The sequence below is a fragment of the Pseudomonas sp. RIT-PI-a genome (genome assembly GCF_001187875.1).
GTDB lineage: Bacteria > Pseudomonadota > Gammaproteobacteria > Pseudomonadales > Pseudomonadaceae > Aquipseudomonas > Aquipseudomonas coleopterorum.
This window is the reverse complement of sequence record NZ_LGIR01000028.1, coordinates 57,672-114,168: the sequence shown is the minus strand read 5'-3', so window position 1 is coordinate 114,168 and position 56,497 is coordinate 57,672. Positions and strand designations below refer to the sequence as shown.

Annotated in this window: 52 protein-coding genes, 2 tRNA genes and 3 pseudogenes (2 of these 57 only partly in view); 32 read left to right on the top strand and 25 right to left on the bottom strand. The window is 60.0% G+C overall.

Going from position 1 to position 56,497, the window contains the following annotated elements:
- Positions 1-298: the beginning of a flavin monoamine oxidase family protein gene (locus tag AC788_RS16485; protein ID WP_049861653.1), read on the bottom strand. Its footprint begins 1,475 nt before the window's first position; 298 of the gene's 1,773 nt are visible here — the first part of the coding sequence; it begins with the start codon at positions 296-298; the stop codon falls past the left edge of the window.
- Positions 299-487: 189 nt separating this feature from the next.
- Between AC788_RS16485 and AC788_RS16480 the strand changes: the two genes are divergently transcribed.
- Both AC788_RS16480 and AC788_RS16475 read left to right on the top strand, forming a co-directional pair.
- Positions 488-1,894 (top strand): adenosylmethionine--8-amino-7-oxononanoate transaminase, encoded by a 1,407-nt coding sequence (locus AC788_RS16480; protein WP_049861652.1) that lies wholly within the window; start codon positions 488-490, stop codon positions 1,892-1,894.
- 159 nt (positions 1,895-2,053) lie between these two features.
- On the top strand, positions 2,054-2,773 hold the full coding sequence (locus tag AC788_RS16475; RefSeq protein ID WP_049861651.1) for a 16S rRNA (uracil(1498)-N(3))-methyltransferase: 720 nt from the start codon (positions 2,054-2,056) through the stop codon (positions 2,771-2,773).
- 3 nt (positions 2,774-2,776) lie between these two features.
- On the opposite strand, the gene trhA is transcribed toward AC788_RS16475, so the two are convergent.
- The 7 genes from trhA to AC788_RS16440 all read right to left on the bottom strand — a co-directional run bounded on the left by trhA (position 2,777) and on the right by AC788_RS16440 (position 8,631).
- Positions 2,777-3,394, bottom strand: a complete 618-nt coding sequence (gene trhA / locus AC788_RS16470; RefSeq protein ID WP_049861650.1) for a PAQR family membrane homeostasis protein TrhA — start codon at positions 3,392-3,394, stop codon at positions 2,777-2,779.
- Positions 3,395-3,638: 244 nt separating this feature from the next.
- The gene (gene hisF, locus AC788_RS16465) at positions 3,639-4,409 is read right to left on the bottom strand and encodes an imidazole glycerol phosphate synthase subunit HisF (RefSeq protein ID WP_043191638.1); all 771 of its coding nucleotides are present in this window, start codon (positions 4,407-4,409) and stop codon (positions 3,639-3,641) included.
- Positions 4,410-4,501: 92 nt separating this feature from the next.
- The gene (gene hisA, locus AC788_RS16460) at positions 4,502-5,239 is read right to left on the bottom strand and encodes a 1-(5-phosphoribosyl)-5-[(5-phosphoribosylamino)methylideneamino]imidazole-4-carboxamide isomerase (RefSeq protein ID WP_049861649.1); all 738 of its coding nucleotides are present in this window, start codon (positions 5,237-5,239) and stop codon (positions 4,502-4,504) included.
- 42 nt (positions 5,240-5,281) lie between these two features.
- Positions 5,282-5,539, bottom strand: coding sequence for a DUF2164 domain-containing protein (locus AC788_RS16455; protein WP_049861648.1), 258 nt, complete (start codon positions 5,537-5,539; stop codon positions 5,282-5,284).
- The gene (gene hisH / locus AC788_RS16450; RefSeq protein ID WP_049861647.1) at positions 5,539-6,177 is read right to left on the bottom strand and encodes an imidazole glycerol phosphate synthase subunit HisH; all 639 of its coding nucleotides are present in this window, start codon (positions 6,175-6,177) and stop codon (positions 5,539-5,541) included. The genes AC788_RS16455 and hisH overlap by 1 nt, the downstream gene beginning before the upstream one ends.
- Entirely contained in the window at positions 6,177-6,770 is a 594-nt protein-coding gene (gene hisB / locus AC788_RS16445) for an imidazoleglycerol-phosphate dehydratase HisB (RefSeq protein WP_043191647.1), read from the bottom strand. The genes hisH and hisB overlap by 1 nt, the downstream gene beginning before the upstream one ends.
- A 202-nt stretch (positions 6,771-6,972) precedes the next feature.
- Entirely contained in the window at positions 6,973-8,631 is a 1,659-nt protein-coding gene (locus tag AC788_RS16440) for an OFA family MFS transporter (RefSeq protein WP_049861646.1), read from the bottom strand.
- A gap of 406 nt (positions 8,632-9,037) precedes the next feature.
- Between AC788_RS16440 and AC788_RS16435 the strand changes: the two genes are divergently transcribed.
- From AC788_RS16435 to AC788_RS16420, 4 genes are all read left to right on the top strand, one after another.
- Complete coding sequence (locus tag AC788_RS16435) at positions 9,038-11,266, top strand: AsmA family protein (protein WP_049861645.1); 2,229 nt, start codon at positions 9,038-9,040, stop codon at positions 11,264-11,266.
- On the top strand, positions 11,263-12,327 hold the full coding sequence (gene mutY / locus AC788_RS16430; RefSeq protein WP_049861644.1) for an A/G-specific adenine glycosylase: 1,065 nt from the start codon (positions 11,263-11,265) through the stop codon (positions 12,325-12,327). Before AC788_RS16435 ends, mutY begins: the two co-directional genes overlap by 4 nt.
- Positions 12,327-12,599 carry an oxidative damage protection protein gene (locus AC788_RS16425; protein WP_049861643.1) on the top strand — a complete coding sequence of 91 codons (273 nt, stop codon included), beginning with the start codon at positions 12,327-12,329 and terminating at the stop codon, positions 12,597-12,599. The genes mutY and AC788_RS16425 overlap by 1 nt, the downstream gene beginning before the upstream one ends.
- A 92-nt stretch (positions 12,600-12,691) precedes the next feature.
- Positions 12,692-12,767, top strand: a tRNA-Phe gene (locus AC788_RS16420).
- 181 nt (positions 12,768-12,948) lie between these two features.
- Here AC788_RS16420 and AC788_RS16415 read toward each other — a convergent pair.
- Positions 12,949-15,168, bottom strand: coding sequence for a TonB-dependent siderophore receptor (locus AC788_RS16415; RefSeq protein WP_082223696.1), 2,220 nt, complete (start codon positions 15,166-15,168; stop codon positions 12,949-12,951).
- Positions 15,169-15,488: 320 nt separating this feature from the next.
- Here AC788_RS16415 and AC788_RS16410 point away from each other — a divergent pair, with 320 nt between their 5' ends.
- Positions 15,489-17,234 carry an anti-phage dCTP deaminase gene (locus tag AC788_RS16410; RefSeq protein ID WP_082223695.1) on the top strand — a complete coding sequence of 582 codons (1,746 nt, stop codon included), beginning with the start codon at positions 15,489-15,491 and terminating at the stop codon, positions 17,232-17,234.
- Between the two features lie 238 nt (positions 17,235-17,472).
- Here the strand turns inward: AC788_RS16410 and gabP are convergent, their stop codons facing one another.
- Positions 17,473-18,861 carry a GABA permease gene (gene gabP, locus AC788_RS16405; protein WP_049861641.1) on the bottom strand — a complete coding sequence of 463 codons (1,389 nt, stop codon included), beginning with the start codon at positions 18,859-18,861 and terminating at the stop codon, positions 17,473-17,475.
- A 589-nt stretch (positions 18,862-19,450) separates the two neighbouring features.
- Between gabP and AC788_RS16400 the strand changes: the two genes are divergently transcribed.
- The 7 genes and pseudogenes from AC788_RS16400 to AC788_RS21870 all read left to right on the top strand — a co-directional run.
- Positions 19,451-20,224, top strand: a complete 774-nt coding sequence (locus tag AC788_RS16400; protein ID WP_049861640.1) for an ABC transporter ATP-binding protein — start codon at positions 19,451-19,453, stop codon at positions 20,222-20,224.
- Positions 20,225-20,239: 15 nt separating this feature from the next.
- Positions 20,240-20,983, top strand: a complete 744-nt coding sequence (locus AC788_RS16395; protein WP_049861639.1) for an ABC transporter substrate-binding protein — start codon at positions 20,240-20,242, stop codon at positions 20,981-20,983.
- Positions 20,984-21,039: 56 nt separating this feature from the next.
- Entirely contained in the window at positions 21,040-21,735 is a 696-nt protein-coding gene (locus tag AC788_RS16390) for an ABC transporter permease (RefSeq protein WP_049861638.1), read from the top strand.
- Complete coding sequence (locus AC788_RS16385) at positions 21,732-22,421, top strand: ABC transporter permease (RefSeq protein ID WP_049861637.1); 690 nt, start codon at positions 21,732-21,734, stop codon at positions 22,419-22,421. Before AC788_RS16390 ends, AC788_RS16385 begins: the two co-directional genes overlap by 4 nt.
- Entirely contained in the window at positions 22,406-23,608 is a 1,203-nt protein-coding gene (locus AC788_RS16380; protein ID WP_049861636.1) for a methyltransferase, read from the top strand. The genes AC788_RS16385 and AC788_RS16380 overlap by 16 nt, the downstream gene beginning before the upstream one ends.
- 290 nt (positions 23,609-23,898) lie before the next feature.
- A tRNA-Thr gene (locus AC788_RS16375) sits at positions 23,899-23,974 on the top strand.
- A 193-nt stretch (positions 23,975-24,167) separates the two neighbouring features.
- Positions 24,168-24,770, top strand: a pseudogene (locus tag AC788_RS21870) (tyrosine-type recombinase/integrase); the annotation flags it as partial.
- A gap of 1,203 nt (positions 24,771-25,973) precedes the next feature.
- Here the strand turns inward: AC788_RS21870 and drt3b are convergent.
- From drt3b to AC788_RS16350, 4 genes are all read right to left on the bottom strand, one after another.
- A complete protein-coding gene (gene drt3b, locus AC788_RS21450) occupies positions 25,974-27,956 on the bottom strand; it encodes an antiviral reverse transcriptase Drt3b (RefSeq protein WP_082223694.1) in 1,983 nt (660 codons plus the stop codon).
- Positions 27,953-29,218: an antiviral reverse transcriptase Drt3a gene (gene drt3a, locus AC788_RS16360; RefSeq protein ID WP_049861634.1), complete on the bottom strand. Its 1,266-nt coding sequence runs from the start codon at positions 29,216-29,218 to the stop codon at positions 27,953-27,955. The genes drt3b and drt3a overlap by 4 nt, the downstream gene beginning before the upstream one ends.
- Before the next feature lie 291 nt (positions 29,219-29,509).
- Positions 29,510-30,418, bottom strand: a complete 909-nt coding sequence (locus AC788_RS16355; protein ID WP_049861633.1) for an alpha/beta hydrolase — start codon at positions 30,416-30,418, stop codon at positions 29,510-29,512.
- Positions 30,419-30,420: 2 nt separating this feature from the next.
- Complete coding sequence (locus tag AC788_RS16350) at positions 30,421-31,335, bottom strand: LysR family transcriptional regulator (RefSeq protein ID WP_049861632.1); 915 nt, start codon at positions 31,333-31,335, stop codon at positions 30,421-30,423.
- A gap of 124 nt (positions 31,336-31,459) precedes the next feature.
- Here AC788_RS16350 and AC788_RS16345 point away from each other — a divergent pair, with 124 nt between their 5' ends.
- The 3 genes from AC788_RS16345 to AC788_RS16335 are packed head-to-tail and all read left to right on the top strand — an operon-like array spanning position 31,460 to position 33,613.
- Positions 31,460-31,954 carry a YagU family protein gene (locus AC788_RS16345; RefSeq protein WP_082223698.1) on the top strand — a complete coding sequence of 165 codons (495 nt, stop codon included), beginning with the start codon at positions 31,460-31,462 and terminating at the stop codon, positions 31,952-31,954.
- Positions 31,955-32,006: 52 nt separating this feature from the next.
- On the top strand, positions 32,007-32,576 hold the full coding sequence (locus tag AC788_RS16340; protein WP_049861630.1) for a hypothetical protein: 570 nt from the start codon (positions 32,007-32,009) through the stop codon (positions 32,574-32,576).
- 20 nt (positions 32,577-32,596) lie between these two features.
- On the top strand, positions 32,597-33,613 hold the full coding sequence (locus AC788_RS16335) for an SMP-30/gluconolactonase/LRE family protein (RefSeq protein WP_049861629.1): 1,017 nt from the start codon (positions 32,597-32,599) through the stop codon (positions 33,611-33,613).
- A gap of 132 nt (positions 33,614-33,745) precedes the next feature.
- Here the strand turns inward: AC788_RS16335 and AC788_RS16330 are convergent, their stop codons facing one another.
- The 5 genes from AC788_RS16330 to AC788_RS16310 all read right to left on the bottom strand — a co-directional run bounded on the left by AC788_RS16330 (position 33,746) and on the right by AC788_RS16310 (position 39,098).
- Positions 33,746-36,166 carry a TonB-dependent siderophore receptor gene (locus AC788_RS16330; RefSeq protein ID WP_049861628.1) on the bottom strand — a complete coding sequence of 807 codons (2,421 nt, stop codon included), beginning with the start codon at positions 36,164-36,166 and terminating at the stop codon, positions 33,746-33,748.
- A 109-nt stretch (positions 36,167-36,275) separates the two neighbouring features.
- Complete coding sequence (locus AC788_RS16325) at positions 36,276-37,229, bottom strand: FecR family protein (RefSeq protein WP_049861627.1); 954 nt, start codon at positions 37,227-37,229, stop codon at positions 36,276-36,278.
- Positions 37,226-37,723 carry an RNA polymerase sigma factor gene (locus tag AC788_RS16320; RefSeq protein WP_049861626.1) on the bottom strand — a complete coding sequence of 166 codons (498 nt, stop codon included), beginning with the start codon at positions 37,721-37,723 and terminating at the stop codon, positions 37,226-37,228. Before AC788_RS16320 ends, AC788_RS16325 begins: the two co-directional genes overlap by 4 nt.
- Positions 37,724-37,832: 109 nt before the next feature.
- Complete coding sequence (locus AC788_RS16315; protein WP_049861625.1) at positions 37,833-38,672, bottom strand: alpha/beta hydrolase; 840 nt, start codon at positions 38,670-38,672, stop codon at positions 37,833-37,835.
- Between the two features lie 192 nt (positions 38,673-38,864).
- On the bottom strand, positions 38,865-39,098 hold the full coding sequence (locus AC788_RS16310) for a DUF1127 domain-containing protein (RefSeq protein WP_049861624.1): 234 nt from the start codon (positions 39,096-39,098) through the stop codon (positions 38,865-38,867).
- A gap of 95 nt (positions 39,099-39,193) precedes the next feature.
- On the opposite strand from AC788_RS16310, the gene AC788_RS16305 reads away from it, so the two are divergent.
- A complete protein-coding gene (locus tag AC788_RS16305; RefSeq protein ID WP_049861623.1) occupies positions 39,194-40,048 on the top strand; it encodes a LysR family transcriptional regulator in 855 nt (284 codons plus the stop codon).
- Positions 40,049-40,082: 34 nt separating this feature from the next.
- Here the strand turns inward: AC788_RS16305 and AC788_RS22250 are convergent, their stop codons facing one another.
- Positions 40,083-40,577, bottom strand: coding sequence for a methyl-accepting chemotaxis protein (locus AC788_RS22250; RefSeq protein ID WP_414705024.1), 495 nt, complete (start codon positions 40,575-40,577; stop codon positions 40,083-40,085).
- Positions 40,578-40,949: 372 nt separating this feature from the next.
- A pseudogene (locus tag AC788_RS22245) lies at positions 40,950-42,104 on the bottom strand (FIST signal transduction protein); the annotation flags it as partial.
- A 245-nt stretch (positions 42,105-42,349) separates the two neighbouring features.
- Here AC788_RS22245 and AC788_RS21445 point away from each other — a divergent pair.
- From AC788_RS21445 to AC788_RS16290, 3 genes and pseudogenes are all read left to right on the top strand, one after another.
- A pseudogene (locus tag AC788_RS21445) lies at positions 42,350-42,531 on the top strand (type II toxin-antitoxin system HicA family toxin).
- 30 nt (positions 42,532-42,561) lie between these two features.
- The gene (locus AC788_RS16295; RefSeq protein ID WP_049861621.1) at positions 42,562-42,963 is read left to right on the top strand and encodes a type II toxin-antitoxin system HicB family antitoxin; all 402 of its coding nucleotides are present in this window, start codon (positions 42,562-42,564) and stop codon (positions 42,961-42,963) included.
- A gap of 134 nt (positions 42,964-43,097) precedes the next feature.
- Entirely contained in the window at positions 43,098-44,222 is a 1,125-nt protein-coding gene (locus AC788_RS16290; protein WP_049861620.1) for an SMP-30/gluconolactonase/LRE family protein, read from the top strand.
- 127 nt (positions 44,223-44,349) lie between these two features.
- Here the strand turns inward: AC788_RS16290 and AC788_RS16285 are convergent, their stop codons facing one another.
- Together AC788_RS16285 and AC788_RS16280 are read right to left on the bottom strand one after the other, a co-directional pair.
- Positions 44,350-44,994 (bottom strand): LysE family translocator, encoded by a 645-nt coding sequence (locus AC788_RS16285; protein ID WP_049861742.1) that lies wholly within the window; start codon positions 44,992-44,994, stop codon positions 44,350-44,352.
- Between the two features lie 374 nt (positions 44,995-45,368).
- Positions 45,369-46,148 (bottom strand): IclR family transcriptional regulator, encoded by a 780-nt coding sequence (locus AC788_RS16280; RefSeq protein ID WP_049861619.1) that lies wholly within the window; start codon positions 46,146-46,148, stop codon positions 45,369-45,371.
- A 214-nt stretch (positions 46,149-46,362) separates the two neighbouring features.
- Here AC788_RS16280 and AC788_RS16275 point away from each other — a divergent pair, with 214 nt between their 5' ends.
- From AC788_RS16275 to AC788_RS16250, 7 genes are all read left to right on the top strand, one after another.
- Positions 46,363-47,127: an ABC transporter substrate-binding protein gene (locus AC788_RS16275; RefSeq protein ID WP_049861618.1), complete on the top strand. Its 765-nt coding sequence runs from the start codon at positions 46,363-46,365 to the stop codon at positions 47,125-47,127.
- Between the two features lie 14 nt (positions 47,128-47,141).
- A complete protein-coding gene (gene ehuD, locus AC788_RS16270) occupies positions 47,142-47,810 on the top strand; it encodes an ectoine/hydroxyectoine ABC transporter permease subunit EhuD (RefSeq protein WP_049861617.1) in 669 nt (222 codons plus the stop codon).
- Positions 47,807-48,559, top strand: coding sequence for an amino acid ABC transporter ATP-binding protein (locus AC788_RS16265; protein ID WP_049861616.1), 753 nt, complete (start codon positions 47,807-47,809; stop codon positions 48,557-48,559). Before ehuD ends, AC788_RS16265 begins: the two co-directional genes overlap by 4 nt.
- A gap of 5 nt (positions 48,560-48,564) precedes the next feature.
- Positions 48,565-49,833 (top strand): NAD(P)/FAD-dependent oxidoreductase, encoded by a 1,269-nt coding sequence (locus AC788_RS16260; RefSeq protein WP_201777943.1) that lies wholly within the window; start codon positions 48,565-48,567, stop codon positions 49,831-49,833.
- Between the two features lie 95 nt (positions 49,834-49,928).
- Positions 49,929-50,204 carry a hypothetical protein gene (locus tag AC788_RS21800; protein WP_134722775.1) on the top strand — a complete coding sequence of 92 codons (276 nt, stop codon included), beginning with the start codon at positions 49,929-49,931 and terminating at the stop codon, positions 50,202-50,204.
- A 183-nt stretch (positions 50,205-50,387) separates the two neighbouring features.
- Complete coding sequence (locus AC788_RS21435) at positions 50,388-50,624, top strand: colicin E3/pyocin S6 family cytotoxin (protein WP_082223693.1); 237 nt, start codon at positions 50,388-50,390, stop codon at positions 50,622-50,624.
- Positions 50,625-50,633: 9 nt separating this feature from the next.
- Positions 50,634-50,891 (top strand): hypothetical protein, encoded by a 258-nt coding sequence (locus tag AC788_RS16250; RefSeq protein WP_049861613.1) that lies wholly within the window; start codon positions 50,634-50,636, stop codon positions 50,889-50,891.
- A gap of 32 nt (positions 50,892-50,923) precedes the next feature.
- Here AC788_RS16250 and AC788_RS16245 read toward each other — a convergent pair whose 3' ends face one another.
- Complete coding sequence (locus AC788_RS16245) at positions 50,924-51,946, bottom strand: ABC transporter substrate-binding protein (RefSeq protein WP_049861612.1); 1,023 nt, start codon at positions 51,944-51,946, stop codon at positions 50,924-50,926.
- Positions 51,947-52,130: 184 nt separating this feature from the next.
- Here AC788_RS16245 and AC788_RS16240 point away from each other — a divergent pair, with 184 nt between their 5' ends.
- The 3 genes from AC788_RS16240 to AC788_RS16230 are packed head-to-tail and all read left to right on the top strand — an operon-like array spanning position 52,131 to position 55,455.
- Positions 52,131-53,504, top strand: a complete 1,374-nt coding sequence (locus AC788_RS16240) for a CHASE2 domain-containing protein (RefSeq protein WP_049861611.1) — start codon at positions 52,131-52,133, stop codon at positions 53,502-53,504.
- Complete coding sequence (locus AC788_RS16235) at positions 53,501-53,860, top strand: hypothetical protein (RefSeq protein ID WP_049861610.1); 360 nt, start codon at positions 53,501-53,503, stop codon at positions 53,858-53,860. The genes AC788_RS16240 and AC788_RS16235 overlap by 4 nt, the downstream gene beginning before the upstream one ends.
- 8 nt (positions 53,861-53,868) lie before the next feature.
- A complete protein-coding gene (locus AC788_RS16230; protein ID WP_049861609.1) occupies positions 53,869-55,455 on the top strand; it encodes a M48 family metallopeptidase in 1,587 nt (528 codons plus the stop codon).
- A 12-nt stretch (positions 55,456-55,467) separates the two neighbouring features.
- On the opposite strand, the gene AC788_RS16225 is transcribed toward AC788_RS16230, so the two are convergent.
- On the bottom strand, positions 55,468-56,094 hold the full coding sequence (locus tag AC788_RS16225; RefSeq protein ID WP_049861608.1) for a glutathione S-transferase family protein: 627 nt from the start codon (positions 56,092-56,094) through the stop codon (positions 55,468-55,470).
- Positions 56,095-56,421: 327 nt separating this feature from the next.
- On the opposite strand from AC788_RS16225, the gene AC788_RS16220 reads away from it, so the two are divergent.
- On the top strand, positions 56,422-56,497 hold the 5' portion of the coding sequence (locus AC788_RS16220) for a TetR/AcrR family transcriptional regulator (protein ID WP_049861607.1). The gene runs 569 nt beyond the window's last position; the window shows 76 of its 645 coding nt (coding positions 1-76); its start codon is at positions 56,422-56,424; the stop codon falls past the right edge of the window.

Below are 56,497 nucleotides of genomic sequence, written 5' to 3'. Positions count from 1 at the left end.
ATTCCGGCGCCGGCTGGGTGGCCAGCTTGAAGGTGTTCACGTAACCATTGAGCACCGGCTGGACCTTGCTGCCGCCGATCCATTCGCTGGTGGCCAGACCCGAGCGGCCGCCGAGGCTGGGTCGTGCTTCCAGCAAGGTGACTTGCCAGCCCTTGGCCTGCAGCTCGTAGGCGGCTGTCAGCCCCGCCAGACCGCCGCCGACGACGATCGCCGTCTGTGCCTTGTCATTGCCCAACGCCTGCGCGCTGAACAGCCCTACTACTATCAGCGCCCAGGCGCGCAACCAACCAGCAGACATGCAGAGAACTCCGGCAGAGCAAGCGAAATGGCCGGATCGAGCCCCGGCAGTGGCAAATTGCCGCGCAGCATACGCCAGCGGCATAGTGCCCGCCAGTGTCGCCATCGAGCATGTTTGGGTTGTTAGCCGAGGCCTCATTGCATAGGCTTGCGCGACTGTTTGCCAAGCGTGTTGCCGCGGGAGAGAAAGATGGGACTCAACGACCAGTGGATGAAACGAGACCTCGAGGTCTTGTGGCACCCCTGCACCCAGATGAAAGACCACGAGCGGCTGCCGCTGATCCCGATCAAACGCGGCGAAGGCGTGTGGCTGGAGGACTTCGAGGGCAAGCGCTACCTGGACGCGGTCAGCTCCTGGTGGGTCAATGTCTTCGGGCATGCCAACCCGCGCATCAATCAACGCATCAAGGATCAGGTCGATCAGCTGGAACACGTGATCCTGGCCGGTTTCAGCCATCAGCCGGTGATCGAGCTGTCGGAGCGTCTGGTCAAGATGACGCCCGAAGGGCTGACTCGCTGCTTCTACGCCGACAACGGCTCTTCGTGCATCGAAGTCGCGCTGAAGATGAGCTTTCACTACTGGGTCAACCGCGGTCAGCCGAACAAGAAGCGCTTCGTCACCCTGACCAACAGCTACCACGGCGAAACCATCGCCGCGATGTCGGTCGGTGACGTGCCGTTGTTCACCGAGACCTACAAGGCGCTGCTGCTCGATACCCTGAAAGTCCCCAGCCCTGACTGCTACCTGCGGCCCGAAGGGGTGAGCTGGGAAGAACACTCGCGCACCCTCTTCCAGGCCATGGAACAGACCCTGGCCGAGCACCATGAAAGCGTGGCCGCCGTGATCATCGAGCCGTTGATTCAGGGCGCGGGCGGCATGCGCATGTATCACCCGGTGTACCTCAATCTGTTGCGCGAGGCGTGCGACCGCTACGGCGTGCACCTGATCCACGACGAGATCGCCGTGGGCTTCGGTCGCACCGGGACGATGTTCGCCTGCGAGCAGGCCGGCATCCGTCCTGATTTCCTGTGCCTGTCCAAGGCGCTGACCGGTGGCTACCTGCCGCTGGCGGCCTGCGTGACCACCGATGACGTCTACAGCGCGTTCTACGACGATTACCCGACCCTGCGTGCCTTCCTGCATTCGCACAGCTACACCGGCAACCCGCTGGCCTGTGCTGCGGCTCTGGCCACGCTGGACATCTTCGAGCAGGACAACGTCATCGAGAACAACCGCGCCCTGGCCCAGCGCATGGCCACTGCCACCGCGCACCTGGCCGACCATGCCCACGTGGCCGAGGTGCGTCAGACCGGCATGGTCCTGGCCATCGAAATGGTCCAGGACAAGGCCAGCAAGACCGCCTATCCCTGGCAGGAGCGACGCGGACTCAAGGTGTTCAACCACGCCCTGGAACGTGGAGCGTTACTGCGGCCGCTGGGCAGCGTGGTGTATTTCCTGCCGCCCTATGTGATCACGCCGGAGCAGATCGACTTCCTGGCCGAGGTGGCCAGCGAGGGAATCGATATCGCCACGCGCAGCAGCGTGAGCGTGCAGGTGGCCGAAGATTTCCATCCTGGGTTTCGCGATCCGGGTTGAGGGTGTTCAGTGCCTGTACCGGCCTCTTCGCGGGCACAGCCCGCTCCCACAAGGACCGCATGAGCGACCGAAACTTCCTGTGGGAGCGGGGCGAGCGGCGAGCCCTCTGCCCGCGAAGAGGGCAGAATAAACACCACAAAATCATCAGAGACACCCCCCATGCGACTGTCCCGCTTTTTCATCGACGCCCCCCTGAGCCTGGGCGAACACGAACTCCCCGAAGCCCAGGCCCACTACATCGGCCGCGTGCTGCGCATGGCCACCGGCGACAAGGTCCAGCTGTTCGACGGCAGCGGTCAGGAATTCCTGGGCACCTTGCTGGAAGTGGGCAAGAAACGCGTCAGCGTCACCCTCGACGAACAGTTCACCGGCCAACCCGACTCGCCGCTGGCCATCCATCTGGGCCAGGGCTTGTCCCGTGGCGAGCGAATGGATTGGGCGATCCAGAAGGCCACCGAACTGGGCGTGAGCGAGATCACACCGCTGGTGAGCGAACGCTGCGAGGTCCGCCTAAAGGACGAGCGCGCCGACAAGCGCCTGGCCCACTGGCGACAGGTGGCCATCAGCGCCTGCGAGCAATGTGGTCGCTCCAGCGTGCCGGTCATTCATTCGCCGCAGGTGTTGGCCGACTGGGTTGCCGCGAGCAACGCTGAGCTCAAGCTGGTGCTGCACCCTGTCGCAGAGCCGCTGCTCAGCCACACCAAGCCTGCCAGCCTGGCGTTCCTGATCGGGCCCGAAGGTGGCCTCAGCGATGCCGAAGTCGAGCAGGCCAAGGCCGGCGGCTTTCACGCTGCCCGCCTCGGTCCCCGCGTGCTGCGCACCGAAACCGCGCCGGTGGTCGCCCTGGCGGTGGCCCAGCAGCTGTGGGGGGATTTCTAGGCTTCAGAGGACGTAGAAAAAGATCGCGATGAAGTGCAGCACGCTGCCCGCGATCACGAACAGGTGCCAGATACCGTGGGCGTGGCGCAGACGCTTGTCCAGCGCGAAGAAGATGATGCCCACGGTGTACAGCACACCGCCAGCGGCCAACAGGGCGAATCCAGCTGGCCCGAGCAGGTGCAGCAGCGGCTGGACCGCGACCAGCACGATCCAGCCCATCACCGCGTAGATGACGATGGACAGCAGGCGGGCCTCGGAGCGAGGCTTGATCTCCTGCAACATGCCCAGCACCGCCAGCCCCCAGACCACGCCGAACAGGCTCCAGCCCCAGGGCCCGCGCAGGGTCACCAGACAGAACGGCGTATAGCTGCCGGCGATCAGCAGGTAGATCGACAGGTGATCGAGCTTCTGCATGATCGCTTTGCGGCGCCCACGCACGCTGTGGTAGATCGTGGACACGCTGTAGAGCACGATCAGCGTAGCGCCGTAGATGCACACGCTGACGATCTTCCAGGGGTCACCTCCAAACGCCGCCAGAAGCAGCAGCCAGACAGCACCGACCGCCGCTAGCACGGCGCCCACCAGATGGGTCCAGGCGTTCATTCGTTCGCCATGGTACATACACAACTCCTTGCTCCCCGTAGCAGCGGCGCAAGCCGCGTCAGGCCTCAATGCGTTGCGTCAGGCCTACCGCGGCGCCCGCCGACGCGGCTTGCGCCGCTGCTACGGGGGTTGCGGTGACTCAGAATGCGGTTACAGGCACTGCGATTTCCTGTAGCAGCGGCGCGAGCCGCGTCGGCGGGCACCGCGTTGGAATTGGCGCAACGCGGTGACGTTTGATGCGGTTCGCGCCGCAGCTACAGGGTCAGCGGACGACGATGCCTTGCTTGGCCATGAAGGCCTTGGCTTCGGGTACGGTGTATTCGCCGAAGTGGAAGATACTGGCGGCCAGCACCGCGCTCGCGCCGCCCTGGATCACGCCATCGGCCAGGTGCTGCAGGTTGCCCACCCCACCGGAGGCGATCACCGGAATGCCCAGCGCATCGCTGATGGCGCGGGTCACGCCCAGGTCGAAGCCATTCTTCATGCCGTCCTGATCCATGCTGGTCAGCAGGATCTCACCGGCTCCCAGGCCTTCCATCTTCTGCGCCCATTGCACGGCGTCCAGCCCGGTCGGTTTGCGACCACCGTGGGTGAAGATTTCCCAACGCGGCTCTTCGCCCGGCCCGGACACCTTCTTCGCGTCGATGGCCACCACGATGCACTGTGAGCCAAAGCGCGAGGCCGCTTCGCCGACGAACTCGGGGTTGAACACCGCCGCCGTGTTGATCGAGACCTTGTCGGCACCGGCATTGAGCAGGTTACGGATGTCCGCCACCGTGCGCACGCCGCCGCCTACGGTCAGAGGGATGAACACCTGGCTGGCCATGCGCTCCACGGTGTGCAGTGTGGTGTCACGGCCGTCGACACTGGCGGTGATGTCGAGAAAGGTGATCTCGTCGGCGCCCTGCTCGTCGTAGCGCCGGGCGATCTCGACCGGGTCACCGGCGTCGCGGATGTTCTCGAACTTGACGCCCTTGACCACGCGGCCGTTGTCCACGTCCAGGCAAGGGATGATGCGTTTGGCCAGGGCCATGGGGGTTCTCCGATCGGATTGGGAGCAAGGTGCCGGCGGACGCGGCTTGCGCCGCTGCTACAGGGAGCCGGGGCGCGGGCCGCGTTTAGCCATTACGCGTTGTACGAATCGCAAAAAGCCTGGGCCTCGGCGACGTCCAGGGTGCCTTCGTAGATAGCCCGGCCAGTGATGGCACCGATGATGCCCGGGGCCTTGGCGTCCAGCAGGGCACGGATGTCGCCCAGGTTGTGGATACCGCCAGAAGCGATCACCGGGATCCTGGTCGCGGCCGCCAGGGCAGCGGTGAAGGGCACGTTGCAGCCCTGCATCATGCCGTCCTTGGCGATGTCGGTGTAGACGATCGCCGACACGCCGTCGGCCTCGAAGCGCTTGGCCAGGTCGATGACCTGCACCGTACTCACTTCCGCCCAGCCGTCGGTGGCGACGAAGCCGTCCTTGGCGTCCAGGCCGACGATGACCTTGCCGGGGAACGCACGGCAGGCCTCGGCGACGAACTCGGGCTGCTTGACCGCCTTGGTACCGATGATCACGTAGCTCACGCCGGCCTTGACGTAGTGCTCGATGGTTTCCAGCGAACGGATGCCGCCGCCGATCTGGATCGGCAGGTGCGGGTAGCGCTTGGCGATCGCGGTGACCACCTCGCCATTCACTGGCTGGCCTTCGAACGCACCGTTGAGATCGACCAGGTGCAGGCGACGGCAGCCGCCTTCGACCCACTTGGCCGCCATGCTCACCGGATCGTCCGAGAACACCGTGGAATCTTCCATGCGGCCCTGGCGCAGGCGCACGCAGGCACCGTCTTTAAGATCGATAGCGGGGATAATCAGCATCTGCAAAAACCTTCGGGGTCGGTGAACGGCGATGCTCGGAAGTCAGTTCTTCTCGAGCGCCCACAGGTCGCTCTCGATGCTTTCGAACCTCTCGCTGAGGTGCGCCTGCACATCGAAAATCGCCCTGTTGTAATAGTGTGGAGCCATTTCGCGGGTGAACAGCTCGAGCACCTCGAGGGCCTCGAACGAACCCAGGTCCAGGTCGAAGCGGTCGCGCATGAACCGCTTGATCTTGTCGGCCGCTTCGCTTTCCTGCTCCGGCGTCAGGGTCAGAATGGGCGGCTTGCTGGCCTTGGCCATTACCAGCGTCCATCCCAGGCTGCGAAGTTCTGCAGCAGCTGCAGGCCATGGGTATGGCTTTTCTCGGGGTGGAACTGCACGGCGAAACGCGAACCTTCGGCCAGTGCCGCAGCGAAGTCGCGACCGTAATGGCCGCGCCCTACCACCTGGCCCGGCTTGCCGGCCTCGATGTAGTAGCTGTGCACGAAGTAGAAGCGCGCCAGGTCGGGGATGTCGTGCCACAGCGGGTGGTCCACCGCCTGCTGCACTTCGTTCCAGCCCATGTGCGGGACTTTCAGGTGTTCGCCGTCTTCGTGCAGGTCCTTGCCGAAGAAGCGCACCTTGCCGGGAAACACGCCGATGCAGTCGACGCCGGCGTTTTCCTCGCTGTGCTCCATCAGCGCCTGCATGCCGACGCAGATCCCCAGAAACGGCCGGTCCCGACTGACTTCGCGCACCAGCGCATCGAAGCCCAGGCGGCGGATCTCGGCCATGCAATCGCGGATCGCGCCGACACCGGGGAAAACCACGCGGTCGGCTTCGCGAATGACGTTGGCGTCACTGGTGATCAGCACCTTGCCGGCACCCACGTGCTCCAAGGCCTTGGCCACGGAGTGCAGGTTGCCCATGCCATAGTCGATTACCGCGACGGTCTGCATCAGAGCACGCCCTTGGTCGACGGCATCTGACCGGCCATGCGTTCGTCGACGGCGACGGCCATGCGCAGGGCGCGGCCGAAGGCCTTGAACACGGTTTCGATCTGGTGATGGGTGTTGTGCCCACGCAGGTTGTCGATGTGCAGGGAGACATTGGCGTGGTTGACGAAGCCCTGGAAGAATTCCTGGAACAGGTCGACGTCGAAGCCGCCTACGGTGGCGCGGGTATAGGGCACGTGCATCTGCAGGCCGGGGCGGCCGGAGAAGTCGATGACCACGCGCGACAGCGCTTCGTCCAGCGGGACGTAGGCATGGCCGTAGCGAAAGATGCCCTTTTTGTCGCCGATGGCCTTGGCGAACGCCTGGCCCAGGGTGATGCCGACGTCCTCCACGGTGTGGTGGTCGTCGATGTGCAGGTCGCCCTTGCACTCGATGTCCAGGTCGATCAGCCCGTGCCGGGCGATCTGGTCAAGCATGTGCTCAAGAAAAGGAACGCCGATATCGAATCGGGCCTTTCCGGTGCCATCCAGGTTGATCGAGGCTTTGATCTGGGTTTCCAGAGTGTTGCGCTCGACGAACGCGATACGTTCGGCCATCACCAGCTCCGCAAAATCGTTGGGCGAAAAAGGTGATCATTATAGGCACGCGGGCGGGAAACAGGAACAGAAGAGGTTCAGAGGGGGATTGGCGGTGCGGCCTTCGCAGGCAGAGGGCTCAGCCGCCCGCCCCGCTCCCACGTACACCGTGTGGGAGCGGGCTCTGCCCGCGAAGGCCGCACCACCGATTCAAACGTCTACATCAATGAAACAGCACCGCCGTCTTCTGCAGGGTCACCCACACGCCCCACGCCAACGGAATGCCCACGGCCAGCCAGGCCGCGACAGCCAGAGGCTTGGACGCAGGATTGGCCTTCCACTCCAGCACGGTGGTGCCATCGGTGCCCTTGTCATGGCCCAGCGCCTGCTCGGCCTTGAGCTCGGCATCGGTCATGAAGTACTTGTCGGCCACCGGACGTACCAGCGCGTTGCAGATGAAACCCAGCACCAGCAGGCCGGAGAGGATATACAACGTGGTGTCGTACACCGCCGCACGGGCCACGCCGTGGGCCAGCTGGTAGTCACGCAGGTTGGTCACCAGCACCGGGCCCAACACGCCGGCCACGGCCCAGGCGGTCAACAGGCGACCGTGAATGGCGCCGACCATCTGCGTCCCGAACAGGTCGGCCAGGTAGGCCGGCACGGTGGCGAAACCGCCGCCGTACATCGACAACACGATGCAGAACGCCGCCACGAACAGCGCGATGTTGCCCGAATGACCCAGGGTCGGTACCGAGGCATACAGCGCCACGCCCAGGGCGAAGAACACGAAGTAGGTCACCTTGCGGCCGATATAGTCGGAGAACGAAGCCCAGAAGAACCGGCCACCGATGTTGAACAGGCTGAGCAGGCCGGTGAAGCCCGCTGCAATGGCAGCGATCTGCGCCAGTTGCGCCGAGTCCAGCTGGTTGAACGCCAGGTCCACGCCCAGCAGCTTGCCGCCGAACACTTCCTGCAGCAGTGGCGAAGCCATGCCCAGAATGCCGATACCGGCGGAAACGTTGAGGCACAGCACCAGCCAGACCAGTGCGAACTGAGGGGTCTTCCAGGCCACGTTAACGTGCACGTGGCGGTTGGTGATCATGCCCTTGGCCTTCTTCGCCGAAGGAACATAGCCTTCAGGCTTCCAACCGGTCGGTGGGACGCGGTACGACAGCGCGCCGCCGATCATGAAGACGAAGTAGATCGCCGCCATCACCAGGAAGCTTTGCCACACGCCAACGCTGGTAGGGGATGCGAAATGGCCCATCAAGGCAGCGGCCAGAGGGGCGCCAACCATGGCACCGCCGCCGAAGCCCATGATCGCCATGCCGGTGGCCATGCCGCGCTTGTCCGGGAACCACTTGATCAGGGTCGATACGGGGGAAATGTAGCCCAGCCCCAGGCCGATACCGCCGATCACGCCCGAGCCCAACCACATCAGCCAGATCTGGTGGGTGTAGATACCCAACGCGGAAATGACCAGACCACCGCACCAGCACAGAGCCGACACGACACCGGCCTTGCGCGGCCCGGCGTGTTCCAGCCAGCCACCCCAGATGGCTGCCGAGCAGCCCAGGAAAATGAAGAACAGGGTGTAGATCCAGCTCAGCATCGACACCGACCAGTCACAGGACGATGAGAACACTTGGCTGAAAAAACTCAGGTCGGGCGCGCACGCCACTGGTGCGGTGATGCCGATTGCCTTGGACAGCGGCAACCAGAACACCGAGAAACCGTACGCCATGCCGATGCACAAGTGAATGGCCAACGCGGCTGGTGGAACCAGCCAGCGGTTGAAGCCAGGCTTGGCGATGATCCGCTCCTTGGACAGAAATCCTGGCTGGGCACCCACGCCGCCGCCCGAAAGACTACTGCTCATTTCGTAACCCCCGTTGATTTTTGTAGTTCAGCTGTCTGCACACAAATGCGCCCACATCCTTCATGCACGTTGGCGATCGATTGTTTTATCGGCAGCATTTGGCAAATCGCGACATAAAGTCGCAGCGGACAGTCGAAGGCGAGAAGATTACCACCAGATGTAACCAATGGAAGCAAACTGCTATCCCTTTATTTCAATGATCTGCCGGATGGTTGGCAAAACCTTCCGAACGGTCCCGAGGATTTCCTCCGGATCGCCGAAACCTGCGCGCCAAAGCGCTCGCGACGCCCTCGCAAGGCAGCGGCGAACGCCCGATGCAACGGCACCGACAGACCGCCCACATCACCAGACGCACAACGTTATACTCTCCCGCTAACTTCCAAATTTCGGACTAAAGGACTCGCCCATGAAAGCGTTCGGCAAAATCCTCGGCCTGTGCATTCTCGGTCTGTTGTTGATTCTGGTGGCCCTGGGTTTCGCCCTCACCCACCTCTTCGACCCCAACGACTACAAGGACGAGATTCGCCAACTGGCACGGGACAGGGCTCACGTCGAGCTGACCCTCAACGGGGACATCGGCTGGAGCCTGTTCCCATGGCTGGGTCTGGAACTGCACGACGCCAGCGTGGCCACGCTCGCCAACCCCAAGACGCCTTTCGCCGACCTGCAGATGCTCGGCCTTTCGGTGCGCGTGCTGCCGCTACTGCGCAAGGAAGTGCAGATGAGCGACGTGCGGGTCGAGGGCTTGAACCTGTCCCTGGAGCGTGACGCCAACGGCCACGGCAACTGGGAAGACATCGGCAAGCCCCTGCCCACCACCACGGCAGACCCCAACGACCCGAACGCCCCGGCAGTCACCGAACCCGGCAAGCCCCAGGCACCGTCGCGCCCGGTCAAGCTGGACATCGACAGCCTCACCGTGAACAACGCCCGCGTGCAGTACCACGACGCGCGCACCGGCCGCATGTACACCGCCGAGAGCATCCAGCTCAGCACCGGCGCTGTGCACGAAGGCGCCGACATCCCGCTGAAACTGACCGCGTTCCTGGGCACCAACCAGCCCGTGGTGCGGGCCCGTACCGAACTGGCCGGCGAGCTTCGCTTCGACCGCGTGCTCAAGCGCTACCAGCTCGAGGACATGCGCCTGAGCGGTGAGGCCTCGGGCGATCCGCTGCAAGGCAAGACGGTCACCTTCAGCGCCCAGGGGCAGTTGCTGCTGGACCAGTCCGCCAACATCGCCGAATGGACCGGCCTCAAGCTGGCCGCCAACCAGATGCGTGCGCTGGGCGAACTGCGCGTGCGCAATCTGGACAGCGAGCCTCAGCTCACCGGCGGCCTGTCGATTGCCGAGCTAGATCTGCGTGCCTTCTTCGACAGCATCGGCCAACCGCTGCCAGCGATGGCCCCGGGCAGCCTCGGCAAGTTCGAACTGGTTAGCCGGCTGCAGGGCACCCGCGACAGCCTGGGCCTGGAAGACCTGACGCTGAAACTGGACGAGAGCACCTTCACCGGCCGCATCGCCGTGGAAGATTTCGCCCGCCAGGCACTGCGCCTGCAGCTCAAGGGCGACACCTTCAACGCCGACCGCTACCTGCCGGCCAAGACCGAAAAGGCCGCCAACGCCAGCGCGGCTCGCCAGGCCGAGGTGCAGAACAGCGAAGCGGCCGCCGTGGCATCCGGTGAATCGCCGCTGCCCGACGCGCCAACCCGCGGCGCCTGGAGCGACGATCGCCTGCTGCCCGTCGAGCGCCTGCGAGCTCTGGACGTACAAGCCGACCTCGCCATCGGCCAACTGACCCTCAAGGGCCTGCCGGTGCGCAACGCCACCCTCAAGGCCCAGGGCCAGGGCGGCATGCTGACCTTGCAAACCCTGGCCGGTGGCCTCTACAACGGCACCTTCACCACCCAGGGCACCCTGGACGTGCGTCCGGAAACGCCGCTGCTGGCGTTGCAGACGCGCATCGACAAGGTGCCTGTGGAAAACTTCATCAAATCGCAGAACGCCAACCCGCCGGTCAGGGGCCTGTTGAACCTCAACAGCAACCTGAGCGGCTCGGGCAACAGCCAGAAAGCGCTGGTCGAATCGCTCAACGGCACCGCCAGCTTCGTCCTCAACGACGGCGTACTGGTCAACGCCAACCTGGAGCAGCAGATCTGCCGCGGCATCTCGGTGCTCAACCGCAAGACCCTCAACGGCGAACCGCGTGGCAAGGACACACCGTTCAAGGAGCTCAAGGGCAGCCTGGTGTTCCGCAATGGCGTGGCCAGCAACCAGGACCTGCTCGTGCGTATTCCCGGCCTGACCGTCAAAGGCGACGGCGACGTCGATCTGCGCGTACTGGGCATGGACTACCGCGTGGGCGTGGTGGTGGAAGGCGAACAGGGCACCAGCGCCGATCCGGCCTGCCAGGTGGGCGAGCGTTTCGTCGGCGTGGAACTGCCGCTACGCTGCCGTGGCCCGCTGGAGATGGGCGCCAAGGCCTGCCGCATCGACCGTGACGGCCTGGGCCAGGTGGCTGCCAAGCTGGCCGGCGACCGTATTCGCGACAAGATCGACGAGAAGCTCGAAGAAAAACTGGGCGACAAGGTCGACCCCAAACTCAAAGACGCGTTGCGAGGTCTGTTCAACCGATGAGTCCCGAGCAGTTTTCCAGCGCCGTGCTGGAATGGTACGACCGCAACGGCCGGCATGATTTGCCGTGGCAGCAGGACATCAACCCGTATCGGGTGTGGGTCTCGGAAATCATGCTGCAGCAAACCCAGGTCAGCACGGTGCTGAACTACTTCGATCGCTTCATGGCAGCGCTGCCCACCGTGCAGGCGCTGGCCGAGGCGCCGGAAGACGAAGTGCTGCACCTGTGGACCGGGCTGGGCTACTACACCCGCGCCCGCAACCTGCAGAAAACCGCCAGGATCGTGATGGCCGAGCACGGCGGCGAGTTTCCCCGCGACGTGGAGAAACTGTTCGAACTGCCCGGCATCGGCCTGTCCACGGCCGGGGCGATCGCCAGCATCAGCATGGGCCTGCGCGCGCCGATCCTCGACGGCAACGTCAAGCGCGTGCTCGCCCGCTACACGGCGCAGGAAGGCTATCCAGGCGAGCCCAAGGTGGCCAAGGCGCTGTGGACCACCGCCGAGCGCCTGACCCCGCAGACTCGAGTGAACCACTACACCCAGGCGATGATGGACCTGGGCGCTACCCTGTGCACCCGCAGCAAGCCCAGCTGCCTGCTCTGCCCACTGGAAAAAAGCTGTGAAGCGCACATGCTCGGCCTGGAAATCCGCTACCCGGTGCCCAAGCCGCGCAAGGCCGTTCCGCAACGCGCAACGTTGATGCCTCTGCTCGCCAACCGCGAAGGCGCCATCCTGCTTTACCGCAGGCCTTCCAGCGGCCTGTGGGGCGGCCTGTGGAGCCTTCCCCAGCTCGACGACCTGAACGACCTCGACCACCTCGCCGACCAGCACGCGCTGCATCTGCTCGGCCGGCGCCAGCTACCCGCCCTGACTCACACCTTCAGCCATTTCCAGCTGGCCATCGACCCGTGGCTGGTGCAGGTCGAGCAGACCGCCCACCACGTGGCCGAGGCCGACTGGCTCTGGTATAACCTCGCCACACCGCCGCGCCTGGGCCTGGCAGCCCCGGTGAAGAAGCTGCTGCAACACGCAGCCGACGCCTTGAACGCAGGAGATCTGTAATGACCCGCACCGTAATGTGCCGCAAGTACAAAGAAGAACTGCCCGGCCTTGAGCGCCCGCCCTACCCCGGCGCCAAGGGCGAGGACATCTATAACCATGTCTCCCAGCAAGCCTGGGGCGACTGGCAGAAACACCAGACGCTGCTGATCAACGAGCGCCGCCTGAACATGATGAACGCCGAAGACCGCAAATTCCTGCAGGGCGAGATGGACAAGTACCTGTCCGGCGACGAATACGCCAAGGCCGACGGCTACGTGCCACCCGCCGAATAACCCAGCAAAATCGTAAGCGACGGTATTAATTAAAATTTTTTTCGACATCACGCTTGACGACCCGTCGAAAAACCAGTTTAATGCGCCCCGTTGCCCAGATAGCTCAGTCGGTAGAGCAGGGGATTGAAAATCCCCGTGTCGGCGGTTCGATTCCGTCTCTGGGCACCACCTTTCGTTTTCAGGTGGTGCATGCAGTACCTGAAAACACACAGAGAGCCCGCCTAGTGCGGGCTTTTTGTTGTCTGGCGTTTCACACCTTGTGAAAGCCCGTGGGCATGCGAATGGATCAAGTTCGGTCCTCGGATCCACTCACAGGCCCAGCGCGCCCTCCCTGGCCGGGCTGGGTGGCTTACCAGCGAAACGCCACGGTCCCCAGCACCGTTCGCTCCTCACCCCAATAGCAGCGACCCGCGTTGTTGCAGCCCGACACGTATTCTTTGTCGAACAGGTTCTTCGCGTTCACGTCCACCGACCAATGCTCGTTGATGTCATACCCCACCAAGGCGTCCACCAGCGTCACATCGCCAGTTTTCAGCTTGCCGTACAGCGTCGGCGCTGTGTAGGCAAAGGTGTTGTCGAAGTGGCGCACGCCGCCGCCCAGGCGTAGACCGCTCAGCGCGCCATCCAGGAAGCGGTACGTCGCCCAGGTCGACGCCTGGTTGCGTGGAATGCCCGTCAGTTGATGGTCTTCGAACAATGAGCCTGGCGCATCTTTGGTCACCCGCGCGTCCGTGTAGGTGTACGACGCAACCAGACTGAGATTGGGCGTCACGTCACTGTTGACCTCAAGCTCCAGGCCTTGGGACTTGCTCTCGCCCACTTGCCGGCTGAAGCCGCTGCTGCCTGCGACCACGTCGCGTGATTTGGTCAGGTCGAAAACAGCCGCACTGAAGGTCGTGTTCCACCCTTTGGGCTCGAACTTCACACCCACTTCATACTGCTTGCTGAGAATCGGATCGAGCAGATCGCCGTTGGGCTGGGACGATTGCTGTACGGGGGTGAATGCCGTGGAATAGCTGACATAGGGCGAGATGCCGTTTTCGAACTGGTACATCAAACCCGTCTGCCAGCTGAACCGATGATCCCAGCCATCCAGGTCCGTGGCCGATATTGCTGCGCTGCCTGGACGCGCCGCGCTGGCACGGTTGCGGTATTCGCTCTGCACCCAGTCCTGGCGCCCGCCCAACAGGAAGATCCAGTTGTCATACTTGCTTTGCAATTGGCCATACGCGCCGTACATGTGCTGATCGAGCTGGGAGTTCTGCACGTATTGCGAGGCGTTCGGTTGCACCGCCGAGAACACCGGGTTGAACACGTTGTAAGTACCGCCCAAGCCTGCGTTCCAATCCTGGTTGAACGAGGTGCGATCGTAACTTGCGCCGAGCAGCACTGTGTTATCCAACGCCCCCGAAGTGAAGTGGCCTTCGAACTGGTTATCCACTGAATAGGTGATCGATTTGTTGTCACGATCATAAGCCGTGCTGCTCAACGTACTGCCGAAGCCGGCCCGGTTCAGATTGTTTGGCCAGGTTTCATGACGATTCAAGCGCGATTCCATGTAGCGCGAGTTCTGACGGAACTGCCAGACGTCGTTGATCTGATGGCTGAACTCATAACCCAAGGTCCAGGTTTCGCGCTCGAAATCGTCCCAGTTCGGATTGCCGTTGAACTGGTCCTTGCCGATCTTGCCATTGACGTTATTGAGCAGCGTTCCTGCTGCCGGATAGCCCAACAGCAACTTGGTGCGGTCGCGCTGGTAAGTCGACAGCAAGGTCAGTGCGGTGTCTTCGCTGAAGTTGAACGTCATCGACGGCGCGATGTAGAGGCGGTCATCCGGCACCGAATCAACTTGCGTATCGGCATTTCGGCCCAGCATCACCAGCCGGCCCAGAACACGGTTGTCGTCCATCAACGGACCCGAAACATCGAGTCCGAGTTGGCGGCGATTGTTGCTGCCATAGGTAAACTTGGCCTCGCCCTGCGCGGTTTCGGTCGGCTTTTTACTGATCAGATTGACCAGTCCGCCCGGCGCGTTTTCCCCGTAAAGAATCGAGCTTGGGCCTCGAAAGACTTCGGTACGCTCCAGCCCATAGGGCTCGGTGGTGGTGTCGTAACGGTTGCCTTGCAGGCGCAAACCATCTTTCAGCAAACCATAGCCATAGTCCGTGGCGTTGTAGCCGCGGATGGAAAACAGATCACCGGCCAAACCATCGCCCACGGCGAAAGGCGGCGCGAAGATTCCCGGCACGTAGCCAAGAATATCGGTGAGCGACTGAGAACCTTGGTCCTGGATACGTTGGCGCGTGACCACCGAGACAGAACGTGGAGTCTCGGACAAAGGCGTACTGGTTTTGGTGCCCGCCGTGCTGTTCTGTACTTGATAACCCGTGCTCTGCTGGCTTTCCGGTGCTTGTTCGGTAATGACCAGGTTCTGCAACTGTAGAACTGCATCTTTGGTTGCAGGTGTGGCAGGCGCCTGGTCAGCAGCGGCAATGCCCTGCCAACTGAGTGTGGCAACGAGTAAAGCCACAGAATTCGCGCTGGAATTAATCTTGTTATTGCGAGCCATCTACCATCCTCTCCCCTGAAGATCCTGCGAAGACCAGCCGTTTTTTTGTGTCGACATATCTCAAAAAGCGGGAGAATCTAGCATGGAGTGATTCGCATTTCCATTTAAGTCGTTTTGGGTTTGAAGATTCTCGTGGCCTCGTTGAGCCAGTTCGGGAATGGCTTGGGTGACTCACACATGTTGTTACCTATCGCAGGACTGGTTACCGTACGCTCGCGTCTTGATGGGCTATCTTTATTCGCTTCACGTCCCACCTCTCGAAAGTCACCGAGAGTCCCCTCGATCAACGGATTGATCGGCAGCAAGAACAAGGAGTCACCATGCGCTTTGATGGCACGTTCGAAGAACTCAAGATAAAGCTCGAAAGCATTCTGCCCGCTGGCGAATGGCGGGTAATCAACGAAAACCAGCATCAGTTCAAGACCCGCAGCAAAGGCATTCTCAACTGGTACCCGTCTACTGGCACCCTGCACTTTCAAGGCAAACCCCACGCGGCGTCGAAGCTCCAGGAAATGGTCGAGCCTTTGCTCAATAGCCATTACGGAGCGCAGCACACGCAACCTGACGATGCAGCGCTAATGCTGGCAGAGCTTTCCCAGGAACCTGCATCGGACACATCCTATTTCATCGACGATACCTATTCCGATTCCGAGCTCATCATCGGGCTGGTCGGGACGATCGGAACCGACCTTCCAGAGGTGTCGAAGCTGATCGGCGACCGGCTCAAGATTTTCGGCTACGAAACCTGCACCATCAAAGTCTCTACGGATGTCATTGCCAGCATCGGCTCCCCTGCCGACACCACCCATCAGTACGACCGCATCAGCAGCTTCATGGAAGAAGGGAACCGGCTGCGCGGGAAGAGCAAGGACAACGCCATACTGGCATTGGGCGCGGCGGTGCAAATCAACAAGCTGCGAAGCGAGTCGGCCCCCATGCGTCGCCGGGCGTTCATCATCAACTCATTGAAAAGCCCTGCGGAAGTCGAGCGTCTGCGCAAGATCTATTCGGATGGCTTTTTTCTGGTCGGCGTCCACGCCGATCTGACACGACGCCATGAGTATCTGGTGAAGGACCTGTCCATGACGGAGGAACAGGCATCGCGCCTGATCGAGCGTGATGCGGACGAGCGCGACGAACATGGTCAGCACACCCGCAACACCTACCATCTCTCCGACTTCTTCATTGACTACAATGGCAACTCCGACTCGTTGAAGAAACAGACGTGGCGTATTCTCGACCTGCTTTTCGGTCGCCCCTACATCACCCCGACGTTCGACGAGTACGCGATGTTCATGGCGTTTTCCGCCTCGTTGAGGTCTGCCGACCTCTCGCGTCAGGTAGGGGCAGTCCTGACCAAGCACCGCTGCATTATCGCCACCGGGGCCAATGATGTTCCCAAGGCCCACGGAGGCCTTTACTGGCCCGAAAAGGATCCAGACACCCACGGCATCGTAGATGCGCCTGACGGGCGTGATTACATGCGCGGTCAAGACTCCAATGCCATCCAGAAAAGGCTGATCATCGACGATATCCTTGCGGTGGTTCCCCAGGAGTATCACCAGGAACTCGCGCCATTGATCAGAAGGAGCAAGATCAAGGACATCACCGAATATGGCCGGGTGGTGCATGCCGAAATGGAGGCCTTGCTGTCGAGCGCCCGCTCGGGTGTGAACTGCTCGGGCAGCGACTTGTACTGCACGACTTTCCCCTGTCACAACTGCGCCAAGCACATTGTGGCTGCAGGTATCAAACGGGTGGTCTACGTAGAACCCTACCCCAAGAGCAAGGCTCTGGAATTTCACTCCGACGCCATCTCGCTCGGGAACAACCCGGACAATGTCGTATTCGAACCTTTCATCGGGGTTGGCCCGCGGAGCTTTTTCAACCTATTCTCGACGAATCTCGGCAGCGGCTACCCGGTGGCACGCAAGAACGACGACGGCGAAATCGTCGAGTGGAAAGAAGAAAGTGCAAAGCTCAGGACCCAGATGCTTCCGTGCTCTTACATGGATCGTGAAGCAGCAGCAGCGAATCTGCTGTCTACCTACATAGAGGGAACCTAAATGACGACCAAGAAGCAGGAATTTCTAAACCACGTATCCATGTGTCGACAAGCTGTCGCTCGCTGGCCAAGTTGGAAGCAGGATATCTTCAAGCCTCCGGCAGGCCCGAAGAACAGCGACATGGCGCAAAAAGAACACAGTTTGCGAGGACCGTCAGGGCAGTGACCTGTCCATCCTGAAACGACAAAGGCCGCTGTCATCACTGACAGCGGCCTTTGCATTCCAACGGTCCAATCGATCAGCGGCTCAGCGCTACTCGCGCATTACCGGCCTTGCGGCGGCTGGAGACGATCAGGCCAGCGACGACGACGGCAATAGCCAGGCCGCCCGTGGCGAGGATTTCCACGCGGTGGTCTTCGCGCAGCGCCATGGTGGTCAGTACCGCAACGATGAACAGGATGACCAGATAGGTGAGGCCGGGGAACAGCCACATCTTGAAGTCGATCTTCTCACCGGCGATCTCGCGCTTGCGGCGCATGCGCAGTTGCGACACGGCGATCACCAGGTACACCAGCAACGCGATGGCGCCGGAAGTGGCGAGCAGGAAATCGAACACGGCGGCTGGCGCGACGTAGTTGGCGATCACCGCCACGAAGGCCGCGGCGGTGGACATCAGCACGGCTACCGATGGGGTGCCCGACTTCGAGGTTTTCTGTGCGGCAGCCGGCGCATCGCCACGCTTGCTCAGGGAGAACAGCATGCGCGAAGCGGTGTACAGCGCCGAGTTCAGGCAGCTGGTTACGGCGACCAGTACCACGATGTCGACGATCAGCTTGGCGTTGGGAATACCGATCAGCTCCAGCACGGTCTGGTAGGAACCCAGCTCGGCCAGGCGCGGGTCGTTCCATGGCACCAGGGCCACCACCAGAAAGATCGATACGAGGTAGAACAGGAATATCCGCCAGATCACCGAGTTGGTGGCCTTGGAGATCTGCTGACCGGGGTTCTTCGATTCGGCGGCGGCGATGGTGACGATTTCGGTGCCCATGAACGAGAACATGGTGGTCAACATGGCAGCGACGACGGCGCCCAGCCCGTTGGGCATGAAGCCCATGGTGTCGGTGAGGTGGCTGACACCGCTGACCTGGCTGTTGGGCATGAAGCCGAACACCGCGCCCAGGCCCACGACGATGAAGGCGATGATCGCCAGCACCTTGATCAGCGCGAACCAGAACTCGAATTCACCGTAGTTCTTCACGCTGAACAGGTTGGTTACCGTCAGCACCAGGGTGATCACTAACGCGAACACCCAATGCGCAACGTCGGGAATCCACGCGTGCAGAATCGAGGCGGCGGCGTTGGCTTCCAGCGGGATTACCAGCACCCAGAACCACCAGTACAGCCAGCCGATGGAGAAACCGGCCCAATGGCCGATGGCGCGGTCGGCGTAGGTGGAAAACGAACCGGTGTCAGGCGAGGCAACGGCCATTTCACCCAACATGCGCATGACCAGTACCACCAGGCTACCGGCAGCAGCATAGGCCAGTAGCACGGCAGGGCCGGCAGCAGCGATGGCGTGGCCGGAACCTACGAACAGGCCGGCACCGATCACACCGGCGATCGACAGCATAGTTACATGACGCGGCTTGAGTCCCTGAGCGAGACCTGTGGAATTCTGCGTACTCATAAAACTACCTTTGCGAAAAATAGCGTTCTGTCCGGCGGTGATCGCGAGCCTTGTGCAAAGTCCGCTACACCCCGTTCCATATCTTTTACGCAAAAATTGCGCCAAATTGTACCAAGGTATATCCTGCCGCCCTGATTCGGACCTCTCGACCGATCATGGCAAGGGATTGAATCCGTTGAGGTTTGCCCTTGTGGCTCCTGCGCATTACCGAACTACTCAGCCTGGGTCGTTATGCCGCACCAAAAAACGACGCCGGTAACACCCTCGCACAAAAACAGTGCAACCTAAAGGCGCAACTTTTGCGCGGACAATGCACGACTCAGGTGCTACTTCGTGCCACCTGCCTCTCATCGCGCCGTTGAACATCCCCTGCATTCGCGCTTTCCTCGTTCCGGCAAAACTGGCAACATCGCGCCTTTTTACCGCGCCCTGCCCGTCCGAAGTCCTGACCACAGTGCCCTTGCACCGTGCATCAGGCACTCGAGAACCCAGCTGCACGTTCAGTCCCGCCATCCGCGCTATGCTAGCTGTGCGCCTGGCTGTTCATGTCGACGATGGCAGGCCGCACACGCCTATATGAGGACCGCACATGGCTCAGGCCACGCCCGCTCTGGAAATCCGTAACCTGCACAAGCGCTACGGTGCACTGGACGTGCTCAAAGGCATATCGCTGGCCGCCAACGACGGTGCAGTGATCTCCATCCTCGGTTCATCCGGTTCCGGCAAGTCGACCCTGCTGCGCTGCATCAACCTGCTGGAAAACCCCCATCAGGGCGAAATCCTGGTGGCCGGTGAAGCGCTCAAGCTCAAGGCCGCACGCAACGGCGAACTGATTGCCGCCGACAATCGCCAGATCAACCGGCTGCGCAGCCAGATCGGTTTTGTGTTTCAAAATTTCAACCTGTGGCCGCACATGAGCGTGCTCGACAACATCATCGAAGCGCCGCGCCGTGTGCTCGGCCAGAGCCGCACCGAAGCGGTCGAGGTGGCCGAGGCGCTGCTGGAAAAGGTCGGTATTGCCGACAAGCGCCACGCCTATCCCAACGAGCTTTCCGGCGGTCAGCAACAACGTGCGGCGATTGCCCGCACCCTGGCCATGCAGCCCAAGGTTATCCTGTTCGACGAGCCGACCTCGGCGCTGGATCCGGAAATGGTCCAGGAGGTGCTCTCGGTTATTCGCAACCTGGCCGAAGAAGGCCGTACCATGCTGCTGGTGACACACGAGATGGGCTTCGCCCGGCAAGTCTCCAGCGAAGTGGTGTTTCTGCATCAAGGTCTGGTGGAAGAGCAGGGTACGCCCGAGCAAGTATTCGACAACCCCTTGTCGGCGCGCTGCAGGCAGTTCATGTCCAGCAACCGCTAACGGAGCAATAACAATATGAACATCAAGAAACTCTTTCTGGCGGTTGCCGCCACACTGCTGGTCAACGGCGCGGCCATGGCGGCCGAAAAACTGCGCATGGGCGTGGAGGCGGCCTACCCACCGTTCAACAGCAAGGACACCAGCGGCCAGGTCGTGGGCTTCGACGTCGACATCGGCAAGGCCCTGTGCGCGAAGATGGAAGTGGAATGTGAAGTGGTCACCTCCGACTGGGACGGCATCATCCCCGCGCTGCAGTCGCAGAAGTTCGACTTCCTGGTGTCGTCCATGTCGATCACCCCCGAGCGCTCGGCAGTGGTGGACTTCACCAACCCCTACTACAGCAACAAGCTGCAGTTCATCGCCAAGAAGGGTGTGGATTTCCCCATCGACCGCGAAAGCCTGGAGAACAAATCCATCGGTGCCCAGCGCGCGACCTTGTCCGGCACCTGGCTGGAAGACAAGTACGGTATCGAGGCTCAGCTCTATGACACCTCCGAAAACGCCTTCCTGGACCTGAGCAGCGGCCGCCTCGATGCCATCCTGGCCGACAAGTACGCCAGCTACGACTGGCTGAAAAGCAAGGCCGGCCAAGACTTCGAGTTCAAGGGCGATGCGGTCGAGGAAAGCGACAAGATCGGCATTGCCGTCCGCAAGGGCGACGCCCTGCGCGAGAAGCTGAACGCGGCACTGCAGGAAATCATCGCTGACGGCACCTACAAGAAGATCAACGACAAGTACTTCCCTTTCAGCATTCTCTGACAGCCCGGCAGGCGTCGACCTACAAGGCCGACGTCTGCCCCTGAACAAGCCTGCCCATGAACATCGATCTCTATGGCTTCGGCCCTGCGCTTGCCGCAGGCGCGCTGATGACCGTCAAACTGGCCCTCAGCGCCCTGTGCCTGGGGCTGCTGCTGGGCCTCGCCGGGGCTCTGGCGAAAACCTCGCGCAACCGCCCCCTGCAGTGGCTCGGCGGGTTCTACTCGACACTGGTACGCGGCATCCCCGAACTGCTATGGGTGTTGCTGATCTACTTCGGCACCGTCAACGGGCTGCGCAGCTTCGGCCTGGCGCTGGGCGTCGGCAGCCTGGAGCTCAGCCCTTTCGCCGCTGGCGTGATTGCGCTGGGCCTGTGCTTCGGCGCCTACGCCACCGAAGTGTTCCGAGGCGCCATCCTGGCCATTCCCAAAGGCCATCGCGAAGCCGGCCTGGCCCTGGGCCTGAGCACGTCGCGCATCTTCATCCGCCTGGTGCTGCCGCAGATGTGGCGCATCGCCCTGCCGGGGCTGGGTAATCTGTTTCTGATTCTGATGAAGGACACCGCGCTGGTGTCCGTCATCAGCCTGGAAGAAATCATGCGCAACGCGCAGAACGCCGTCACCGTCAGCAAACAGCCGTTCACCTTCTATATGGTCGCCGCCCTGATGTACCTGAGCCTCACCGTGGTCGCCATGGTTGCCCTGCACTTCATGGAGAAACGCGCCGCGCGCGGCTTCGCGAGGGCCTCGCAATGAACTGGGAAGTGATCATCAAGTGGCTGCCGCGCCTCATGCAAGGCGCCACCCTGACCCTGGAACTGGTCGCCATCGCGGTGCTGGCCGGACTTATCCTGGCCATCCCGCTGGGCATCGCCCGCACCTCGAAGAAGTGGTACATCAGCGGGCTGCCCTACGCCTACATCTTCTTCTTTCGCGGTACGCCGCTGCTGGTGCAGCTGTTCCTGGTGTACTACGGGCTGGCACAGTTCGACGCAGTGCGCGAAAGCAGCCTATGGCCCTACCTGCGCAGCCCGTTCTGGTGCGCCGCCGGGACCATGACCCTGCACACTGCCGCCTACATCGCAGAAATCCTGCGCGGCGCCCTGCAAGCCATTCCCAAGGGCGAGATCGAAGCCGCCCGCGCCCTCGGCATGTCTCGCAGCAAGGCGCTGGTGCACATCATGCTGCCACGCGCCGCCCGCATCGGCCTGCCGGCCTACAGCAACGAAGTGATCCTGATGCTCAAGGCCAGCTCGCTGGCCAGCACCGTCACCCTGCTGGAACTCACCGGCATGGCCCGCACGATCATTGCCCGCACCTACCTGCCGGTGGAAATCTTCTTCGCCGCCGGCATGTTCTACCTGGCCATGTCGTTCGTGCTGGTGCAGGCCTTCAAACTGCTCGAGCGCTGGCTGCGCGTGGACGCGTGTCAGGGCCGCTGACCCTGCAAGGCGACCAGCTGCGTGAGCGCTTTCACGCACTGGACGCCTTTTTGGCCGCGCACGTCGATCTCTGGCGACCCAAGCCTTTCACTCAACTGACCTTGCCTTGGGAAGCGCAATATCCCGAGCTCGCCACCTGGCTGCGCGCCCGCACCCTGGCCGACGCCGAGGCTGTGCATAACTCGCTGCTCGACCTGAACGCCCCGGCGCCCTTTCCTGCGTTGGCCCGGCAGGCACATGCGCTCAGCGCAGTGGGCCCGCTGCCGACCACTGACGTGCCCGCCGCCCGCCACCGACTCAACGTCGACGTGCCCGGCCGCAAATGGCAACAGATCGAAGCCTTCGCCGCTGCCCTGCCCTTCGCCGATTCCACCAGCCACTGGCTGGACTGGTGCGCCGGCAAAGGCCACCTCGGCCGCCGCCTGCTGCGCGATGGCCAACGCCTCACCTGCCTGGAATACGACCCCGCACTGGTCGCCAGCGGCGCCCAACTCAGCAGCCATCACGCATTGCCCGCCCACCACCAGCTGCAAACCGTCATGGCCGACGACCTGCGCCTGCAAGCCTGCATCACCCCCGTCGCCCTGCACGCCTGCGGCGACCTGCACGTCCAGCTCATGCGCCGCGCCGCCCAAGCAGGCTGCCAGCACCTGGCCTTCGCACCCTGCTGCTACAACCGCACCCACGGCGCCTATCGCCAACTGTGCAGCGAACCCTCCGCCCTTTCCCTGACCCTCGAAGACCTCGGCCTGCCCCTGGAAGCCACCGTCACCGCCGGCGCCCGCGTGCGCCGCCAGCGCGACCAGTCCATGGCCCGCCGCCTGGCCTTCGACCTGCTGCAGCGCGAGCAACGCGGCACCGACCACTACCTACCCTGCCCCTCCCTGCCCGCCGCCTGGCTGGACAAACCCTTCGCCGACTACTGCCGCGACTTGGCCGCACTGCAGAGCGTACCCATAGCCCATGGTGTGGACTTCGACAACCTCGAAGCGCGCGGCTGGCAACGACTGGCTCAAGTCCGCAACCTCGAACTCCTGCGCGGCCTGTTCCGCAAGCCCCTGGAGCTGTGGCTGGTGCTCGACCGCGCCTTGTACCTGCAAGAGCGCCAGTACACCGCGCAGGTCGGCACCTTCTGCCCGGAAACCCTGACGCCCCGCAATCTGATGATCATCGCCGAACGCACCTGAAGCCTGCACAACCTGTGGATAACTCTGTGGGTAGAAGTGTGACGCGACGCATCGGTGCTGCACCGGAACGCCAGAATGCAGACTGGTCATTTTTCGGTCATGTCCGATTCGCCAGCGAAAACAGTAGCTTGCGAACGATGTCATCAAAACGACCTAATCGGCGAACGGTCGACCGGGTTGGCACGCCGAATGTGCATAAGCACTGACGCATTAAGAGCTAAAGACGAAGAAATTATGCCGCAGGGGGGTTTACTCGGGCGATCGAATGGCTATAATCAGCGCCCTCACTTGCCGGTATAGCTCAGATGGTAGAGCAACTGACTTGTAATCAGTAGGTCCCGGGTTCGATTCCTGGTGCCGGCACCATAGTTTGACGAGAAAGGCTCACCGCAAGGTGGGCCTTTTTTGTTTGTGGTTTTTGTGGGTGTCCGCCCCATACGCAACCCCCGTAGGAGCGGCCGGTGGCCGCGAAGACGTCGGTTCAGTCACCGCCGTCCAAAGGGCCTATCAAATATCCCCCTGCCCCCCCGCACGCAAACGCCGCGCAGAATTTCGGCCACTATGGCTTTACATGTTTGTGCGCCCTAGCCAACCGCGCTTTGCAAGGTGGAACAAATTCGATCTCAAGCGCGGCATCTAAGAAATCCCCGACACCGGCCCAGCGCTAGACGCCATACCCTTTTCCACACTCGGTACAAAATGGCGGAGACGTTCACCTTGTACCCTCATCACCACAAGCGGTGACCTTGCTGGAGCAGATCCACAAGAGAACCGGCAAATTCGACCTAGTGTTTGCCGGAGATGCCAAACCGTGGAAACCGTTGTCCGAGAACACGGTGAACGCTGCCTTGAGGACGATGGGCTACGACACCAAGTGGACATCTGCGGCCACGGCTTTCGCACCATGGCGTGTAGCGCGCTGATCGAGTCCGGCTTGTGGTAGGAGACAGCCATCGAACGGCAGATGAGTCACAAGAAACGCAACAACGTACGGGCCGCTCATACCCACAAGGCCGAGTTCCTCGAAGAGCGCCGGATGATCATGACCTGGCGGAGCCGGTTTCTGGAGGCGAACCGCGAGGACCATGTGACGCCGCACGAGTTTGCCAAGCAGACTGGCGAGAACGTCACCCGCCTGCGCAGTGCCGAGAGGACCGCGTAACCCGCCGCACCGCCACCTCAAACTCGCGGTGAAGTTACCCACAGCACCCCATGAAGCTCCTCCGCACGGGTCCTTTCAAACGGGGCTGCAAAGCCGCCCAGTTTGAAAGGACCTTTCCTAAAAAAAGCTGCTGGCACAGCGCACGTCTGTGGAAAACCGCTGATCTCCACCGGGGGATAGTTTTATCCACAGGCACTAAATCCCTGAAATCTCTTGGCTTGACGAATATTGTCCACAGGCGTAAACCGGGAGTTGCAAGCGCTGTCGATGAAAGCCCCCCAAGTGACCCGAACATTAAAGGTCACGCCGCTCCCGCGGTGGTTCTGCCCAATGGCGATTCGCATCTCGCAGCTCGCCCGGTCACTACTTATGTGATGGATGCTTTTACACGTATTGCGCTCGTGCGCCAGATACACCTTACCTCGCTGCCCTGCAGCAACCTATCCGCTTGGCCGAATATTGCGCCAGCCTGTGCCCGTCTCTTTCTTCTGGAAAGAGACGGGCACTTCTACCACTGCTGCAGCCCTGATCGCACAAGGGTTTGCGGCATTCCCCCTCGTGACAATCGGCGTGACAAACGCCGATGTCACCAGCAACAGCCTTGTAGATGATGGCGCCGCAGACCAGGGAATGGACTGCACCTGACTGACAGTCAGGCACGCCCTGGTCATCGCATTGCTGCGTTCACCCGGCTCAGGATTTTCAGGCGCTGGTTTAGTCAGCCAGCACTGCCTCCACCCGCCCACCGGTAACGGTGCTCAGGAGGCCAGATCATGAGATGCCCTTGCTCCCGGTTGTAAGGAGCCGCCGGTCCCGCATAGAGGAAATTCCCCACAGGTCGCAGGGGCCTTGATCCCTGATAACACTCAGCATTCTTGGCGGGATGACGTGGGGACGATAGCTAGGTTAGGGGCGGGAAGTTCTGATGAACACATCGATATCTGAGCGAAGATACCCAGATGCACATGTTCCCTGATGATACGGGGACCTTACGGAGGATCAGAACAATCAGAAATTAGGGCAGGGCATCCAATCAGTATAGTGTGTGCGGTTACCCGCCATTCCCTTACAAGCAAATGATTCCTTCCCCTCCCCCCGAAAAAAGTCCATCCAGGACTGATAGCGGAATCGGTTTCGGTTAGCCAGCCCAAAATCAGACTGTAAAGCTGATCGGTACACCCTGCAGATAAGAAATCTATATTACTAATACCCTTTTAGCAACTCTTTCTTCTCAAGTGATGAAAGAAAATCAGCGTCTTTCCACGAAACAAACCATGGATACTTACTCAGCCTTAACATAAAATCTGAAGCCTGGGACGGCGTTGGATTTTTTTTGTTAATCTGCTTATACAAAGCCACTGCAAATCTCGATTTGACTTTATCCTCAACGAAGGGACAAGTCATAACATCCAAAAAGAGATAAATTTTTTCTGCGCTCGATCTAATATCAGAAAGATCATCAAGCCTTTCCTTTATAGACGCCAACAAAAGTTTTTTTATAACGGCATAGGAAGGGATGCTCTCAACATAATAAAGCAATACAACAATTTCAAAATATGATAACTGCCTACCAGCCGAAAAATTTACGATTCTCTGCAACGTATCACGCGGCAACAAATAATTGCCCCCCAGCCCTTTAAGCACAACAAGCAAGTTCAATGCTTCAAGCATAGCGTGGTCATTATTACCCTCAGCTATTTTTGCATACTCACTGCTTTTGAAAAAATCTCGACAACAAGTATATATCTTACTTTTTATTGAATTTAACTCACTTGGTAGATGCGCTTCAAAGAAAGAACATGAAAGAGTTGAGGCTATAAATATTTTCACCGACCCGACATGACTAGGATTCACCGTGAAGAAGTGAAATATTATTTCAATTAGCACATGATAAAAACCAAAAAATTTATGACCAACTTCAGAACTATCAAATGAGCGAGAAATATTTTTCTCTGTTACTTGAGTTAAAACCCTGGTTAGCGCCGACATCAAGTAGCCACACATTACACCATAAGATTCTGGATCGCCTATACATGCAGACTTAACCTCCCCAATAAAGTCAACCGCTACCCGCCTTCTATTATAAAGCCTATGAGGCACATAAACTCCATCCTCATCTGACTCCGTCTTGGGTAAAAGTCTTTCAATAAGCTTAGCGAGCGCGTATTTTACTGCTTTCAGCGATTTCGTTTTTTCAGTAACAAATGGCCTTGTGGCCTTAACGGTTTTTTCTTTATTTATGTTGAGCTTGTATTTTTTCGCATGAGTCTCAACAGCATGGTACACACTGCTTGCGACGTGATCACTAATTGCAAATATGAAGACATCATCAACATACCTCCGCACAGTGTAATCACGCCCGACAACTAAACCTTTTGAGCTTAGCTCTCCTTGAATATCACTATCGATCTGCTGAAAAATGACTTCAGCAAACACCCTGCAAACCTCCGGACCAATAACAATCCCTGCCGTCTCATTATAGTTAGATGCCTGCATCAGGCGATCAAACACGGCCCCGAATGAATTTTTGACGGCGGAGTGGTTTTTTGAGAACTCTTTGGTCTTCAAAGCCCAGGTAATAGAGTGAGTGTAGATACTATCAAAAAACTTAGAGATATCAACTGACCAGAAAGATGAGTACTGTCTTTCTAGCTGCAGAAAATCATAAGACTCAAAAAAACGATATAGTCGAGTATAACCAGAATAAGAAAAATAAGATGATAGGTATTTTGTACGCGATTCAGCGGAAGAGACAACCACCTGACTAGATCGATATTTACTTATGTTGCCATTCTCACTTTTGGTGTAATACTTGCTAGCGATACTACTTGGATGCCTGATGCTAAACGAGCTTTTAGTACACGAGAAGATAACCTGCTCACCGAACGTCTTATAAAATTCAACAAATCTGAATTGCGCGCGAGGATGCAGAAGCGATAGAGTTCTAAATGAGCTCTCATCTTTACGAATTTTATAACTTAATGGAATCGTATAGTCCGAGCTCAAATCACGACAGAACAAGTGCTCCATAAGATCCGGGAAAAGCCCCTCACCTGCCTCATGCTTTTTCAGATGCCAATAAAAGCCTAGATTACTAAATATTATGGGTACTTCATATGGACAGGTCTCCGTCAAAACCACCCTTGAAAAATCTTCTTTCTTAACACGCCTAAATCCAGCTTTCATTTACGCCAACACTCCTTTATTTTCTTAAGCACGTCATATTTAAAGGAGTGAAATCGCGCCTTTTCAAAACCGGTCCTAAAGCTAAAACCGGCCAATTGTTTACGCTTACTCAAAGACAAGGCCGCCGAAATTCGCCGAGACAATTTATGTTTACCAGAAAAAAGAATACCCCTCGAAAAGGAGTCCAACTCATCGAGGGCGCAGCGCCCTATTGAATTTTTATGGATATAGTTAAAATATATCCCGGTTTTAATATCCACCCCAGTCATAGGATCGACAATGTAGAAGTTACCCGCTAGAGCTCTAACTCTGTTTTTTAACAACAAAAAGTCACTGGGGTATTGATAGCTTGATAGATAGCTTGTGTAAGACTGGAGAAGCCTCATTTTTATTTTGGCAACTTTTCCATCCGAAATATCGCAAACAACCTTACGCCGCTGAACTCCATTTACAGTCTCGTGGGAAGCTTCGTTAAAAATTTGTATGCCATAGCCCAAGTAATCAAATTTCTTAAGGGCTTTACCACTTCCCTGTGTCAAACGAGCCACGGGGATATACTCTCGCTTTCCAGCGCCATGAAACTCTAAACCTTGCGGCAAATTGTCTTCAACTTTCTTTTCAAAATCTGTTCTAGACGAACTACCCGATGCGACAATTAAAATATCATCAACAAATCTTGCATAGTAAAAAACCTCATTCATTGATGATATGGCCAGATCAAACTCTTTCAAATAGAATTCGGAGAGCGTAGCACTTATACTCAAGCCACGAGGTAAACCTGAAACACCAATAACAGAAAGCGTCTTAAAAAATTGATCTATCAAAACAAGAGTTTGCCAAGAGCACTTCCCATCAAGCATCAAACGCTCGAAAAGTATTTTTAAATCCACATTATCATAAAACTTCTTAATGTCAAACCTATAAACATCAAACGGCGTGCCCTCCTTAAAAATCGTTATCGCGTTTGCAATAATTGTTTGTCTATCAGACTGCTTTATTCCATAATTTGCCTTTATATTCCTTGAGGCAAGTCGCGCCACCAGCTCTGATTTCAGGGAAGTAAATACATAACCGTCATCACCGCCAATTCTTATACGATTCAAGCAGCCTAAAAAGGACTGACTACGCATAATAAGGCTTAATGATTTCTTAGCAAGCTCAGCACGTTGCGCTCGATCTTGCAAATGCGGGAGTTTAATAATATCTTGAAAACTTATACACTCGGCGAGATTTTTGGCTGTGTACGGTATTTCTATCATCATGACTGCAACTCACAACCACGACCACAAGTATTCATTAGTTTGGCTGTTTCTTGACACCAAGAAACAGCTCCCCAAGCAATTTATCAAAAAGCCACTATCTCGTCCATGGCTATTAGGTAGCATAGGGCGCTCCTAGTATCTGGTCGCTGCATAGCTAGATTGAGGATAGCCGAAGGGATAGTTCTCTTCACGCCAAGTCATAAATCTCATTTAAATCAGATAGTTAATAAATTATTCGACTCCTGGTGCCGCCCCACCACTGATAATCCCCCCGCCGCACTGCACCTCATATCACCCCACCCTCCCCAACCACTCCTCATACCTACCAGGCCACTCCCCACTTGCCGTCCCCCTCCTCCCCAACCCAAACCCATGTCCTCCCGTAACATACCGATGCATCTCCACAGCCACACCCTGCCGGTCACAAGCCGCCGCCATGATGAGCGTGTTATGAGGGTCGGAAACCGCATCGTCCTCCGCCTGCACCAAGAACTCAGGCGGTGTACTGGCCCTCACTCGATTCTGAACAGACCACTCAGCCTCTTCCTGTGCCGACGCATCAGGCCCCACCAGTAGCTTGTGAGTTGAGGTATGGGTGTAAGGTCGTTCCAGCGTGATAACCGGGTATATCAACGCTGCCCCCTGGGCGATGGCGGGTATTGAATCGATGCTGTCTTGAGCCGTGTAAGTCTGGGAGTCGCCGAGCGTCGCGGCCATGCCCATCAGGTGGCCTCCGGCTGAAAAGCCCAGCAGGGTCACGTGGCTTTCTCGGCTGCGAACAATGCGTAGCGCGCGTTGCGCGTCTTGTAGTGCGACGATGTTGCCGGCGTTCCAGCCTTCACCAGGCAAGCGGTAAGCCAGTACATACGCGGTGTAGCCGCGTTCCGTCAGCCACGCGGCCACGGGCCATCCCTCGATACCCAGCTCCATGCGCTTGTATCCACCACCGGCAGCGACGATGACGGCTTTGCCATTGGGTTTGGAGGGCCTGAAGATTTGCAGATAGGGGCGGGAGACGTTGCTGAGTGCGCCCTTCGGGGTGAGCACCTGGTTGCCCGACGGGCCGCCTCCCCCTGGCGGTGCGCCTTTCCACAGCTCGAGTTTTTCAATTTCAGCCGTTGGGTCATTGGCCTGGACGGCCGCCAGTTTGAACATCAGCACGGCTATGCTGGCGTCTAGAATGAAATTGCGACGATTCACGATTACCCCGCCCCCCCCCTGAATTCTTCCGACTGTACCAACCCCATCACTTCTTCACGCAACAGCTGCATGCATGGGGATAACTCACGATACGCCAGCGCCAATACATAGGGTACAGGCGTGCCTGGCCCGACCAGTTCTCGGCAGGCCAGCCGTCCGGGCTGGCGGCGGGCATAGCGTTCGGGCATGAGGGCTACGCCCAGTCCCCCGGCTACCAGTGCGGCGGTAGTTTGCATCTGCCGGGGGCGCTGCACCACTCGGGGGGTGAAGCCGGCGGTGGCGCAGGCCATGGAGATGCGCGAGTGCATGCCAGGCCCGTGGTGGGGGGCGAAGAGGATCCAGGGTTGATCCGCCAGGTCGGTGAGCGCTATGGACGCTTGTTCAGCCAGGACGTGATCCTGCGGCACGACGGCGACCATGCGGTCTTCGAACAGAGGTTCGAGGTGGATGTTGCCGGGGTCCATGGCGGGCAGCACGAGAATGCCGACATCCAGTCGGTCGTTACGCAGGCCCTGTATCTGCTCGGGAGGGGTGGCCTCCTGCAGTTGGATATCGACGTTGGGGTTGGCGGCTTGAAAGCGGCGCAACAGCAACGGCAGCAAGCCGTCGACGATGCTGTCGACAAAGCCCAAGCGAATGGTGCCGATCATACCGGCGGCAGAGCGGCGCGCCATTTCACAGGCTCGTTCGGCCTGCACCAGCGTCTGCCGCGCCTCGTTCAGAAACACGATGCCTGCGGGGGTCAATTGGGTAGAACGCGTGTTGCGCTCCAGCAGCTGTACGCCGAGGGATTGTTCCAGGCGGCGGATCGCGACGCTGAGCGGCGGCTGGGACATATTCAGGCGCTGGGCGGCCTTGCGAAAGTTTAGGGTTTCGGCGACGACTACGTATTGACGCATCAATTTCAAATCGATCATCTGATATCTTTTTAGTATCAATTAGCCATTCAAATAGTATGTTACATATCACTGCGCCTTGCACATACTTCGTGGATCGGCAGTCGGGGACATGGCGCCCGACCTGATCCATCGAAGAAGAGCGTTGAACATGCGTGACTATGGAAGAGCTGCAATGGCCGGCTTCATCGCGGGCAATGTTTCAAGCTTCATCAAGTGGGGCACGGAAATTCCCTTTCCGCCGCGCACCCCGGATCGTCCGCTGCCGCCCCTGGAAATGCTCGACTCACTTGGGATCAACGCGCAACAGCTCACCTACGTCTACTCCGGGCACGTGGTGAACTACGGGAGTGCACTTATTCATCATGGCTTTTCGATTGTCTTCGCCATGTTCTATTGCCTGCTCGTACTCAGGTATCCGCGTGCGTCGGTGTGGCAGGGGCTTGGGTTCGGTCTCCTGGTCACGCTCGGGTTCCATGGGGTGATCCTGCCGGTGTTTCACTGGGCACCACCACTGTGGGAACTGCCGGCGGCGGAGTGGGTGTCGGAAACGTTTGGGCACCTGTTGTGGATCTGGGTGATCGAAGTCATACGCCGCGACTTGCAGCAACGCTGGTCGTCTTTTCCCAACCAGTCCTGACAGCCGCTGCCATGCAGTATGTGTTGAAATTTCTCACAGACGGAGTGGCTTCATGAAATCCCTATATGCATTGGCGCTGTCCTGCGCCGCCTACGCTGGCATTGCAGGTGCCGCTACTACCGTGGAATCAGTGCCGAAGGAGTCTCCGCAAAAGACGCACAGCAATGGCCAACTACAGCCACCGATTTCGTACGCCACATTGTGGGCGGATGATAAAGGCGCCACCCATGTGGGCCATTGCCGCTTGGAAGGTCTTGAGTTCAAGAGCTACGCACCACCGGCTGCGCCACAGTGGATCGGCGTTTCTCCCGACGACATCGAAAGCATTGCCTATGCCGTGCTACCGCCGGGCTATGTCGGCAGCTGGCATCACGCACCGGGGCCGCAGTGGGTGATCACCCTGCAGGGCAAATGGTCGGTGGAAACCACCGACGGCACGGTGTTGGTCCAGGGGCCGGGCGAGATGCAGTTCAACGCCGATACAAAGTCGCGGCCGCGTCTGGATGACGACCGTATAGGCCACCTGACCCGCACCGTAGGCGATGAACCCAATGTTCAGTTGATCATCAAACTCAAGCCAGGCGCGGCTGACAAGCGTACCAACGGCAGCTATGCCTACTGATTCCCTACGGACCTGAACACATGAATCCAACCTTTAAAAAACTGTTCCTGAGCCCTTCGTCCTGGTTGTTGGGCAGCGCGATTCTGGTCGCAGGTTCTGCCAGCGCTGCCACTGCAGCGGCGCCTGTCCGGCAAGTGGTCACCGATCCGGCGTTCAGCCAGTTGGTCGACGCCAAGGCCCGGGTCGAGCTGCTCACCGATCAGGCGAAGTGGGCCGAGGGGCCGCTGTGTCTGCAGGATGGTCGTTTGATATGGAGCGATATCAAGGCGAACAAGGTCAGCGGTTGGCAAGCGAAGGATGGCGTGTCGAGCTGGCTGGAACCTGCCGACTTCCAGAACGGGCATACGCTGGACGCGCAGGGCCGTGTGGTCGCGGCGTCTCACGGCAAGCGCGGTATCGTGCGGCAGGAGGCCAACGGTGAGTGGCGGACTCTGGTCGACACGTACCAGGGCAAGCGGTTGAACAGCCCGAACGATGTGGTGGCCGATAACAGCGGCACGCTCTGGTTTTCCGACCCCACCTTTGGGGTGCTGAGCAAAAGCGAAGGCTATGGCGGCACACCCGAGCAGGGTGGTGAGTTCGTCTATCGCTATGTGCCCGAGACCGGTGAGATCACCCGTCTCGAGACGCCAGAAGTGCATTCACCCAACGGGTTGGCCTTCTCGCCGGATCAACAGCTGTTGTATGTGGCCGACTCGCAAATGGCCCATGACTTCAGCAACAAGACGCTGGCTCACCGCATCATGGTCTATCAGGTCCGCGACGGTCGTTTGAGCAACGGCAAGGTCTTTGCCGAGATAGAATCCGGCATTCCCGACGGTATCAAGGTGGATGCCCTTGGCAACGTCTGGAGCAGCAGCAAGGAAGGGATCCAGGTCTTTTCCGCAGCCGGCAAGTCGCTGGGCAAACTGTTGGTAAGCGCGAGCGATACCAGCAACCTGACGTTCTGCTCGGATGAACAAGGCAGTTGGGCCTATATCACCGCTGCCAACAAGGTGCTCCGCGTGCAAGTGGCGAAGGGTGTTATCGGGCGCTAGGCCAGTAGCGCTGAGCGGGTGGTGACCGTCCTGTTGCAGACGCTCACCACATCCCTCGAAGAAGTCCGTTTAGCCCACCGAAAGCGTCGACGGTTTCGCTTGCCGGGTGATGACCAAGCGGTCGCCAGCAGCTCAATACTTCCACGTCACCGACGCCGTCAAATTGCGCGGCGCCCCGTAGTTGGTGGAACCGGACGATTGATACAGCGAGAGCAAGTACTTGCGATCGGTGACGTTGTTCAGGTTCAGCGACGTTCTCCAGTTGTCGTCGATGTCGTAACTGGCCATCAGGTCCACCAGCGCGTAGGCGTCTTGGCGCACATTGCGGTTGGTGTCCACTTCGGTTGCGCTTTGCCATTGGAAGCGGGTGCCCACTCTGACGCTGGGCATCTCGGGCAGGCGGTAGGTCAGGCTGCCGCGCAGGCTATGGGTGGGAATGTACTTGCGGGTTTCATCGCCATTCGCGTCTTCGATCTGCACGAAGGTATAGCCACCTGCTATGTCCAAGCCCGGTAACGCTTCTCCCGATGCACCCAGCTCGAAGCCACGGCTTTTGAGGTTGGTGCCGCGATACAGGTACTGACCGCCGACGATTTCTCCGGTGAGTTCGGCAACGTTTTGCTGATCGGTTTTGAACGCCGCGGCGGTCAGGGTGAGTCGCTCGTCGAGCACGAGTCCCTTGATACCGACTTCCAGGCTCTTGCCTTCAAGTGGAAGGAGCAAGCCACCGCCGGTACTGCGCAGGTATTGCGGTTTGAAGATTTTCGTCCAGCTGGTGTACAGGCTCCACTGCGGCGTGAGGTCGTAGACCAGGCCGGTGTAAGGGGTCACTTTACCGTGCACTCGCGTATCGTGGGGCGATCCATACCCGGCGCCATCGCCGTCGGCGCTGAGCATGCGCGCGCCGGCAATCCAGTGCAGGTCATCGACAATGCTGAAGCGCGCGCCGGCGAACAGGCTTTTTTGGCGGTCGGTGAACAGCTGGGTATTGAAGTCGTCGGTGTAGTTCAGCGGCGGTTGCACGACATTGCCGGACAGCACGTCGATCAAACTCTCCATTTGGTAGCCAGATGAGTTCCTGTAATGGCCGACCTCGTCGTGGTGGGTGCGTCCGTAGTTGGCACCCAGGGTCAACTCATGCTGCCTGCCGAACAGCGCGAAGGGGCCGGACAGTTTCGCTTCGGCCGTGATCTGCTCTTCCTTGCTGGTGGTGCGGTTGATATAGGCGTAGGCCTCGTCGGCGGTGGCGGGGATGGCGTAGAGCATCTTGGTGTCGGAATCTTGCTTCATCCCGGCCAGGGTAAGGGTGCTGTTCCAGCCGTTGTCGAACGCGTGGGTCAGCTCGGCGAAGGCGCGCTGAGTCTTCACGTCCCAGTAGGTCCAGGGCTGGCCGACACTTGAACTGCGGCTGCTGTAGTGAATGCGGTTACCTTGGTAATCGGCGATGGGCAAGGCGCCCCAGGTGCTGCCGTTGGAGTAGCTGTTCTGCTGGGTGAAGCCCACGGTGAGGGTGTCGGCCTCGGACAGGTCGAAGGCCAACAGGCCCGCCGCCACGTTGACCTCATGGCCGTACTGGTCGAGGTAGGAATTGCCTTTGTCATGGGAGGTGATGAAGCGCCCGCGAACGTTCCCGCTTTGACTGAGTGGACCGGACACATCAAAGCCCAAGCGACGGTTGTCCCAAGAGCCCACGCTGCTGTCGATCCTGGCCTGGAACGTGTCGGTAGGCCGCTTGCGCACCAGGTTGACCGTGGCGGAGGGATCGCCGGTGCCGCTCATCAGCCCGTTGGCGCCATGCAGCACGTCGACCTGCTCGAACTCGGTCATGTCCTGATCGCCGACCAGCACACCGCCGGAGAACGGCAGGCTCATGCCGTCGAACTCGAAGTTTTCGATCTTGAAGCCGCGCGAAGTAAAGGCGGTGCGATCGGTTTCGAACTGTTCGACGGTCACCGACGGCGCGTTGCGTAGCGCATCCTTCACGCTATTGAGCTGGAAATCGTCCATCTGCTGGCGCGTCACCACGGTGATCGCCTGCGGCGTTTCCTTGTCGCTCAGGCCCAGGCGAGTGGTGCTGGATACAGGGTTTGCCCGGTAGCTCTGGCTTGGGCTGACGCCTGCGTTGTCTTGATACTGGATCTGCGTGGGCGCCAGCAGGATTTCACTGTTGGCCTGCGTGGCTTGAACCGGGACCAGGTAAATGGTCGTGGCATCGGTTCGGGCGAAGGTGTAGCCACTGCCTTGCAACAACCTGGCGAGGGCTTCTTCCGTGGAGTAGCGACCTTCCACTGCGGTGCTGCGCAGGGCACTGTCCAGGTTGCCGTCGAGCAACACGTTCTGGCCCGATTGCTGACTGAACAGCAGCAAGGCCTGACGCAGAGGTTGGGCAGCGATGTTGAGGGGTAGACGCTCTACGGACGCCGTCGCCGCATGGACCTGCGCCCCATGAGCCTGAAGCGCGCCGACGAACAGCGTGCACGCCAATGCGGTGCCCAGTGCGTGACGCTGCCAGCGGCTGTCGATTCTGGATTCATGGTTGAGTTGCGTTGCCATTGCGGTCGTTCCCCAGGAAGTGCTTCGAAGATGCGAATACCAATCAGTCAGGCTAAGACGCATGAGCGAGCGCAATTCCCTAAGGTCGCGTGAATTATTTACAGCGGGATCAGGCGGGATAGATCAGGGTGATCAGGTCGGTGTAGCGATCCACTCGAACGGCCAGGGCTTTGGTGATGGCGTCGAGCATCTGCTCGGGCTTGTTCAAGTTGAGTATCAAACTGACTCGGCGCATGGCCAGTTGCTTGTCCATGATGAAGATTCGGCCTTCGCGCCAGCGTTGCAACTCATCGATGACGGTGAGCAAAGGCTTGTCGAAAAACACCAATCGTCCGCTGCGCCAGGCGAGGATCTGCTCAAGCTCGGCATGCTGGATGGCGCCGGTACGATCACTGCTGAAGCGCATCGACAGGCCTTCGCCCAAATCGACCTGCTGGCTGGCCGTCACGACGCGCACCGTCTTGCGGTTCACCGCTAGCAGCGCCGAGCCTTCATTGCATGACAGACAGAATCCAGCGTCGGCGGCCACCACCTGCCCCGATCGGCTGTTGACCGTGAACTCGCCGGCCGCCGAGGGCAGCACATTGAAGTAGGCCTCGCCATGAAGCAGTTCCACGGCGCGCCGGGTCGGTGAAAAATCCACATTCAATGCAGTGTTGCCGGCGAGATCGACAGAGGACCCATCGGGCAACGTGACGGTACGACGCTCGCCCACGGCGCTGCGGACATCGGCGAACGGCAGGCCCATATCGTTCAGCCATAGCGCCGATGCACAAGCAGTGACGGCGACGGCACTGGCAGCGATGCCCAAGCCGACGAAACGTCGGCGGGAAAGTTGTGGGGCGGTCGGTGCTAAGGTCTGAGGGTACAGCTGCGCGGAAGCGGCCCACAGGTGCTCGAGCTGGGCGTAGGCCTCGGCATGTCGGGGGTCGGCATCGAGCCATGCTGCCAACTCCGCCCGCTCGGCGGCAGTAGGTGAGCCGCCCTGAACCAACGCGAACCAGGCGCTCGCCTGATGGCTGATGTCGTCAACGCGCGACACTGGTGGGGGTTCGGCGCTCATTCGGACATACCGATCTTGATCAGGTCCAGGGCACGAACCATGCGGCTATAGGCGGTCTTCGACGGGATCCCCAGGCGCTGGCCTATTTCCACGTAGGTCAGGCCTTCCACGCGCACCATCAGAAACACTTCGCGACACGGCGCGGGCATATTCTGAATCACGTCGTTCAACGTGTTCAGCTGTTGATGGGCAATCGCCGCTTGTTCAAGGGTGGGCGTGGACGGCTCGAAACTGGAGGTTGTCTGGGGATCGAGGGTCTCGCCTTTGCGATGCTCCTGACGTCGGGTGTGGTCGATGAACAGATTGCGGGCGCTGGAGAACAGATAGGCGCGAAAATTGGCGATCGGGGTGCGGCCCATTTGTTCGGACAGGCGAATGAAGGTGTCCTGAGTCAGGTCGGCGGCGGTCTCTTTGCAACGCAAGCGACGATCCAGGTAATCCTGGATTTCGCTGCGGTGGGCGAGGTACAGCGCCTTGAGATCTGAGCCGGACATGAACGCAACCTTGAAAGGCGGAGTGGCAAGGGCAGGAAAATATCACAAAGAGAATCATTTGCGCTTGCGCGCTCCTGCCCGCATTGACACAACCGTGTATATCCCTGCCTTAAAAGCGCCTCGCCCCGATCAGCTCACCCAGCACCTGGTTGGGGATGCGAAAGGGTATGGACGCATGGTCTTCGCCAGCTTCGACCCTAAAGCCGGTTCGCAGTCCGAAGCCTGACAATGCTTGCAGGCGTGAATACAACGTGCTGGCATCCTGGATCGCCTGAACCGAATCGCGCTCGGCCATCACGATGCTCAGGCTTGTCTGCGTCATATCGAGTTGTCCGGCGCGGACGCGCTCGGCGAAAGCGCGTTCGGGCGCCAACAGGAATTGGTCACGCCACCACAGGCTGGGGCTGACCGCTACAACGTGTTGAAACAGGGTGGGCCGAGTGAACACTGCGTACACACCCAGCATGCCGCCAAATGAGTGCCCGACCAGGCTCCGTTGATCTTCGTCGACCTTGAAGTGTTCGGACACTTTGGGCATCAATCGCTTCTGGATGAAGTCGAGAAACAGATCCTGGCCACCCTGTGCCGGCGTGTTGCGATCCTGCGGTGCAGGCGGTGTCAGATCGAACGCGCGTCTGTTGAAGTCCAGCGGCGTGTCACTCGGATACCCGATCGCCACCAGGATCGAGCCGCGCAATTTGGCCTGCGCGCGCTTGGCGGCATGGAACGCGGGGAAATAGGCATTGCCATCCAACAGGTAAATCACCGGATAACCACCGGTATAAGGAACATCGCCCTCGGGCAGGCTGATCATGATGCGGTATTCCAGCCCTCCTTCGCTTTTCATCGTCCATTGCTCGGTGCCGTCCAACGCAACCGGCTGCGCCTGAGCGGCCATCGCGGCACCGAGCAACCATGCGCTTAATACGGTAAATAATCTAAGGATCATGTTTCTGGGTGTTCCCTACTATGCAGGCAAGTGAGCGTAGTGCGTTGACCTCAGAAGAAGCCGACCGGCAAACCTACGCGGTGGAGAATGCGCTCGGTTGCCAATAAGACGGATGACGGCGTCGTTTGTCTTGATCTGGCGATGGCCGAGCGGATTATTCCAATTTGTGCCATTCCGTCAGCGCCCGAGACCTTACTTGCAAAACGGATCATCCCAAAACGGGCGCTCGATCTCCTTGTAGATATCCGCCCGGCTCAAGCCCAGGTCCTTGAGCCCGGCGTCACTCATCTGCTCCAGTTGATGCCGTTGCCGGGCCAGTTCATACCAGCGCGTGATGCGCTTCCATGGATTGGCAAAAGATCTCGCTGATTCACTTTGGGTGCAGCAGCTATGCGAAGCACAGGCACTCACTGTTTGACCTTTCATCTGCTCATCCTCCGGGTTGATGGCTTGATTCTCTGTTCAGGCTTAACATCAATCCAACGAATGTTTTGAATGCAGTGCATCTCAGAGATTGATCAATGTCCCACTACCAGAGCATCGATTCGGAAGTCCTGCGTACCTTCGTGGCCATCGCCGATGAGGGCGGTTTCACCAAGGCCGGTGAGCGGGTGAACCGCACCCAGTCGGCGGTGAGCATGCAGATGAAGCGGCTCGAGGAAGACGTGCTGTGTCGGCAACTGTTCGAGCGCGATGGCCGGCAGGTGAAGCTGACGGCTGAAGGGCAGATTCTGTTGGGTTATGCGCGCCGCATTCTCAAACTGCACAGCGAAGTGTTCACCACCTTGCGCGAGCCGCACATGGTCGGCACCGTGCGCATAGGCACTCCGGACGACTACGCCATGCGCTTTCTGCCGGGGATCTTGTCCGGCTTTGCTCAGGCGTTTCCGCTGGTGCAGGTGGAAGTGCATTGCGAGAGCTCCCGGCAGTTGATGCAACGCAAGGACCTGGATCTTACGATCGTTACCCGTGAACCTGGGCGAGAGGTGGGCCAGTTGCTGCGTCAGGAGCGCTTCGTGTGGGCCGAAGCCGAGGGCTTTTTTCTCCATGAACAAACGCCCGTGCCACTGGCGATGTTCAATACCGATTGTTTTTGCCGGATATGGGCGTGCAATGCCCTGGACGCCGGGCAGAAGCCCTACCGGATCGCCTATTCCAGCCCCAGCCTCGCGGCGATAATGGCCGCGGTCGGCGTTGGCCTGGCGGTCACCGCACAGCTGCAGAGCCTGATCACGCCGGGGCTGCGGATCATCGGCGAAGCCGAGGGCATGCCCTTGTTGCCATTGGCGAGCATCATGCTGCTGCGCAACCCCGATACCCGGTCGCCGATGATCGATGCGTTGGCCGAGCATATCGTCGAAGGGTTCAGGCTTTGAGCGGTGGGCCCATTGTTTACCTGCTGGAACTCCCCTACCGCCGCGTCAACTCGGTCAACGTATCCGCAATCCCCTTGGTCCGTCTCGCCGTCCCCTCGGTTGCCTGGCTCGACGCCTCCAAGGTGTCCAGCATCTCCCTCAACGCACTCACTCCTGTGGACTGATCTTCGATCTGCTGAGCCACTCGCTGGATCTCGCTCGACAGCAGATCGACATCCACGCCGATGTCCGCTGCATTCTTGCGGGTGATCTCCGCCAGTTTGCGGACCTCGTCGGCCACCACGGCGAAGCCCCTTCCCAGATCGCCCGCGCGGGCTGCTTCGATGGCGGCGTTGAGTGCGAGCAGATTGGTCTGGCCGGCGATCTGCTGAATCACTTGGACGATGGATTGAATCTGCAGGCTCGAACTGGCCAGGGCACGCGCGCCGATCACCGCTTGGTCGGCCTGCCGGGCGAGATCTTCGACGGTGCTGCCGGCCTGGGTGGAAACGGTATTCTGCCGGTCGATGGTGGCCGCCAGGTCGTCCATGGAGAGGTGCAGCTCGCCGGAATAATGGTTGATCTGGGTGGCCATCTGCTGTTGGTGTTCGCCAGCGTCGGCGAGCACCTGGCCCAGAGCGGCGAGCCCTTTGAAAACGGGGAGGATGCCGGTGTCCAGGCCCCGGGTGTCGAGGGCGCTGGTGAAATCGTTGCGTTTGAAGGCTTCGATCTGTTTCACCACCACGTGGTTGAGGCCGACCATTTTCTTGAGCTGGCGGCGCAGGAAGAAGGCTTTGAACTCGCCATAGTGGGCGATGAAGTTATCCACATACTCGTCGGTGAAGGATGCGCCCTTGGCGACGCGGAAGAAGAAAATCGCGGTCAGGGTCTGGTTGAGATTCAAGCCGAGGATTTCACCGAAGGTCGAGAAACCCACTACCGGCACGTCGCCAAACAGGCCGCGCATGCTGCCCAGGTCATTGGCGTTGTTGAGCCTGCGCAGGATGCAATCGTTGAGGATGGCAGCCACCGGTTGGCCGCCCTTGCCTTGCAGGAACTGTCGGTAGTCTTTTTCCGTGGCCTGACGCAGCGGCGTGCGCTTGACCATGACCAGCTCTTCGCCCGGCGCAACGTCGCAGAACAACTGGATGATCTGTTGGGTATGGTCGATACGGGCAATGGAACGCACGAACAATTCGCTGCCGACGCGGATGGCAAAAGAGTACTCGGCGAGGTTCTTTTCCAGGGAATGGCTGTCGCACTTGAACGCGTTGCACAGGGCCTGGACCATGCTCATGATGTTGCCGCTGCTGTCGATCACCTGATCGATGGTGCGGTCTTCGACGGAAGCGGTGAGCACGCTGAACGTCAGTCCGGCCGGCTCGAAGTTCTGGCTTTTGAACACACCGAAACGGATGTCCGGTGCGGTCTTGAGAAAAACGATCTGAGCATGATTCTGGTAGCTGCGCTTGCCGTCGTGGATCAGGGTTTTCTGGAAGTCCGACTTGCCGCCCGCAGAGCCACCGACGAACAGGCAGGGGAAGCGGCCCGACTCGTAAAGCGCTTCCATGAAGAACGATTCGGAAGCCGACAGCCCGTCGAAAACCACGTAGGCCAGGGTATCGCGGTGGTCGATGGGCGTACTGACCTGGACGCGCTTGATGTTGGCGACCAGCTTCGCGATGCGCTCGCGCATCTCCATGCGTTTGCCACCGTTGCGGATGTCTTCGCACTCCAGCGGCACCATGACCACTTCCGCCGAGGCAATCACATTGCGCTCGAAACACTGCAGCACGATGCGGTCCCAGTGCTCGCCCGCCGCGCAGTACAGACCATCCGCGCTGTTGCACAGCTCGCCTGAAGTGGTGCACAGGCTGATGGTGCCATTGGGGAAGCGCTGCCGAACGCTGGCCGCGACCTTGTCGATGTCCAGGTGAGGCGAGACGAAGCCTGTCACCAGCACAGGATCCGCGCGCAAACCGGCCAAACCGCGGTCCAGCTCACTGGCCGTGCAGCTCAGGCTCACGGCACCCTGGCTGAGTGCGCGGGCGGGGTTGAAGCGTTTGAAGAGGTTCATCACATGGCTCGCTAGAAAGGTTGCACAGCGCACGCGGGGCGTGGCCTGCATTGCTTTCGCTATCGGCCATGGGGAGGTGGACTTGATGCAGGTGGTCGGGTCTGCAATGAAAGGTGCTGATTGGAAACTTTCGTAACCATTGAGCTTTACGACTCGGACGGTAGCCTCAGATACCCTATACGAGTTCCTCGATCTTGAAAAAATACCTCTAGAGTTATAAAGTCCTCGCGCGCAAGGAGTGCTGAGTGCAGAGCAGACAGCTAATACGCGAGCTGGAGCAGGCCGGTTGGATCTAGATCGCATCGCCGGAAGTCATCACATGTTCAAGCATCCAAGGCGTACGCAAACAGTTCCTGTTCCACACCCAAAGAAGGATCTGCCGGTTGGTACGGTTAGAGCAATTCGAAAACTTGCCGGCTTGATCTAGGCAACGGCCTACTCATGAGGAGAGATATCCATGCGCTACCCAATCTGCATCGAGTGGGGCGATGAAACTACAGCCGTCGGAATTCAGGTGCCCGACATTCCTGGCGCCATCACCGCTGGCGACACGTTCGAAGAGGCCTACGGTGCTGCGATCGAGATCGCTCATATCATGCTGGAGGAACTTGCGGCTCGTGGAGAGCGTATTCCTCTCCCAAGCGCGACGGCAGTCCTTCGTAACGACGCCGAATACACGGACATGGGCTGGGGAATGCTCGATATCGATATAACGCCTTACTTGGGCAAGACCGAAAAGGTCAACGTCACACTGCCTGGATTCGTGATTTCGCAGATCGACCGATTTGTTCGTGAGCACAATGTCAAAAGTCGATCTTCTTTCTTGACCGATGCGGCACTTGAAAAACTAGGGCGTTGAGCAAAAAACCGGGACCGCGGGAACCTGTATCCCTGTAAAGCAGCGACCCGAAACAAGGCCGAATACTTGTACGATGTCCTATCACAAGGTATTACTACGTCTCCTCATAAAAACAAAACTACGGAGATCGCTACATGGACTCATTCTCGTCCGCCGGGCCCGAACGGCTCGACCGAGCAAAGGGCAATACCCGCCGCAGCTTTCTGAAACAGTCCTTCGCAGTTTCCGCCACGCTCGCCACCGTGGGCAGCGCTGCGCTGCCCCGACTGTCCAGTGCCGCCGAGCCCTTGAGTCAGCGTTACCCTGACCCGCTGCTGCACGTGCTCGACGACAGTTTCCTTGAGTTGCGCGTGTTCAATGCCAGTGTCGAAAGACTGGCCACCGGCCTGCGGTGGGCCGAAGGCCCGGTGTGGATCGGTGCTGGTCGCTATCTGTTGGTCAGCGACATCCCCAACAATCGCATCATGCGCTGGGACGAAATCACGGACACCTTCTCCGTGTACCGCGAACACTCCAACTTCTCCAACGGCATGTGCCAGGATCGGCAAGGGCGACTGATCGTCTGCGAAGGCTCTACCACCACCAGTGAAGGCCGCCGCATCACGCGCACTGAACACAACGGCACCGTCACCGTGCTGGCTGACAGTTACGACGGCAAGCCCTTCAATTCCCCCAATGACGTCGTCTGCAAAACCGACGGATCCATCTGGTTCACCGATCCGCCCTTCCAGACCATCAACAACTACGAAGGCCACAAGATCACCCCCACCCAACCTCATGCGGTGTACCGCATCGACGGCGAGAGCAGGAAAGTCACGCGGGTGATCGACGACATCAACGGGCCGAATGGCCTGTGTTTTTCACCCGATGAAAAACTGCTGTACGTCGTCGAAGGCCGGGCCAAGCCCAATCGATTGATCTGGGCGATCGATGTGAAGGACGACGGCACTCTGGGCGAGCGCCGCAAACATATCGAAGGGTTGGACTACGCCGCCATCGACGGCATCAAGTGCGACGAGGCGGGTAATTTGTGGTGCGGCTGGGGTGGCAATGGTGATCCCAAAGCCGACCTGGAAAAACTCGACGGCGTACGCGTGTTCAATCCACAGGGCAAGGCCATCGGGCACATTTCCCTGCCCGAACGCTGCCCGAATGTGTGCTTCGGCGGGCGCGAGGGGAACCGGCTGTTCATGGCCGGCAGTCACTCGATCTATTCGTTGTTCGTGAATGCGCGTGGGGCGACGTTCGCGTTGCAATGACCCAGTCTGCCGTGCATTTGGGGGATGCACGGCAGTCGATAAGTCCGCGGCGTCGAACAATGGCCTGCATCCGTCACGGGATGTGATTCGTGATCACCTGCAGAACCCTGCGATTACCTCGGCATTTTCAGGTACGAGTCAGCGCAAGCCTGATGCCTAACGCGATGAACACACCTCCGACGACACGATCCATCAATTTCTGCAGCGATCTGTTGCGTGACATGCCGCTTGAGGCACTTCCAGCCAGAATCGCAAAGGTTGCGTCGGTTAGAAACGCTACCAGCGCATAGGTCAATCCCAACACCAGGAAAGACGCGGTGTGGTGCTCGCCTCCGGGCGCTACGAATTGTGGAAAGAATGAAATGAAGAACAGCAGGACTTTTGGATTCATCAAGGTCGTTATGAACCCCTTTGACAGAAGGCCATAGAGATCCGCGTCTTTTTTGATGTCAGCGCTTTCAGCGGTTTCTGCGCGTGCGCGACCAAAGGTTTCGAGCACCAACTTTCCACCCAGGTAGATCAGGTAAATCGCGCCAACATATTTAACCAGGGTAAACATGACAGGCGAGGCCGCAATCAGGGCCGTGAGACCCACAACACTCGCCAACGCGTGAGTGCAACTGCCCAAGGCCACGCCAGCCGCTGAGATGACGCCCGCACGCCGACCATTTGCAACACTTTGCCCCACCACGTAAGCCATGTCGGGACCTGGTGTTATGGAAAGCAGAAAAACGGCAACTATAAAAAGCCAAAAGTTGGTGATATCAAACATAGTCATCCCTTATCTAGAATCCTGTTGCCCTGCAGCCAAGCGTATTCGGCTCATGAAATGAGCCGAATAGCCCCACTAATCGGCTCACGACCGGCAACCGAAGTGGTGTCCGTGCGCTTGGATCATGCCCGGAACACTTGGTAGCTGCCAAATCGGAAGCAGATTAGCCACCCTTCACGCCGCATCTGGATGATCCAGCGTTTCCCACCCCAGGCACGCCAGCGCCAAGGTCCGCGGCACTGTCTCTCGGCCACTGCTGTATCGGCTGATGCTGCGAGCGCTCACGCCTAAAGCCTCGGCAGCCTGATCCAGTCACTACAAGGCTCAGTATCGCCAATTTGGCGATACTCGGACAACCACGTCTCCATCTTCCCCTACCCCAAACTCCGCGCCGAATTGCTCAACACCTGCACGCACTGCATCAAGGCCGGTGCCAGTTGGTTTTCGGCGTCGGCGCGGGTCCAGCGGCTGGTGGGGGCTACCACGTGGACGGCGGCTACGGGTCGGCCGTTGCCGCCGATGACGGGGGCGGCGATGGTCATGTCGCCCAGGAACAGTTCCTGGGTGTTCACGGCGTAGCCGCAGTCACGCACCGTTTGCAGCGAAGCCATGATGTCGTCCACCTCGGTGTGGGTGTGCGGGGTGTGGGCAACGCGGGTGCTGCTTTGCACCAGGGCCAAGGCTTCGGCTTCGGGCAGGGCGCTGAGGTAGGCGCGGCCGGAGCCGGTGCAGTACATCGGCACGCGGCTGCCGATGGGCATGTGCACGGGTACGAAACGGGCGCTGACGAAGCGCGCAATGTAGGTCATTTCCACGCCGGTGGGTTCGGTCAGGCAGGCGGTCTCGCCAGTGAGTCGGGTGAGTTCGGCCAGGAACGGGTTGCCGACTTCGATCAGGGAATGAGCATCGAGGTAGCTGAAGCCCAGTTCCAGCACATGGGGTGTCAGCTGGTAATGCCGGGTGCGCGAGTGTTTCCGAAGGTAACCCAGGCTTTCCAGGGTGAAGACCATGCGCTGGGCCGAGCTTTTGGTCATGTGCGAGGCTTCGGCGATCTCTGCCAGGCTCATGCTGCGGCGCTTGGCGCTGAATGTACGCAGCACGGCCAAGCCTTTTTCCAGGGATTGATTGAACAGGCTGTTGCGATCTTCGGACATGAGAGCCTCAAGGCAATATTCGGCGAATGGACCCGGACAACAGCAAAGAGACAGCAATTTACGCGCCTGAAAATCGGATACCGATACGAACGTGATATTTATCGATTTGCATTTACTGAAAATCGATGATTTCGGTGTGAAATGGCATAGAGCTTGCGACTTCGGTCATGTCCGCCTGGCGGTCCCACTTTCCGATTCCTTCTGGAGTGACCCGATGAACAGCCTCTCCCCTCTGTTTCGCCGTTTCGCGTTCGGTATCTGCCTGACCCTTGGCGCATCCCTCGTGCACGCCGCCGAGGCACCGCTGTACAAGGTTGGTGCAACCGCCACGGGTTCGCCCTTCACCTTCCTGGACATCAAGAGCAACAGCATTCAGGGGATGATGGTGGACATCGCCAAGGCGGTCGGTGAGGCCGGTGGCTTCGGCACGCAGATGGAGCAGACCAACTTCGCGGCGCTTATCCCGTCCTTGACGTCGGGCAAGCTGGACTTCATTTCCGCGGGGATGCTCAAGACCGACGAGCGGGCCAAGGTGGTGGACTTCAGCGCGCCGGTCTATTCCTACGGCGAAGGCCTGATCGTCAGTGCCGACGACAACACCGCCTACCCCGACCTGGCTGCGTTGAAGGGCGAAGTGATCGGCGCCCAGGCGGGCACCGCGTTCTACGACCTGGTCAACAAGATGGGCATCTTCAAGGAAGTGCGCACCTACGATTCGATCGCCGAGATGGTCCGCGACCTGTCCCTGGGCCGCATCAAGGCGGCCGTGGCCGATCAGCCGATCGTCGCCTACCAGATTCGCCAGAACACCTTCAAAGGGGTGAAGCTGGCTGCCGATTACAAGGCGGCCAAGGTGGGCGATGTGTGCTTCGTGGTGCGCAAGGGTGACAGCGCAACCCTGGAGCGCCTGAACAAGGCCATCGACACCATCAAGGCCAACGGCACGCTGCAGGGCATCGTGCAGAAGTGGGGCGTGTAGGCTGAGGAGCGACCATGAAGCTTGCTGACTTCTTGCAGAACGCGCAGGACTTCCTGCCGATTCTACTTCAGGGCGCGTGGGTGACCATCCAGATCACGGTGCTGTCGTTTCTGCTCAGCAGCGCCATCGGGCTGGTGCTGGCGCTGCTCAAGCTGTCGCCGATCCGCGCGCTGTCGTGGGCGGCGAGCACGGTGATCAACGTGATCCGTGGGCTGCCGATCATCGTGCAGCTGTTCTACATCTATTTCGTGCTGCCGGACATGGGCATTCACCTGACGGCCTTCCAGGCCGGGGTGATCGGCATGGGCATCGCCTACTCGGCCTATCAGGCGGAGAACTTTCGCACCGGCATCATTGCCGTGGACCAGGGCCAGCGCGAGGCGTCGGAAGCCTTGGGCATGCGTTCGTTCATGATGATGCGCCGGGTGATCCTGCCCCAGGCGTTTCGCATCGCGCTGCCGCCCTACGGCAACACGCTGGTGATGATGCTCAAGGACTCGTCGCTGGTGTCGACCATCACCGTGGCCGAAATGACCCGCCAGGGCCAGCTCATCGCCTCGTCGACGTTCCAGAACATGACCGTCTACACCCTGGTGGCCTTGCTGTACCTGCTGATGAGCCTGCCGCTGGTGTACGGGTTGCGGCGCATGGAGCAGCGTCTGAGCCGGAGGAAAAAGGCATGATCCAGATCAGTGGACTGCAGAAGAACTATGGCGACCACCGCGTGCTGCACGGGGTGGATCTGCAGGTGCAGAAAGGCGAAGTGGTGTGCCTGATCGGCCCGTCGGGGTCGGGCAAGTCGACCTTGCTGCGCTGCATCAATGCGCTGGAAACCTATGAAGGCGGCTCGATCCTGGCCTTCGGCGAAACCGTGCAGCGCGGCAGCAAGACGGTGCATACCTTGCGCAGCCGCATGGGCATGGTGTTCCAGCGTTTCAATCTGTTCCCCCATCGCACGGTGTTGGAAAACGTGATGGAGGGGCCGCTCTACGTGAAAAACGAGCCGGCCGCGCAGGTGCGCCGCGAGGCACTGGCGTTGCTCGACAAGGTCGGACTGGCGGAGAAGGCCGATGCCTATCCGGAGCAGTTGTCCGGTGGCCAGCAGCAACGCGTGGCGATTGCCCGCGCGCTGGCGATGAAGCCCGAGGCGATGCTGTTCGATGAACCGACCTCGGCGCTGGACCCGGAGCTGGTGGGCGATGTGCTGCAGGTGATGCGCACCCTGGCCGACGAGGGCATGACCATGATCGTTGTCACCCACGAGATGGGCTTTGCCCGGGAAGTCGCCGACCGCGTGTGCTTTCTGCACGGTGGTTACCTGGTGGAAACCGGACCGGCCGAAGAAGTGCTGGGCAATCCGCAACATCCGCGTACCCAGGATTTCCTGCGCCGGGTGTTGCATCCGACCACCAGCACGCGGAGCCAGTCATGATCGACGTGCCTTCACTGTGGGCCGCGACCGCGCCCCCCGCGCGGGTGACACCGCCACTGCGGGAATCGGGCACGTACGATGTGGTGATCGTCGGTGCCGGGTACACCGGCTTGTCCACTGCCCTGCACCTGGCCGAGCGTGGTGTCAGCGTGTGCGTCCTGGAAGCACGGGAGCCGGGTTGGGGGGCATCGGGACGTAACGGCGGGCAGGTCAATCCGACCTTGAAGCATGACCCGGACGAACTGGTGCGGCTGTACGGCGCGGCCGTGGCGGAACCGTTGATCGACACCGTGTCGCGCTCGGCCGACCTGGTGTTCGACCTGATCGATCGCTATGGCATTGAGTGCGCTGCCGTGCGCAAGGGCTGGATGCAGGTCTCCTATTCGCACAAGGGCGTTGCTGGCCTGCACGCGCGGGCCGCGCAGTGGGAACGTCGCGGGGTGCCGGTGCAGTGCCTGGATGCCGCCGACGTGGCGACGCGCATGGGCAGCCAGGCATTTGCCGGGGGCTGGCTGGATGGCCGTGCCGGCGCCATTCAACCGTTGGCCTATGCCCGTGGGTTGGTAAGGGCAGCCCAGGCGGCCGGCGCCAGCATTCATGGGCAGAGCCCGGTGATCGGGCTGCAGCCGGTCGCCTCGGGCTGGCAGGTGCAGACCGCCAGCGGCCACACGGTCAAGGCAGCCCAGGTGGTGCTCGCCACCAACGGTTACAGCGATGGCCTGTGGCCGGGCATGGCGCAAAGCGTCCTGGCGGCGAACAGCTTCATCGTCGCCACCCGCCCGCTGCAGGGCGCTGCGGCTCAGAGCATTCTGCCCGGACAGGAAACGGTTTCCACGGCGCAGCGGCTGTTGCTGTACTTCCGCAAGGACAGCCATGGGCGCCTGCTGATGGGCGGCCGCGGCACCTTCGCCGACCCCGGTGCGCCCCAGGATTTCGCTCATCTGGAACGCTCGCTGGCCTTGCTGTTTCCGCAGTTGGGCAGGCTGGATTTCGAGTACCGCTGGGCCGGACGCATCGCCATCACCCGGGACTTCATGCCGCATGTGCATCAACCCGCGCCGGGCCTGACGTTGGCGCTGGGCTGCAACGGTCGCGGCATTGCCCTGTGTACCAGCCTGGGGCAGCAACTGGCGACCAGCCTGTGCGACAGCCGGGCCGACTTCGCCTACCCGGTGAGTCCTCTGCAAAAACTGCCGATGCACGGGCTGCAACGTTTCTACATCGGCGCCGGCGTGGCCTGGTACAGCCTGCTGGATCGCCTGAACGTGAGCTGATGGCCTGCGGCAGAGCGTCGCGCCTGGCGTTGGCGGTGAACCAATCGCCGTGCGCCGGTTTCAAAGGGGTTCATTCAGAACAATGGTTGCGTCCCATGCCCAAGAAACTTTCCCTCGCTCTGCTGATGATTTCTGCCCTGGGCCTGGCGGCCTGTGACAAGACGTCCGAAGACCACGTGCAGAAAGCCAACGAGCACACCGAAGCCGCCGCCCAGAAGCAAGCCGAGGGCAAGCCTGAGCAAGCCGCCGAGGAAAAAGCCGAAGCCGCCGAAGAACACGACAAGGCCCGCGAAAAGCGCGTGACCGAAGACCGCCATCAGGCGCTGTCCTCGGACGTACCGGACGAGATCAAGGCGCCCGAGAAAAAGTAATTCGATCGCGATCGACCCAGGCCCCGCCAGTGATGGACGGGGCTTTTTTTATTTCTGGGTAGCGCGACGTACATCTTGAAACCATTGGCCTGAAGCCGCCAGCCACTGGTTATAGCACTCACCGCTATAGTTCCGCCCGTTGCCCGTTCTGCTGCACCATGGGACCGAGACAGGGAGTGTTCAATGGCAGGCAAGCCGAAGCCAGATCCGTCAATCGTCAGCGGCTTCAGAGTCGCCTTTGTTGAAGCAGGCAGGAAGGTCTACTTTGATCCAATAGCTCAGCGATACTATTCTTGGGATTCGTTGCATGGCGAGTTCGAGGTGTTCGACCGGCGTGGGTTTCATCTGGGCTCGGTGTGTCCAGAAACAGGACGGTTGCTGAAGCCCGCAGTTCGTGGCCGACGAATCAGAACCGATTGAGAGATAGACATGACCTTCGTAGAACTTTGCATCGAGGGGCACGCGCGCGAAGACGAGATCGACAGCTTCATCGAAGCTTGGCATGAAGGTCGAGCGGGCACCCAAGTAGAACTGCACGACTATCTGGGTATGACGTGGAGCGAATATCAGCGCTGGGCTATCAGCCCAGCAATTCTGCCCCATGTGGTCAGCGCCCATAAATTTGGCACCTCCCTTGAATACCAGCTTGCTCAGCAGGCCAATGAAAACGTCATGCCACATGCATGAACGTCCGCGTTAGGGGCACAGGGCATCAGATCTCAACTCCCCTGCAACGGCTTGGCGTCCTTGAAGAAGTAATCCTGCCAGGAGGCCGGTTTGTTCTTGATCGCGCCGACGCGGTGCATGAACTCGGCCAGGGGGTAGGTGTTCTTCGGTGTGATCGAGAATTCGAACTGCGGGTTGTCGATGATTTTCAGCAGTGCGGCCCGGTCGATCTTCGCGCCGGTCACGCGGATGTAGGTATCGGCAGCGGCGCCTTTGTCTTTTTGGGCGAAGTCGGCCGCCTCGGCCAGGGCCTCGACGAACGCGTGGTAGGTCTTGGGGTTTTCCTCGCGGAATTTCTCGGTGGCGAACAGCACGGTGGGTGAGTTGGGGCCCAGCAGGTCGTAGGTGTTGAGCACCACATGCACATTGGGGTTGGCCAGGGCCTGATCCTGGAACGGCGGGTTGGAGAAGTGCCCACTGAGTTCGGTACCGCCGGCAATCAATGCCGCTGTGGCATCGGGATGAGGAACGGCGATGGTGTACTTGTCCAGACGGTTGTATTCCTTGTCGCCCCACTGCTTGGCCGCCGCGTATTGCAGGAAGCGAGATTGCACCGATACACCGACGGCGGGCACGGCAATGCGATCCTTCTCGGTGAAGTCGGCGATGGTCTTGACCTTGGGGTTGTTGCTGAGCAGGTAGTAAGGGAAGTTGCCCAGCGAGGCGACGGCCTTCACGTTCTGTCGTCCATGGGTGCGATCCCAGATGGTCAGCAGCGGACCCACGCCTGCCCCGGCAATGTCGATCGCGCCGGACAACAACGCGTCGTTCACCGCAGAGCCGCCGGACAGCTGGGTCCAATCGACCTTGATGTCGATGCCCGCTTCCTTGCCGTGCTTCTCGATCAGATGCTGATCGCGCACCACATTGAGCAGCAGATAAACGATACCGAACTGCTCGGCGATACGGATTTCGCCCTCGGCATGGGCCTGCGCGGGTGCAACCACGGCACCGGCCAACAGGCTAAAGCCGAGCCCGACGGCAGTAGCCAGACGGCTGAAAGTGGATCGAGACATAGGCGCTCCAGGCAAGGCATCAGGGATGTATGGGAGCGACTATATGTGCATAAGAAATTTATTTTAAATACGATTACAGAATAACCATATTCAACTGTTCGCAACGCCGCCTGCCATCGCCTTGACATCATCTGTCCACTTCCTTTACAAAGCCGACACACAGGGAATCGCTATCAGGCCACGGATGAAGGCTAATTATTTTCGCTTCTGGCTGGGGCAAGTGCTGCTCGGCCTGGTCATAGGCTGCATTGCACTGCTCGATCCTTTCGGGCTGTCCAGTGCCAGCGATGCTGCGTCTTCGCAGTGGATCAATCGCATCACCGCCAGCAGCTACCCGGACACCGGTCAACAGCAGGTGGTCGTGGTGCTGATCGACGACGCCTACCTCATGCACAACGCCACCTTCTGGCCTCTGCCCTATGCGCAGCAAAGCCAGTTGTTCAAGCGCCTGCTCGCCTACAAGCCACGGGCGGTGTTCGTGGACTTGATGTACAGCCACGACCATGCACCGAATGACGCCGACAACGGCAGCCAGCTGCTGGTGAATGTCTTCGAGCGCTATCGGGAACAAGGCATCGCGCTGCTGCTGGCCAATACCGGCGACCGGCGCGGCGTCGACGGCCAGGCCAATGCCCTGGACTCGCTGGATGGAATGACCCGTCGCGCCCTGGTCAAGTGGAGCGATGTTGGCGACAGGTACCCGCTGGCCGTCGAGACTTCGCAAGGACTGCTCGAAACCCCAGCACTGGGCCTGTACCGTGAGTTCTGCCGCGACCGTGACTGTGCCGGGCTGCCGGTGGATGCCGCCGAGGCCGCGCTACGCCCACCCATGGCGCTGCGCTGGGGAACGACGCTGTCGCCCCTGCAAGCGCGGTCTACCTCGGTTGCGGACTGTTCGATTGACGACACTGCCTGGTACATCCAGCTGTGGCAGGCGATCTTCTGGAAGTTCGGCGACAGCGCCCCAGCCAGCTGCGCCTACACCCTCACGCTCAAGGCCAGTGCCCTGGAAGCCAATTCGCCGGAGGATCGCGCGCTGTTGCGGCAAATGCTCGGCGACAAGCTGGTGCTGGTGGGTGCCGAGATCACGTCGGCCGGTGACTTGGCCCAAACGCCGGTGCACGGCCTGCTGCCGGGGGTGTACCTGCACGCCATGGCGCTGGACAACCTGGTGACCTACCACGACACGTATCAACGCGATCCGCAGCCTTATGCCTGGCTGTCGATCAGTTGGCTGGACCTGGTGCAACTGGGTTTTGTCATCGTCATCGTCGGCTTGCGCGCCTGGTACCGACGGCGCCGCCATCGCCGGGCACGAAGCTGGCGCGCACCGCTGTTCTGGTGGGCCGTCGTCCAGGTGGCGCTGGCCGCAATGTGCTGGGGGCTGTGGAGGAACAACATCAGTCCGGCCAACGTGCTGGCCATCGCCGTGCTGTCCCTTTCCATCATTGCAGAGCCGATCAGCCAGTTTGTCAGGCGGCAATGGCGGTCGCTTCTGCGCGGCTTCGCTCGACGCAGGCGCGTCCGTATTTCACTTCCCCAAGGAACTCAAGGATGACCAGAACCACTTTTCTGCTATTGGCCGCGCTGTGCAGCCCCGGCGTGTTTGCCGCCACCGTGGAGGCTTTCGAGGCGGATCCGCTGACGCTGCTCGACGCGCACGGCAAATCCCAGGGTACGCTGGCCCTCAAGGACGCGCCCAAGCTGCCTCTGCCGGTGCTGGAAAGCAATCCGAACCTGGAGCTGGTGCAGGTCGAGATCAGCGGACGCAAGGTCTGGCTGGACACCATGGACCTGCGCTTGAGTGAAGGCAAAATCGTCACCACGCCATGCGAGCGCCTGTCCAACAGCCAGAAAGCCGACACCCGCAATGCCTCGACCATCGGCTTCGGTTCAGGCTGCAACAAGCCATGATCCGGCCAATGACACACCCGCGCGGTCATGGCATCGGCCTGGTATTCGGCGCTATCGGCTGCCTTCTGCTTGGCGGCTGCGGCACGCTCAAGGGCGCCGATGCGGCCTTCATGAATCTGGTAGGGCCTTCGACCCAGTCCCAGGTCCAGGGTCGCTACCTGGATACCGCCGACGTGCGCCAGTACTACAAGCTCGACCCGCAGCGGGTCACGGCGCAGCGCTTGAGCTACGACGGTATGGCCATCCCGGCCGGCGAGATCCGTCAGCACAACGTGGTGCTGATTCCGCCCTTGCAGGCGTATCTGCAAGGCATCGTCACCCGCCTGGGCAAGGGTTGGCCCGGCGAGCTGCCGGCCTTGCAGGTCAAGGTGATCGACAGCTACGGCTTCGGTCCTTCGGCCGATCCGTTCGGCAATCTGTTCGTGCCGCTGGGCATGCTCGACAACGTCCAGAGCGAAGACGAAATCGCCGCGATGCTGGGCCATGAAATGAGCCATGTGCTGCTGCACCACCACGACCGACGCGCGGCCTTCCAGCAACAGAACGCGATGCTGACCAACGTGGCGACCTCGATCGTGCTCGCGGCCAAGGTCGCCGATACCCGGGTCGATCATCGCTCGGACACGTTGAAGTTCGTCAGCAAGGACCCCCAGCGCACCCAGAAGACCGTCAGCAATACGGTGCTGTACACCGCCTTGATGAACAGTTTTTCGGAGAACATCTGGAGCACCGCCTGGGGCCGCACCCAGGAAGATCAGGCCGATCTGCTGGGCGCGGACCTGATGATCAAGGCTGGCTACGCGCCGCGGGCGGCCAGTCACAGCCTGCAACGCCTGAGCGATTTCCAAGGCAAGCAGCAATTCTTGCTCGGCAGCTTTGCCACGGCGCGCAAGAACGCCCTGCAGGAATCGGTGCAAAATCTGCAGGTCGATCGCCTGGTCAAGGAGGTTGGGGTCACCCTCAATCAGGGCCTGACCACCGGCATTAGCGCCGCAGGTCAATATTTTCAGCGCTCGCACATGTCGCCGCTGGATCGCGATACCGAACTGCGCCAGTACCTGCAACGGCAGTACGACGGGCAGCGCCGCGCACGGGTGAATGCGGATGGTTGGCAGCAGCTGCGCGCCTCCAATGCCGTGGCGCCGTCGTTGCAGGCGTACAAGGATGCCTACGCCGCCACCGTGGCCCTGGAGCAGCGACAGGTGCGGGAAGCTCGCCTGTTCAGCGAACGTGCGTTGGCCTCGCCGGTGCGCGACCAGCCGGGTATTCGTCGTGCGCAGTTCAGTGTGGAGATGGCCGAAGGCAAGCGCCGGGAAGCGTTGCAGGCATTGCAGGCGATCAAGGACTGGTCACTGGCCAGCCCGGAATTGTATGACCTGATGATTGCCCATCATCTGCTAAACAAGGATCCGCATGCGGCCCTGGCGATGATCGCTCAGGCCGAACGCACGCTGGGTTCCGAAGAACTGTTCATCACCGAGAAGCTGGCGGCGAACCAACAGCTCAAGGACGATGCGCAGGTCAAGGAACTGGCGCGCAAGTGCACCCAGTACCCGACGCGCAAGGACGGCTGCAAGAAGCTGCTGCCGGCCTGACGCGTGCCGCGGTCACTTGGCGAACTTGTACTCGCCGCCCTGCTCGATCGCTTTCTGGTAAGCCGGACGCGCCTGCAGGCGCTCGATCCAGGCCGACAGGTGCGGATAGGCATCCAGCTTGCCCTGGGCCTTGGCAAGTTCGCCGACGAAGCTCATCTGCACGTCGGCGCCGGTCAGCTCTTCGCCCACCAGGTAAGGGGTCAGGCTGAGGGCGGTATTCAGATAGCCCAGGTAGTTCTCCAGCTCCGATTCGATACGTGGATGCAGCGGCGCGCCCGCGTCGCCCAGACGGCCCACGTACAGATTGAGCATCAGCGGCAGCATGGCCGAGCCTTCGGCGAAGTGCAGCCACTGCACGTATTCGTCGTAGGTGGCGCTGGCCGGATCAGGCTGCAGGGCGCCATGGCCATGACGACGGATCAGGTAATCGACGATGGCGCCGGACTCGATGATGGTATGCGGACCATCCTGGATCATCGGCGATTTGCCCAATGGATGAACGGCCTTGAGCTCGGCGGGCGCGAGATTGGTTTTCGCATCGCGCTCGTAGCGCTTGATCTCGTAGGGCACGCCCAGCTCTTCCAGCAGCCAGATGATGCGTTGCGAGCGGGAGTTGTTCAGGTGGTGAACGGTGATCATGGGTCGAACCTGTTTTGTTGAAGAGGTAAGCAGGTGACCCTGCGCATCGGCCAGAGTGCCAATCAAGTAGGTACCAATCGAGTAAGTGCCAATCGAGTGAGTGACAACCCGGTTCGACGGCGCGGCGGCGGGATTCTCTGAACTTAATGTCGCTCGTCGCTGACACATCTGAACGTGGCTTGCACTGGCGCACTATTGCAGGGCGCAGGTCATCTGCATTAGGTTTGCTCGAAACCGGGTTTGCTCGAACCGACCCCTCAGCCCCCCGCAGGATGCTCCATGTCAGGAAGCACCTGACGCAGGAAATACCCCACACAGGATGTGCCCATGACAGACATGACCGACAGTACCCCCGACACCGCCCCCCGCACTCGCCGCGCACCCAAAGGCGAGAAGCGCCGCG

What these genes read in the sequence shown, in the direction of transcription:
- AC788_RS16400 (WP_049861640.1), top strand. Translation starts at nt 19,451, where the DNA reads ATGGCTCAGGCCACGCCCGCTCTGGAAATCCGTAACCTGCACAAGCGC.
- AC788_RS21800 (WP_134722775.1), top strand. Translation starts at nt 49,929, where the DNA reads ATGCCCAAGAAACTTTCCCTCGCTCTGCTGATGATTTCTGCCCTGGGC.
- drt3b (WP_082223694.1), bottom strand. Translation starts at nt 27,956, where the DNA reads ATGAAAGCTGGATTTAGGCGTGTTAAGAAAGAAGATTTTTCAAGGGTG.
- drt3a (WP_049861634.1), bottom strand. Translation starts at nt 29,218, where the DNA reads ATGATGATAGAAATACCGTACACAGCCAAAAATCTCGCCGAGTGTATA.
- AC788_RS16410 (WP_082223695.1), top strand. Translation starts at nt 15,489, where the DNA reads ATGCGCTTTGATGGCACGTTCGAAGAACTCAAGATAAAGCTCGAAAGC.
- AC788_RS16230 (WP_049861609.1), top strand. Translation starts at nt 53,869, where the DNA reads ATGACACACCCGCGCGGTCATGGCATCGGCCTGGTATTCGGCGCTATC.
- AC788_RS21435 (WP_082223693.1), top strand. Translation starts at nt 50,388, where the DNA reads ATGGCAGGCAAGCCGAAGCCAGATCCGTCAATCGTCAGCGGCTTCAGA.
- AC788_RS16290 (WP_049861620.1), top strand. Translation starts at nt 43,098, where the DNA reads ATGGACTCATTCTCGTCCGCCGGGCCCGAACGGCTCGACCGAGCAAAG.
- AC788_RS16395 (WP_049861639.1), top strand. Translation starts at nt 20,240, where the DNA reads ATGAACATCAAGAAACTCTTTCTGGCGGTTGCCGCCACACTGCTGGTC.
- AC788_RS16240 (WP_049861611.1), top strand. Translation starts at nt 52,131, where the DNA reads ATGAAGGCTAATTATTTTCGCTTCTGGCTGGGGCAAGTGCTGCTCGGC.
- AC788_RS16455 (WP_049861648.1), bottom strand. Translation starts at nt 5,539, where the DNA reads ATGGCCAAGGCCAGCAAGCCGCCCATTCTGACCCTGACGCCGGAGCAG.
- AC788_RS16305 (WP_049861623.1), top strand. Translation starts at nt 39,194, where the DNA reads ATGTCCCACTACCAGAGCATCGATTCGGAAGTCCTGCGTACCTTCGTG.
- AC788_RS16435 (WP_049861645.1), top strand. Translation starts at nt 9,038, where the DNA reads ATGAAAGCGTTCGGCAAAATCCTCGGCCTGTGCATTCTCGGTCTGTTG.
- AC788_RS16415 (WP_082223696.1), bottom strand. Translation starts at nt 15,168, where the DNA reads ATGGCTCGCAATAACAAGATTAATTCCAGCGCGAATTCTGTGGCTTTA.
- hisB (WP_043191647.1), bottom strand. Translation starts at nt 6,770, where the DNA reads ATGGCCGAACGTATCGCGTTCGTCGAGCGCAACACTCTGGAAACCCAG.
- AC788_RS16235 (WP_049861610.1), top strand. Translation starts at nt 53,501, where the DNA reads ATGACCAGAACCACTTTTCTGCTATTGGCCGCGCTGTGCAGCCCCGGC.
- trhA (WP_049861650.1), bottom strand. Translation starts at nt 3,394, where the DNA reads ATGTACCATGGCGAACGAATGAACGCCTGGACCCATCTGGTGGGCGCC.
- ehuD (WP_049861617.1), top strand. Translation starts at nt 47,142, where the DNA reads ATGAAGCTTGCTGACTTCTTGCAGAACGCGCAGGACTTCCTGCCGATT.
- AC788_RS16390 (WP_049861638.1), top strand. Translation starts at nt 21,040, where the DNA reads ATGAACATCGATCTCTATGGCTTCGGCCCTGCGCTTGCCGCAGGCGCG.
- AC788_RS16480 (WP_049861652.1), top strand. Translation starts at nt 488, where the DNA reads ATGGGACTCAACGACCAGTGGATGAAACGAGACCTCGAGGTCTTGTGG.
- AC788_RS16315 (WP_049861625.1), bottom strand. Translation starts at nt 38,672, where the DNA reads ATGATCCTTAGATTATTTACCGTATTAAGCGCATGGTTGCTCGGTGCC.
- AC788_RS16325 (WP_049861627.1), bottom strand. Translation starts at nt 37,229, where the DNA reads ATGAGCGCCGAACCCCCACCAGTGTCGCGCGTTGACGACATCAGCCAT.
- hisF (WP_043191638.1), bottom strand. Translation starts at nt 4,409, where the DNA reads ATGGCCCTGGCCAAACGCATCATCCCTTGCCTGGACGTGGACAACGGC.
- AC788_RS16340 (WP_049861630.1), top strand. Translation starts at nt 32,007, where the DNA reads ATGAAATCCCTATATGCATTGGCGCTGTCCTGCGCCGCCTACGCTGGC.
- AC788_RS16320 (WP_049861626.1), bottom strand. Translation starts at nt 37,723, where the DNA reads ATGTCCGGCTCAGATCTCAAGGCGCTGTACCTCGCCCACCGCAGCGAA.
- hisH (WP_049861647.1), bottom strand. Translation starts at nt 6,177, where the DNA reads ATGCAGACCGTCGCGGTAATCGACTATGGCATGGGCAACCTGCACTCC.
- AC788_RS16265 (WP_049861616.1), top strand. Translation starts at nt 47,807, where the DNA reads ATGATCCAGATCAGTGGACTGCAGAAGAACTATGGCGACCACCGCGTG.
- AC788_RS16425 (WP_049861643.1), top strand. Translation starts at nt 12,327, where the DNA reads ATGACCCGCACCGTAATGTGCCGCAAGTACAAAGAAGAACTGCCCGGC.
- mutY (WP_049861644.1), top strand. Translation starts at nt 11,263, where the DNA reads ATGAGTCCCGAGCAGTTTTCCAGCGCCGTGCTGGAATGGTACGACCGC.
- AC788_RS16280 (WP_049861619.1), bottom strand. Translation starts at nt 46,148, where the DNA reads ATGTCCGAAGATCGCAACAGCCTGTTCAATCAATCCCTGGAAAAAGGC.
- AC788_RS16440 (WP_049861646.1), bottom strand. Translation starts at nt 8,631, where the DNA reads ATGAGCAGTAGTCTTTCGGGCGGCGGCGTGGGTGCCCAGCCAGGATTT.
- AC788_RS16245 (WP_049861612.1), bottom strand. Translation starts at nt 51,946, where the DNA reads ATGTCTCGATCCACTTTCAGCCGTCTGGCTACTGCCGTCGGGCTCGGC.
- AC788_RS16310 (WP_049861624.1), bottom strand. Translation starts at nt 39,098, where the DNA reads ATGAAAGGTCAAACAGTGAGTGCCTGTGCTTCGCATAGCTGCTGCACC.
- AC788_RS16285 (WP_049861742.1), bottom strand. Translation starts at nt 44,994, where the DNA reads ATGTTTGATATCACCAACTTTTGGCTTTTTATAGTTGCCGTTTTTCTG.
- AC788_RS16275 (WP_049861618.1), top strand. Translation starts at nt 46,363, where the DNA reads ATGAACAGCCTCTCCCCTCTGTTTCGCCGTTTCGCGTTCGGTATCTGC.
- AC788_RS16330 (WP_049861628.1), bottom strand. Translation starts at nt 36,166, where the DNA reads ATGGCAACGCAACTCAACCATGAATCCAGAATCGACAGCCGCTGGCAG.
- AC788_RS16475 (WP_049861651.1), top strand. Translation starts at nt 2,054, where the DNA reads ATGCGACTGTCCCGCTTTTTCATCGACGCCCCCCTGAGCCTGGGCGAA.
- AC788_RS16250 (WP_049861613.1), top strand. Translation starts at nt 50,634, where the DNA reads ATGACCTTCGTAGAACTTTGCATCGAGGGGCACGCGCGCGAAGACGAG.
- AC788_RS16385 (WP_049861637.1), top strand. Translation starts at nt 21,732, where the DNA reads ATGAACTGGGAAGTGATCATCAAGTGGCTGCCGCGCCTCATGCAAGGC.
- AC788_RS16335 (WP_049861629.1), top strand. Translation starts at nt 32,597, where the DNA reads ATGAATCCAACCTTTAAAAAACTGTTCCTGAGCCCTTCGTCCTGGTTG.
- AC788_RS16225 (WP_049861608.1), bottom strand. Translation starts at nt 56,094, where the DNA reads ATGATCACCGTTCACCACCTGAACAACTCCCGCTCGCAACGCATCATC.
- AC788_RS16350 (WP_049861632.1), bottom strand. Translation starts at nt 31,335, where the DNA reads ATGATCGATTTGAAATTGATGCGTCAATACGTAGTCGTCGCCGAAACC.
- gabP (WP_049861641.1), bottom strand. Translation starts at nt 18,861, where the DNA reads ATGAGTACGCAGAATTCCACAGGTCTCGCTCAGGGACTCAAGCCGCGT.
- AC788_RS22250 (WP_414705024.1), bottom strand. Translation starts at nt 40,577, where the DNA reads ATGGACGACCTGGCGGCCACCATCGACCGGCAGAATACCGTTTCCACC.
- AC788_RS16295 (WP_049861621.1), top strand. Translation starts at nt 42,562, where the DNA reads ATGCGCTACCCAATCTGCATCGAGTGGGGCGATGAAACTACAGCCGTC.
- hisA (WP_049861649.1), bottom strand. Translation starts at nt 5,239, where the DNA reads ATGCTGATTATCCCCGCTATCGATCTTAAAGACGGTGCCTGCGTGCGC.